Source organism: Bacillus sp. RO2 (assembly GCF_012911845.1).
Classification (GTDB): Bacteria; Bacillota; Bacilli; order Bacillales; family Bacillaceae_I; genus Sutcliffiella_A.
This window is the reverse complement of the sequence record NZ_JAAXCU010000051.1, coordinates 1-57,671: the sequence shown is the minus strand read 5'-3', so window position 1 is coordinate 57,671 and position 57,671 is coordinate 1. Positions and strand designations below refer to the sequence as shown.

Genomic DNA, 57,671 nt, shown 5'->3' with positions numbered 1-57,671 from the left:
CTGTAGACGGCCGTTACGGCGAAAACCCAAACCGCTTATACCAACATCACCAATTCCAAGTAATCATGAAGCCATCACCAGACAACATCCAAGAACTATACTTGGAATCACTTAAGAAACTAGGAATTGACCCGCTTAAACATGATATCCGATTTGTAGAAGATAACTGGGAAGCTCCAACACTTGGAGCTGCAGGTCTTGGCTGGGAAGTTTGGCTAGATGGAATGGAAATTACGCAATTCACGTATTTCCAACAAGTTGGCGGAATTGAATGCAAACCGGTATCTGTAGAAATCACTTATGGTATCGAACGCCTTGCCTCCTATATTCAAGACAAAGAAAATGTATTTGACCTGGAATGGACAGAAGGTTTCACCGTTCGTGATATTTTCCTTCAACCAGAATATGAGCACTCTAAATATACATTTGAAACATCTGATCCTGATATGCTGTTCTCTTTGTTTGATATCTATGAAAAAGAAGCACACCGCCAGATGGACCACGGTCTTGTTCACCCGGCATACGATTATGTATTAAAATGCTCCCATACATTCAATCAATTGGACGCTCGCGGTGCTATTTCTGTTACCGAACGAACTGGTTATATCGGTCGAGTAAGAAACCTGGCACGTAAAGTGGCAAGAACTTTCTATGAGGAACGAGAAAAGCTAGGTTTTCCAATTTTGAAAAAGGAGGAGAGTACCAATGAGTAAGAGAGATTTTTTATTTGAAATCGGATTAGAAGAAATGCCGGCTCGCTTTGTAACGGATTCTATGAATCAGCTTCAAGATAAAGTGAAATCTTGGCTTGAAACGAACCAACTGGTCTATGATAATATCCAAGCTTACTCTACTCCAAGAAGGCTTGCAGTTCTGGTTGAAGGCCTAGTAGAAAAACAAGAAGATGTTACCATAGAAGCGAAGGGTCCTGCCAAAAAAGTTGCCCTTTCAGCTGATGGTGAATGGTCAAAGGCCGCTCAAGGTTTTACTAGAGGGCAAGGACTAACAGTTGAAGATATTTATTTTAAAGAAATCAATGGTGTGGAATATGTGCATGTTAAGAAGCATGTAAAAGGAAAAGAAACGAAAGAAATTCTTGGCAGCATTGCTTCTGTTGCTACTAGCCTGCACTTTCCGAAGAATATGCGCTGGGCTGATGAAGAACTAAGGTATGTTCGACCAATCAAATGGTTAATTGCTCTTTTTGGCGAAGAGATTATTCCGGTAGAGATTGCAAAGGTTAAGGCGGACAGAGTATCTACAGGGCATCGTTTTCTTGGTGGTCAAATCGAATTAAAAGATGCTGGTAGCTATGTGGAAGAGTTACTTTCTAACTATGTAATTGTTAATGCAGTGGAACGAAAAGAAGCGATTAGGAAACAACTATCCATCATAGGAGAAGAAAATGGTTGGAACATTCCTGTGGATGAAGACCTTCTAGAAGAAGTGAACAACTTAGTAGAGTATCCGACGGCATTGTTTGGAACGTTCGAATCTGACTATCTATCATTGCCTGAAGAAGTATTAATTACTTCAATGAAAGAACATCAACGTTATTTTCCGGTAAAAAGTGAAGCGGGAACGCTTTTGCCTTATTTTATAACTGTACGAAATGGTAACCACGAGAACTTAGATAATGTTGCAAGAGGAAATGAGAAAGTCCTGCGAGCAAGACTATCTGATGCTGCATTCTTCTCAAAGGAAGATGAAAAGCTTGTAATAGACGATGCGATTAAAAAGTTGGATAAAATTGTATTCCATGAAGAAATTGGAACAACCGGCGATAAAGTGAGACGTGTTCAAGCCATTGCAGCTGAGCTGGCGCAAATTGTGAATGTGAACAACGAAACGCAAAAACATGTTGAACGTGCATCATCTATCTATAAATTCGACCTCGTTTCCCATATGGTCTATGAATTCCCTGAGCTCCAAGGTATCATGGGGGAAAAGTATGCATTGGCTAAAGGGGAAAGTCCAATCGTTGCTAAGGCGATTAATGAGCACTATATGCCACGATCAGCAGATGACAAGACCCCATCTTCTGATGTAGGTGCAATCCTAAGCATCGCAGAAAAGATGGATACCATTGTTGGTTTCTTTGCTATAGGAGTTATTCCTACAGGGTCTCAGGATCCTTATGCATTAAGACGCCAAGCATCGGGAATTATCCAGACAATCTTGAACAAAGAGTGGACCTTCTCTTTGGAAACATTTATGCACACAGTTGTTGAACGCTATGTTGAAAAAGGTATTGCAAAGAAAGATGCAACTCTGATCATGGAGGACCTCTTAGTATTCTTCAAATTACGACTTAAGAACAATCTTTCCGAGCGTGGCGTAAGATATGACATTGTGGATGCGCTTTTAGAGCTGCCACTTGAGAATGTTTGTTCCACAGTAAAAAAAGCAGAAACGCTTGAATCAAAGAAAAACGAAGCAGACTTTAAAGAAACGATGGAATCATTAAGTCGTGTTTGCAACATTGCCAAGAAAGCAACTCTTTCTGCTGAAATTCAAGAAAACTTACTAAATCAAGAGCAAGAACAAGAGCTTTATAAACAATTTAACAACAAAAAAGATCTTGTGCTTCGTGCTGCAGCAGAACAGGATTTCTCCGTAGCATATGAGGAACTGGCTTCCTTAAAACCTGCTATTGATGCCTTCTTCGATAACATCATGGTTATGACAGATGATGAAGCAATTAAGACAAACCGCCTCGCCCTTATGGATGATATGGCAAAAGTTATATCCATTTTCGGAAATGTAAATGGCATCATTGTTAAGTGATAAAAAAAGACAAACATATAACCCTATGGTAAAATAGTTAAACACACAAAAGAGGCTGACTAATGCATTCCTCACAATATTTAGTCAGCCTCTTTCCAATTCTTCTGTTTATCAGTATAATTAGTATATAATATTTACATATACAGTATGTCACAAATAGAAAAGCGGAGGGCACCCGTACAGCGAAGTGCACCTTATAACCCATTAGGTGGTGAACAAAAATCGAACTGAATAAGCGGCAAGAAACTATTTTGCAAATAGTCAAAGAACAAGGACCGATTACCGGAGAAGCAATAGCAGATCAACTAAACTTGACCAGGGCAACCCTTCGTCCCGATTTAGCTATTTTGACCATGGCCGGATATTTAGATGCCCGTCCTCGAGTTGGTTATTTCTACACTGGAAAAACAGGATCGCAACTTTTATCCGATAAAATAAATAAAATCCAAGTGAATGACCATCAGTCCATACCGGTAGTTGTCCATGAAAGTGTTTCCGTTTATGACGCAATCTGCACCATGTTCCTAGAAGATGTGGGAACCCTTTTTGTAGTGGACAACTTCTCTATCATAGTGGGTGTGCTCTCAAGGAAGGATCTCTTAAGGGCCAGTATTGGTAAACAGGAGCTCACTTCTATACCGGTTAATATCATTATGACTAGAATGCCTAATGTAACGTACTGCTTTAAAGAAGACTTGATCATTGATGTAGCAAAAAAACTGATTGAAAAACAAATAGATGCTCTTCCAGTCGTTAAGCAAACGGATAAAGGTTATGAAGTAATCGGTAGAATTACAAAAACTAACATTACTAAAGTGCTGGTTGCCTTGGCACACGATGAAATTATCTAGATTGGAGGAGAATCATGGAGAAGCGTACCGTATATATCGTATCTGATTCAGTCGGAGAAACTGCAGAGTTGGCAGTTAAAGCGGCTATCAGCCAATTTAATGGGGCGAACTTCCATCTCAAACGAATACCTTATGTAGAAGACATTGCAACATTATCGGAAGTAGTCTCTATTGCAAAACTTAATCAAGGTATTATCGCCTTTACACTTGTTGTCCCTGAAATGAGGAAGCACCTTGTAGAATTAGCAAAAATGGAAGGCGTAAAGGTTTATGACATCATCGGACCTCTTGTGGACTTGATGGAGCAGGAATACGGAGTTAAACCTAAGTATCAACCTGGGTTGGTAAGGCAATTGGATGATGATTATTTCAAAAAAATCGAAGCAGTAGAATTTGCTGTGAAATATGATGATGGTAGAGATCCAAGAGGTATTATTAAAGCAGATATTGTATTAGTGGGGGTTTCTAGAACGTCTAAAACACCATTATCCCAATACCTTGCCCATAAACGCCTAAAAGTGGCAAATGTACCAATCGTTCCAGAGGTAGACCCACCAGAAGAACTTTTTAAAGTGAATCCTGAAAAATGTTTCGGACTTAAGATCTCGCCTGAAAAGTTAAATGATATCCGAAAAGAAAGGTTAAAAGCATTGGGGCTGAATGATAAAGCTGCCTATGCAAACCTTGAAAGAATAAAAGAAGAGTTGGCATTTTTTGAAACAATTGTAAATAAAATAGGTTGTGAAGTGATAGATGTTACGAATAAAGCCGTCGAAGAAACGGCCAACCTTATCTCGAACATTTATAATAACCGACTAAAGTAAAGAGCGCTTATAGGAGTGCTCTTTTTCTAAAGAGAAGAAAGTTATAATTCTGTTGATTTCCGTTTCAGGCGCTTCGCTTGCCTGCGGGAGATTGCGCAAGGTGTAGACCCCGCAGGCTTGCCGAGGAGGCTCTCGTCAGCCCTTAGGAAAGCGAAGCCATTTGCGGAAATCAACAGCGACGATTAAAGCAATCGACTATAAGGACCGGGCGGTTTTTTGCCCAGTTTTTTTATGATTTCACATTACTCATTATTCGATGTGAAACAGTAGTCAATTTGAAAAGTTTATATTATAATAAAAAATTGTGATAAAAAATTCCTCGATAGGGTTTAGAGTGGTGGATTATCGAATAAACTAAAAATAGCAATAAGTCAAGGGCAATATAACAGTTTCGTTCGACAACTACAAAAAAACATATCGAAAAAAGAAGGTTTTTGGGAAGGGATGTAGAAACCATTTAACATGCAAAATAATCGCAAACCTATTATTTTGGTGGACGCAGATGCGTGTCCTGTTAAAGAAGAAATAAGTAGAGTAAGTCATACATATAAAATTGATGTGTGCTACGTAGCTTCTTACTCCCATGTCATGACCAATCAAACAGAAGGAAATTGGGTCTATGTGGATGATGAAAAAGAATCTGCTGACCTTTATATTTTGAATCATGCAAAGAAGGATGATGTAGTAGTCACTCAAGATATTGGTCTAGCAAGCATGCTTGTGTCCAAAAACGTTTATGTTCTCACTCCTCGTGGAAAACAGTATGAAGAGAGTGAAATGGAATTGAGCTTGCATATGAGATTTTTATCTGCGAAAGAACGGAGAAAAGGGAACTATTCCAAGGGTCCAAAAGCTTTTTCAATGAAAGACAGAGAAAGATTTGTTCAATCACTTAAAAAAACTTTGTCGAAAATTGCAGGAATTTCCGAATTGAGATAGAAATAGTAAGTCACGGAGTGTTGTTATGAATTATCGAATTCCTGAACAAACCATTGATCAAATTAGACAATCTACTGACATTGTTGATGTAATAAGTGAATATGTGCAATTGAAAAAGCAAGGTCGCAACTATTTTGGACTTTGTCCCTTTCATGGGGAGAGTACTCCTTCTTTCTCTGTTGCCCCAGACAAACAAATCTATCACTGCTTTGGTTGTGGTGCCGGCGGTAATGCTTTCAATTTCGTCATGGAGATCGAGGGTGTCAGTTTTGTAGAAGCTGCCCAAAAACTTGCCAAGTCCTCCAATGTAGAAGTGGAAGTACCGGAATATACTGCAACAGAACAATCGGGCCAATCAAAAGAAACGAAATGGATGATGGATGCACATTTGCTTTTGCATAAATTTTACCATCATTTACTGTTAAATACAAAAGAGGGCCAAGAAGCATATGATTATGTGACAGGAAGAGGATTTACCGACGAAACGTTAAAGAAATTCGGCGTTGGCTATGCACTTAACAGTTGGGACTTTGCTTTAAAGTTTTTGACGAAAAGGGGCTACAACCAACAGCTGTTGGAGAAGGCCGGCCTTTTAATTGAAAAGGAGCATACAGCTGAATATTTTGATCGTTTCAGAAACCGTATTATGTTTCCGATCCACGATCATAAAGGGAATGTTATTGCCTTTTCTGGAAGAGTGCTTGGAGAAGGTGAACCGAAATATTTAAATTCACCAGAGACCCCACTATTTAATAAAAGTAAAATTCTTTACAACTTCCATCAGGCACGTCCTCATATAAGAAAGCAGGAACAGGTTATCCTTTTTGAAGGATTTGCCGACGTCATTGCTGCAGACTCAGCGGGATTACCTAATGGAATTGCAACGATGGGAACATCCTTGACTGAAGAGCAGGCCCGAATCATAAGAAGGCATGTTGAAAATGTCACCATCTGTTATGACGGAGACAATGCAGGAATTGAAGCAGCCTACAGGGCAGCGAACATCCTCATTCAACAAGGTTGTTATGTAAGAATTGCCATGATGCCAGATAAAATGGACCCTGATGACTATATCCGTAGTAAAGGATCAGACTCATTTAAGCAGGATATAATAGGGGCAAGTTTAACGTTCATGTCATTTAAGCTCAGGTACTTACGCAAGGGCAGGAATATGAAAGACGAAGGCGAACGGATGCGGTATGTGGAAGATGTTCTAAAAGAGATTAGCATGCTGTCTAAAGCGGTTGAAAGGGATCATTATCTTCGTCAGTTATCAGATGAATTTTCCATCTCTTTGGAAGCTTTAAAACAGCAGCAGTTTCAAGTATATAAATCTTTAATACAAAAAAAGGATTATAACGAACAGAATAGAATAAATATACCTAACAAACCCAAAATCTTTACGCAAGCGCTAAAACCGGCTTATTTAAATGCAGAACGCTATTTGCTGGCACATATGCTCAAAGATAGGGGAGTATCTGAAAAGGTGCAAGCTTCCATTGAAGGCTCCTTTATCATAGAAGAACATCGTGCGATTGCCACCTATCTATATGCTTTTTACGAAGAAGGGTATGAGCCAAATATCAGTATTTTCATGGAGCGTATACCTGAGCAATCGCTCAAGAAAATTGTTTCTGAACTAGGTATGCTAACACTTGAAGAAGAATTAAGTGATGCAGTGCTACATGATTATATGAAACAGGTGTTTAATTATCCAAAATTGTTAACAATAAAAGAAAAAGAACAAGAAAAGAAACAAGCAGAAGCACAAAACGATTATCTTGGTGCTGCACAAATCGCGATGGAAATAATCCAAATGAAAAAAGAGTTAAAACAATAAATATACCTCTTTATCGCGTTCAATGTTGGAAGGAGGGGACAGTTGATGGCTGAAAAATCAGCACAATCAAAAGAGATGGAAACAGAATTGACCATCGAACAAGTAAAAGAACAACTCACCGAAGTAGGTAAAAAGCGTGGTGTCCTAACGTATGAGGAGATAGCCGAAAAAATGGCTGGCTTTGAAATAGAGTCCGATCAAATGGACGAATACTACGAATATCTTGGTGAACAGGGTGTAGAAATCATCGGAGAAACAGAATCTGATGATGACCCGAACACTCAGCAACTTGCGAAGGAAGAAGAGTTTGACCTGAATGATCTAACTGTACCGCCTGGTGTGAAGATCAATGACCCTGTAAGAATGTACCTGAAAGAAATTGGCCGTGTGGATCTTCTCTCTGCTGAGGAAGAAATCAGTCTTGCAAACCGAATTGAAGAAGGTGACGAAGAGGCGAAACGTCGTCTGGCAGAAGCTAACCTTCGTCTAGTTGTAAGTATTGCTAAGCGTTATGTGGGCCGTGGAATGCTGTTCCTTGATTTGATCCAAGAAGGTAATATGGGTCTGATTAAGGCAGTAGAAAAATTTGATTATCGTAAAGGATTCAAGTTTTCTACATATGCGACATGGTGGATTCGTCAAGCGATTACCCGTGCAATTGCTGACCAAGCGAGAACAATTCGTATACCTGTGCATATGGTGGAAACCATCAACAAACTTATCCGTGTTCAACGCCAACTGTTACAAGATTTAGGCCGCGAACCATCTCCGGAAGAAATTGCAGAAGACATGGATCTGACACCGGACAAAGTACGTGAAATTCTCAAAATTGCCCAAGAGCCTGTTTCTCTTGAGACACCAATTGGTGAAGAGGATGATTCACATCTTGGAGACTTTATTGAAGACCAAGACGCAACATCTCCTTCTGATCATGCGGCATACGAATTATTGAAAGAACAATTGGAAGATGTTCTTGATACACTTACTGACCGTGAAGAAAATGTATTAAGACTAAGATTCGGCTTAGATGACGGACGCACTCGTACTCTAGAAGAAGTAGGAAAAGTATTTGGAGTAACCAGAGAGCGTATCCGACAAATTGAAGCAAAAGCTCTTCGTAAGCTGAGACATCCTAGCCGCAGCAAACGTCTGAAGGATTTTCTAGAATAGAATCAGGCATATGGAAATAGTTTGCTTTTTCTTGAAAAGAGTAAGCTATTTCTCTTTTTTTGCAATTCAATACTTTTACAATATTCAGTTTTTAATATCTACACCTGTAATGGGAGTGTTAACAAAAGTGAATAAACATCGAAAAGAAACCATTATTCAAGAAATTGACTATTGGAAAAGAAATCGTCTCCTACCAGATCAATATTGTGACTATCTGTTGGCGCTATATACAGAAGGAGAAGCTGTAAACCAAACCGTTAAAGGAAGCAAAAGGTTATTACCTCTCTTTTTTGCATGTCTAATTTTTCTACTCGTTCCGATAACATTTCTTGTCATTTATTTTACTGAAATGCCAGTTCATTTGCAAATGCTCCTGGTAACTTTTTTCGTTCTTCTTTCTATATTCGGATATTTTATTTTTCGAAAAGAAGAATCTTACATACATATACCAGTCTTTGTACTCGCAATACTCATGCTTATTCTTTCCATAAAATTAATTGAACTTTTATCTTTTCAATTGCCGTTAACCTTTATTATTATCACCTTCCAGACCCTTCTATGGTTTATTATAGGCTTTATAAAGAAATGGTACTATTTAAACATTTCTGCGATCATAACGGTGGTTTTACTAGTTGCAAATATTATTTTAATGTAACTTATTGATTATTTAGTTATTTTTAAAAGTTGTGAAAATTCCCTTATATCTATTATAATACAAATGAAAGCGTATTCAATGTATTGTAGGATGGAAGAAAAATACTAGCTCTTGCTAATGTTTTCCAAACAACAAGGGGGGAAAGATTTTGAACTTTGATTTAACGGCAGAACAAGCGATGATTAAGAAAACAATTAGAGAGTTTTCAGATGAAGTGGTTGCACCGGGGGCTCTCCAACGAGATCGGGATAAAAAATTCCCTGTTGAAGTGTTTCAACAGTTATCACAATTAGGCATGATGGGACTTCCTTTTCCAGAAAAATATGAGGGAGCGGGCGCGGATACAGTTAGTTTTGCCATTGTCGTTGAAGAATTGAGCAGAGCTTGTGGATCCACTGGTATCACTTATTCTGCTCACGTATCACTAGGTGGGGCACCATTAAACCTGTTTGGCACAGAAGAGCAAAAGCAAAAATATCTCGTACCAATTTGTACAGGAGAATCACTAGGTGCATTCGGGTTGACCGAACCTAATGCTGGTTCTGATGCAGGTGGTACCCAGACAACTGCTGTAGAAGATGGTGAGGATTTTATCATTAATGGTAACAAATGTTTCATTACCAATGCCTCCTACGCCAAGCATATGGCATTAACGGCTATCACCGATAAAAAAGGAAATGAAAAAGAAATCTCTGCTGTCATCGTTCCAACAGATGCTAAAGGGTTTCAAGTGATTGATAACTATGAAAAAATGGGGCTTAATGCTTCCAACACAACGGAACTTGTCCTTGAAGATGTTCGTGTACCCCAGGAAAACCTTTTAGGTAAACGCGGGGAAGGCTTCCGACAGTTCTTAATCACACTTGATGGTGGCCGCATCGGAATCGGTGCTATGGCTGTGGGGATTGCTCAGGCAGCTTTTGAGCGAGCGCTCGCTTACTCTCAAGAAAGAAAACAATTCGGCCGTTCTTTATCAAGCTTTCAGATTAACCAATTTAAACTGGCAGACATGGCCATGAAACTCGAACTTGCCAGAACGATGGTTTATAAAGCTGCCTGGTTAAAAGATCAGGGAAGACCATTCTCCAAAGAAGCATCCATGTGTAAACTATATGCATCAGAAGTGTGCATGGAAATTGCAGATCAGGCTGTACAACTACATGGGGGCTACGGGTACATGAAAGAATACCACGTAGAACGTTTTATGCGTGACGGAAAATTGCTAGAAATCGGAGAGGGAACCTCAGAAGTACAAAGAATGGTCATTGCAAGATCTTTGGGAATATAGTAAACGGGATTTCTAGCTGTTGATTGGAGTACAGGGCGTAGACTCCAGCGGGGGAGTAACGGTAGGTTGAGACCCCGCAGTGTAGCGAGGAGGCTCAAGCACCGTCCCGCGGAAAGCGAAGCCCGGTGCGGAAATCAACAGCGGCGTTTATCGTATTCAAAATTATTTTTCCAAAAACACATCACTTTTCCTATTTTGAGGTACAATATAAACATCAAATACAAAAACCTTCATCTATCCTGATGAAGGTTTTTGTCTAAACTGTGAATTTAAGAGAGAAGTTGGCATTTAAGTCTTTTCCTATAGTAAAATATAAAGTAAAATAGAGAGTGCTTGTATAAGATAAGAAACACGTACATGTACATAAGGAGGTTTGAATAGCATGAATCGTAATCCGCTTATTCCTTTTGCATTTATCGCGGTATTAGGTCTTGGACTAATGTTCCTATTATCTTTCGTTGGACTTGATCAGGCTGAAAAAATTGCATCCGGTGAAGACGAAACTGTAGAATTGTCTGCAGAAGAGCTTTACCAACAAAACTCTTGTATCGGCTGTCACGGCGGTAACTTAGAAGGAGCAGGCGCTGCACCTGCATTAACAGATGTTGGTGACCGTCTATCCCAAGAAGAGATTCAAAACGTTATTGTTAACGGACAAGGCGCTATGCCTGCTGGTCTAGCTACACCTAAAGAAGCTGAAGTTCTTGCTGAGTGGCTAGCAAACGGCGCTAAAAGTGAAGAAGAGGGCGAACATTAAGATTTGTTTTTTTAGAAAAATGATACACATATAAAAGATCCTTTGCATTTGTGAAGGATTTTTTTTTATACTTGTTACAAAGGAATTCAAATACATAAGTAAAGAGGAAAAAGACATGAATGAATTAAAACTCTCAAAACGTTTAGAAGCAGTTGCTTCTTTTATTCCCAAAGGCAGTGTATTGGCTGATATTGGTTCAGATCATGCTTACCTGCCTTGTTATGCCTATTTGCAGGGAATGATTGAAAGAGGTATTGCCGGAGAAGTGGTAGAAGGTCCCTTTCAATCTGCTATTCAGCAGGTTCGTAAAACGGAATTAGATAAGGTGATTGAAGTGAGAAAAGGGGATGGGTTGGAAGTAATCTCTCCAAATGAGGTTACATGCATCACCATTGCTGGAATGGGAGGGACTTTAATTCAGTCCATCCTTGAAAAAGGAAAGGATAAACTAGCGGGAGTTCAAACGCTTATTCTTCAACCTAATATAGGTGCAAAAAAGATCAGGGAGTGGCTTCTTGAAAATGGATGGGAACTTGTTGCAGAACAAATTCTGCTTGATGATGGTAGGATCTATGAGATTCTTGTGGCAGAACGTGGAGAAAGTGAAAAACCATACTCGGTAAAAAAAGAGACGTATCTGCTTGTTGGCCCGTTTCTTGCAAAGGAACGAAATGATGTATTTGTACAAAAGTGGACACATGAGCTTGCGCATTGGAAAAAAATAGTGGCGCAGCTCGATTCAGCTGGACACACGGAGGCGAATGAACAGAAAAGAAAAGAGCTTACGGAAAAAATTAGACTGGTAGAGGAGGAACTGGGTTTTGAAAACAGTTAATGGCTTGCAGATTATCGAATGGTTCGAACAGTTCTCCCCTAAAAAATATGCAGTCGAAGGGGATAAAATTGGGCTTCAGATTGGTACTTTGAATAAGCCGATTCAAAAAATAATGGTGACACTTGATGTGCTTGAAGAGGTGGTAGACGAGGCAATAGATCAGAATGTTGATTTGATTATAGCCCATCATCCGCCAATCTTCCGCGCGCTTCCTACTGTTACGGATAATTCAGCTGCCGGCAAAATTGTCACTAAATGCATCAAGCATGATATCAGCGTATATGTGGCACATACAAATCTTGATGTAGCTCAAGGTGGCGTGAATGACCTGCTAGCTGAAGCTCTAGAGCTTGAGGATGTAAACGTATTGGTACCGACTTTTCAAGAGGAACTTCGAAAACTGAGCGTGTTTGTTCCAGTTTCTCACGCAGAAACGCTTTTAGATGCTCTAGGGGAAGCTGGAGCAGGACACATAGGAAACTATAGTCATTGTTCCTTCACAACCGAGGGGGAAGGGCGTTTTATTCCTTTAGAAGGGACAGACCCTTTTATCGGGAAAAAAGGTCAGCTTGAAAAAGTAGAAGAGATGAAGGTTGAGACAATATACCCGATTTCAATTGAAAGGCGTGTTTTGAAGGCTTTGTTTAAAGCTCACCCATATGAGGAAGTAGCTTATGATATTTACAAGCTAGAAAACGAGATGAACTCCCTTGGTTTGGGGCGCGTTGGAAAGTTAAAGTCAGGAATGTCGCTTGCTGATTTTGCTTCTCATGTAAAAAAAGGGCTTGAAGTGGAACATGTCCGTGTGGTCGGTGATTTAAACAGTGAGATTAAGAAAGTAGCGGTATTAGGCGGAGACGGAAATAAATATATCCATGCTGCAAAGTACGCCGGAGCGGATGTATATGTGACGGGGGATCTATATTTCCATACCGCACATGATGCTATGGCAATTGGATTGAATGTGGTCGATCCTGGGCATTACGCGGAGAAGATTATGAAAAAAGGGGTCGCACAGCGATTAGCAGAGGTAGTGCAGGAGAAAAATTGGGAGCTTGAAGTTATAGTTTCTGAGACGAATACAGATCCGTTTAGATTTATGTGATGTTTGTTTAGAGAAACGATCCTTTGTGGTTCGTTTCTTTTTTTAGGGAATGGGGTTTCAATGTCCTAATAGTTTCAGTGAAGGGTGGAGAGAAGGAGTCTCTCTGCCCGAAAAGCTTTTGGGGGAGGGAAAACGGTAGGAGAGAAGGAGTCTCTCCGCCCGAAAAGCTCCTAGGAGAGGTAAAACGGTAGGAGAGAGGGTGTCTCTCCGCCCGAAAAGTTTTGGAGAAAGGAAAAATGGTAGGAGAGAAGGGGTCTCTCTGCCTGAAAAGTTCCGGGGAAATGTGTAACGGTAGGAGAGAAGGCGTCTCTCCGCCCGAAAAGTTTTGGGGAAAGGAAAAACGGTAGGAGAGAGGGAGTCTCTCCGCCCGAAAAGCTCCGGGGAGAGGAAAAACGGTAGGAGAGAAGGGGTCTCTCCGCCCGTAAAGTTTTGGGGAAAGGAAAAACGGTAGGAGAGAAAATACCCTCATGCCCGAAACTCCTTGGTAAAAGCAATAAAGGTAACATAGAACGGTTCTATACGCCCGAATCCCTTCGCCAAAAGCAGTAAAGGTAACATAGAACGGTTCTATACGCCCGAATCCCTTCGCCAAAAGCAGTAAAGGTAACATAGAACGGTTCTATACGCCCGAAACCCTTCGTAAAAAGCAGTAAAGGTAACATAGAACGGTTCTATACGCCCGAAACTCTTCCACAAAAGCATCAAAGGTAACATAGAAGCAATATAGTTTCAATTTACGTTCGGAATCTTAAGCCTCCAACCATCCTCCAAAAAAAACACCCTCCAAAAAGAGGGTGCTGTCAACCTTATGAAGTTTTCGCCTTCTTCACTTTCGGCAAAATCTTTTGCAAAGGTACATTCTTCGTTGTCTTCCAAGTATCTTTATTCAACGGATCAAATTGCTCCACAAACTGTATAACTTCCTTTGTGATCGGAGTTGGTGTAGAAGCACCTGCTGTAACTGCAACCGTACTAGCATTCATCAACCATTCTACATTTAACTCGCTGATATCGGAAATTCGGTAGGCAGGAGTTCCGGCAATTTCTTGAGAAACTTGAGCCAGTCTGTTGGAGTTGTTGCTTTTCGGATCTCCAACGACTATAGTTACATCGGCTTGTCCCGCTTGCTCTGCCACCGCTTCTTGTCTTACTTGTGTAGCAAGGCAAATTTCTTTATGTTGTTCGACATGTGGGTATTTCTCTTGAACCTTAACCATGATGTCGGCTACATCCCACTGACTCATAGTAGTTTGGTTGGTGACAATAATCTTCTCACTATCAATCGACAATGCTTCCACGTCATCAAGCGTCTCCACTAGATGCACGATGGAAGGAGCAACTCCTACAGCACCTTCTGGCTCAGGATGTCCTTTTTTACCGATGTAAATAACTTCGTAGCCTTGTGCTTCTTTCATGCGGATCAGGTCATGGGTACGGGTAACATCCGGGCAAGTCGCATCAATAGTGGTTAATCCTTTTTCCTTTGCACGAACCTTCACTTCCGGTGAGACACCATGGGCAGTGAAAATAACGGTACCTTCGTTAATCTGATCAAGGATTTCAAGGCGGTTCGCACCGTCCAATGTGATGATTCCTTCTTCTTCAAACGCGTCTGTAACATGTTTATTATGAACAATCATACCTAAAATATAGATTGGTCGTGGCAATGTTTTATCCAATGCTGCATTTCTTGCAATCACCATAGCATCGACTACACCATAGCAGTAGCCACGAGGGGCGATTTTAATAAGTTCCATATAGGGATAACCCTCCTTACATCAAATAAGAGAGTGATAAACACTCTCTCACTACTTACCATCTATTATAGTATAAATAAGAAGGTTAGTACAAAAGAAGATATTAGGAACTTCAGATATAAAGTTTAGGTGCGGAACCGCCTGCTGGTTTTTCCTTTTCCTCGGGCTCTGTGGGAGTGGAAGTGGAAATGGAAGTAGGCTCTTTTTTGGCCTTCTTCACTTTTTTCTTCTTATTGCTTTTCGGTGTACTCTCACTCTCACTTTCAACCTCTTCCGTTTTTGCTTCTTCCGTTGACTCGTTATCTGTATCACCGTCATCATCAACATTTTTCAGTTCGTTGTATAGCTTTAGCATGGCAGGCATATTCCTTACTAGAGGTCCATATTGCTGAACCATCGGCATGACACCTTCTGCCATTTTTAACGCTTTTTGAACATTTCCAAGCATGCCTGTCAGGTTGTTTGGATTGATGAGTTGCTGAAGGGTTCCTGCATTCGCAAGTTGACCTAGTCCTCCACCTGCGCCTGTATTGGCCAGTTGACCAAGTCCACCCATGTTTCCGATGCTTCTAGCTCCTGTTCTTCCAAAGAGTTTGGCAAGCAGTCCTCCGCCACCTCCACCGCTATTTCCGCCGCCTAATAAATCCATTCCTCTTCCTGCGCCGCCACCCATAAATGGTGAAGATGAATTTCTCAACATTTGAGTAGGCATATTGGACATGTTTGAATTGGGCATATTAAACATATTGAACATGTTATTCTGCGGCTGTTGCATTAACGAAGAGGGACCTGGACCCATGCGGAATGGGGAAGGCCGCATTTGTTGCTGCATAGGTGGCATTGATCGATTCGGTCCAAAAAACATGGTAATCCTCCTTTCTTTCGTGAAAAGTTATCATTTTTTAAAAATGCCGGAATTTAAGTAGCTTTTCTGGTCTCCTATAATTTATGCGGATAGTGCTTGGAATGTTTATTGTCTGGAAAGAATGGGCACAACCGTAGTGTAGCCAAAAAACCAAAACTCCTTTATAATAGTTGTTTGGGGTTAAACAGAACGTATCGGAACGCGAATAACTCATAAATGAAAATAGAAACTTTAAAATAATGACATAGATACATATTCCATGCATGATTTTAAAAATGGAGGTAAATACATGAATACTACGTTTGAAAAATTTAATTTAAAACCGTTCATACTAGAAGCGGTAAAAGAACTTAGATTTCAAAAGCCGACAGAAGTACAAGAAAGAATGATTCCTTCTTTATTAAACGGAGAAAGTGCCATTGGACAGTCTCAAACAGGAACAGGGAAAACACATGCTTACCTGATACCAATTTTGAGCAAAATCGACCCATCTGTACAGGAAGTACAAGCTGTTATTACAGCACCTACAAGAGAGCTTGCTAATCAAATTTACCAAGAAGTATTGAAGATCACTAAATTCTGTTCTGGTGAAGACATGATTACTGCACGTTGTTATATTGGGGGTACGGACAAACAACGGACGATTGATCGTCTAAAACAACAGCCGCACATTGTAGTCGGAACTCCTGGCCGTATTAAAGATTTAATGGTAGAGAATGCACTTTTAGTTCATACTGCCAGATCAATTGTAGTCGATGAAGCCGACCTTATGCTCGATATGGGTTTCATTGAAGATATTGACAAGGTTGCTGCTGCAATGCCGAAGAATCTTCAGATCATGGTATTCTCAGCGACGATTCCTGAAAAACTGAAGCCTTTCTTACGAAAATACATGGAAAACCCAAAGTACACACACGTTGCGCCAAAACAAGTGACTGCAGCGAAAATCAAACACCTGCTTATTCCGGTTAAATCTAAAAGCAAAACGAAATTATTGCATGATGTTCTAGTGCAATATAATCCATATCTAGCGATTGTCTTTACCAACACGAAGAAAAAAGCAGACGAAGTGGCAGATGCATTGCTTGAACAAGGGTTAAAGGTAGGTAGAATTCATGGGGACCTTAACCCACGTGAACGTAAAAAAATGATGAAGCAAATCAATGATTTGGAATATCAATATGTGGTAGCAACAGACCTGGCTGCAAGAGGAATTGATATTGAAGGAGTCAGTCATGTAATTAACTATGAACTTCCATCAGACCTTGATTTCTATGTACACCGCGTTGGACGTACAGCGCGAGCAGATTATTCCGGTAATGCTATTACACTATATGAACCAACAGATGAGAATGCATTATCCCAAATCGAAAAGTTGGGAATAGAGTTTACTCAGATGGACTTAAAAAACGGAGAGTTGGTGGAAATCGGCCAACGAAACAAACGTCAAAACCGTAAAAAACAAATTAATGAAATTGACGTTGCTGCGAAAACAGCTGTTAAAAAATCATCAAAAGTAAAACCAGGTTACAAAAAGAAACACAAATACGAGGTAGAGCAATATAAAAAGAGACACCGCCGCCTAAAGAAAAGATAATCATGAGCAACACGGTAACCTTTCATGGCATCCTTATGATAAAATAAAGGCTGATTGTTAAAAGAGGTGATGTTATGGAAAACTTACTAATTGGATCCCATGTATCCATGAGCGGTAAAAAAATGCTGCTTGCTGCAAGTGAAGAGGCTGCATCTTATGGATCAAATGTATTTATGATTTACACAGGGGCTCCTCAAAATACACGAAGAAAAAAAATTGAAGACCTTAACATAGAAGCAGGTCTTGCACATATGAAAGAGCATGGTTTGAAGGAAATTATTGTACATGCTCCATATATCATTAATATTGGTAACTCTCAGAAACCTGAAACTTACGAGCTTGGAGTGAATTTTCTAGCAGAAGAAGTTAGAAGAACGGAAGCTATCGGGGCAAAACAGATTGTCCTCCACCCAGGTGCACATATCGGTGCGGGAACGGAAGTTGGGATCAGCCAGATTATTAAAGGGTTGAATGAGGCACTGACCAAAGAGCAGAATGTTCAAATTGCATTAGAGACCATGGCAGGAAAGGGTTCTGAATGTGGTCGTACTTTTGAAGAACTTGCAGCCATTATTGACGGAGTTCATCTTAACGAAAAACTTTCCATTTGCCTGGACACATGTCACGTGCATGATGCTGGATACGATATTGTTAATGATTTTGATGGAGTCCTGAAGCAGTTTGACGATATTATTGGTTTAGACAGACTGAAGGTGCTTCATATAAATGATAGTAAGAATGCTTGCGGGGCTAGTAAAGACCGACATGAAAACATAGGTTTTGGTCATATTGGCTTTGATGCAATCAATTATATCGTTCATCATGATCAATTAAAACATATTCCTAAAATATTGGAGACGCCATACGTCGGTGAAGACAAGAAAGACCGTAAACCGCCATACAAACATGAAATCTCCATGCTCAAAAACAAGCAGTTTGATGAAGAACTATTAACGAAAATCGTGAATGACTAATTAGAAAGAAGCAAGGGCCAGAAAAATGCCCTTGCTTCTTTTTTTAAAGATAGGCTCTGTTAAACTCCGCTGTTGATTTACGCACTAGGCTTCGCTTTCCTAGGAGCGTTTGGGGAGCCTCCTCGGAAAAGCGCCTGCGGGGTCTCCCCTAAACGCTATCTCCCTCAGGAGTATTCGCCTATTGCTTCAATCAACAGCTAGGTTGCTGAAAAAATCAATAATATGCTTTAACAGAGCCAAAGGATAAGAAGCATTAAAACACAGTTGATTTCCGTTCCAGGCGTATCGCTTGCCTGCGGGCGGTCCGTGAGGCTTCTCGGCTTGCGCCTATGGGGTCTCACCTGTCCCTTCCTCCCGTGGGCGTCTGCACGCCTTGTACTTCAATCAACAAAGGGCTTCATTCAACGAGGGGTATATGGAAAGTATCTACCCGGGTTAAATGAATAAGCAAGAACGTACCTTTTACGAAATTTTTTAGCTGTGAATTGAAGCAAGCACCGTCCCGCGGAAAGCGAAGCCATTTGCGGAAAGGAACAGCGGTGATTATTCAACACCTAAAGTTCTTTTGTTCTTAGCTGATTTTCTTACTTTGTAAACTCCAAAAATAGCTGATTTACTTTTTTAGCGGTCTCGTGGCCAGTAATCTTCGCAACTTCTTTCATTAATTGAATTCTCTCGGACGTGTTAAATACATTCACTTTTTTGGACTGCAAAAGAGCAGATACCTTTTTTGCCTGATCCAGTGTCAAGGAGATATTATATTCCCCACTATACTTCATCAATTCTTCTGCCGTAATGTTATGAAGCTTCTTATTGACGATTTGCTGATATATGTTCATCATATTATCCCTCCCATTTTAGCCTATGTTGGAAAAACAAAAAGGCTACCTTTACGAAATAATATGACAACTGTTGGGAAATTATTGTATAATTAAAATATTCCATTAACAAATGATATTCGAAGGTAACGAGGGGGAGTCACCTTGTCGTTTATAATAGATAAAAAAGAACAAGATATTTTTCAATATTTAAGTTCAGACCTAAGGCTTATACTGAATGTGAATGGCTTTATTGAAGAATGGAATGAGAGAGCCAGCACATTTCTATCAGTGTTGGAAGAGAATCGTTCTTTTTTTCTCAGCTTCCCATCAAGCTATCGCCAAGAGGTCTATACATATTTGAAGGAAATTTCCGATTCGGGTGGGAAAGAAATTAAGAGGATTTTATTTCACCGGATAAACGGGAATTTCTATGAAGTCGTTTATACAGGAATACTTTCTGGAGAACGTATCTATCTGTCAGGACTTGTAATTGAAAATAAGGATAGTTCCGTTGTCTTGCCACTTCATTATGGTACGATTGAACAATCATTAAAGGTCAATGAGTTTATGACGAACTCATTAGATATTGCTATTTTAGTCCTTTCAAAAGGCGGTATGATAGAATACATCAACAACCGATGCTTAAAATTGTTGGAACTTGATGTTGGTGAAGACTATATAAACCTTGAGTTCGATGATTTATTGACTCCTGTCTTTCTGAAGGATAAGTTATATGAAATTTATGAAGAGGTTATCCATAATAAGAAGTTCAAAGAAAGAATTTGCTATGATGATGAAGTGTTATACCAGATTCAAGGGATTTTTTTTGAAAGTTCGGAGAAAGTATTCTTTATCATCCATGACCGCTCCTATCAGCAGAAATTTGAAAACCTTCTAGTATACAAACAACAAATGGAATCTGTTTCACAAATCTCTGCAGGAATGGCCCATGAATTGAGGAATCCTCTATCCGTTATCAAGGGATTCATTCAACTTTCTCAGATCACGAACAATTGGAGTAAATATTACGATACCATTATGGCAGAAATCAATCGAATGAATTCCATTATCGAGGACTTTTTATCGGTTTCCAGAAAAAAAGTGAAAAAGCAGTTTATCCAGCCGCAATATATCTTTCAGTCCTTGGTTTATATTTTTCAATCAGAATGTTTATTACATAATATAGATTTCGATTTCGAAATTGATGAAGTAGAAGAGCTGGTATTGGTCAATGAGGCAATGATCAAACAAGTTATGCTGAATTTCTTACGGAATGCGATTGAAGCGTACACACCGGAACAGAAAAACAAATTGTTTCTATTGCGAGCCAAAAAATCGGATACCTTTTATGAAATAACGGTTGTAGATAACGGAAAAGGCATGGCCGAAGATGTGTTGGATCGAATTGGTAAACCTTTTTTCACAACGAAGGAAAAGGGAAATGGCTTAGGCATTCCGCTATGTAAAAAAATAATAGAAGACCATGATGGTGAGCTATTTATCGATAGCAAATTAGGAGACGGTTCCACCTTTTGTTACCGCTTGCCTCTCATAAAGGAAAAGCCTGAATAGGGCTTTTTTTGTTTTGCAAAGCCTCTATATTTACTTTTGCCACCACCTGTTGTATACTAACTTATTGTTATAAAATCGTAATGATTCTTATCTTTTAAGGTGTGATGAAATTGGAAAAAGTACTCGATATCAAGGGACTATCCTATAAATATGAAAAACAAAATGTGATTGAAAATATAAATTTGAGCTTGCCAAAAGGTGCTTTTCTTGGACTTGTAGGACCTAATGGTTCAGGTAAATCAACACTTTTAAAGTGTATTCTTGGACTTTTGCGCCTACAAAAGGGAAGCATTGAACTGTTTGGTAAAGATATTCGAAAGTTTAAGGATTGGAGCAAGATTGGTTTTGTCTCCCAAAAGGCAAACAGTTTCAATTCCGGATTTCCTGCAACCGTCTTTGAAGTGGTCTCAACCGGACTTGTGTCAAAGGTTGGCCTATTGCGTTTCTTCAACAAACAACACAAAAAGCAAGTGCTAGAAGCCATTCGAGCGGTAGGGATGGAAGATTTCACCGACAGAAATATTGGAGATCTATCAGGGGGACAGCAGCAGCGTGTATTTATCGCAAGGGCTTTAGTGAGTGAACCGGAACTTCTGATTCTAGATGAGCCAACAGTTGGAGTAGATATTAAAAATGTGCAAAATTTTTACTCCATGCTTTCCCACTTGAACAAAGAGCTAGGCATCACGTTAATTCTGGTCACACATGACGTGGGAACGATTACGGAAAAAGTGACACATGTGGCATGCTTGAACAAAAATTTACATTTTCACGGTGTGACAGATGAGTTTGAAAAATTACGCACAAATGACCTTTCACAATTTTACGGTCATGATGTGCATGTTTTAAGTCATGATCACCATCACCATGATGGAGGGCATATGTAATGATATCAGCGTTTATGCAATTTGAATTTTTAAGAAATGCGTTTTATACAGGGATCTTAATTGGCTTTTTGGCACCGCTTTTAGGTGTTTTTGTCGTAGTAAGAAGACTTTCATTGATTGCAGATGCCTTGAGTCATGTGACCTTGGCCGGAATTGCAGCAAGCCTCCTTGTGGAAAAGCGATTCGGATTAATGGTCGGTGTGAGCCCAATCTATTTTGGAATGGCATTTTCTGTGACTGGTGCATTGTTTATTGAAAAGTTGCGAGGAGTTTATAAACACTACCAGGAGCTTGCTATCCCAATTATTTTATCATCTGGAATTGGTCTTGGAGTAATCTTTATTTCCCTTGCAGATGGCTTTAATACAGATCTATTCAATTTTTTATTCGGTAGTGTAAGTGCTGTGACATCATCTGATTTTTGGACAGTTTTTATCGTAACGATTGGCGTGCTGCTCACCATCGTTTTATTTTATAAAGAGTTTTTTGTCCTTTCCTTTGATGAAGAGCATGCAAAGGTATCAGGAGTAAATTCACGTGTGTTTCATTTGGTTTTTATCATCATGGTAGCCCTCGTCATTGCTGCTTCTATGCGCATTGTCGGGATACTATTAGTTTCCTCGCTTATGACATTGCCTGTAGCTGCAAGCATGAGGCTGAGCAGGGGCTTTAAGCAAACGATTGTTTTAGCTATCATTTTTGGGGAAATCGCAGTGATTGGTGGATTGATATCATCTTTTTATTTTGATCTTGCACCTGGAGGGACCATTGTAATCTTATCGGTTCTTATTTTAATTTTCACCATTCTTTGGAATAAAGTAAGGGGTGTAAAAAAATGAATGTAACGCAGGCGCTCTCTTTAATGAAAGATAAAGGATATAAATATACCGGGAAAAGACAGGAAATGCTTGAACTGTTTGCCAAAGAAGATAAGTATCTGACTGCAAAAGACGTGTTGGACGCAATGAAGGATAATTATCCTGGTTTAAGCTTTGATACCATTTACCGTAACCTTGCTGTGTTCGTGGAATTAGAAATTTTAGAGAGTACGGAGCTTTCTGGCGAAAAACATTTCCGATTTACCTGCTCGACAAAACATCATCATCATCATTTTATCTGCATGTTGTGCGGAAAGACAAAGGAAATTGAAACTTGTCCAATGCATGACCTTGAGGATAATCTGAAAGGTTATGACATCACTGGTCACAAATTTGAGATTTATGGTAAGTGTCCAGAATGCGTCTAAAGTAACAAATTTAGAATTATCTCATATATAGTAATTACCACCCATTTTACATGTGTGCCCTCTGAAAATGGGCGGTTATACACGAAACATGTTCTAAAAGATGCGTAAGGGTGTATGAGATGACAGCGAAGAGTGGACAGCTTTCCTCTTTAAAAAGAGAGGATCTTGTAGACATTATGATGATGATCCGCGATATGGGATCAAAAAGAACAGATATTAGCACAGAAGACTTTGTAAAGGCAATTGAAACCAAACTTCTGTTGGCGATGTCTAGGTCAAAATAAAAAGGAGAGTGGATGTTAATTTATCCACTCTCCTTTAATTTTACCTTGTAGCGCTAATTGCTTGTAGCAAAGATTGTACTTTTTGGTCTGCTTCTTTCCAACTGAAGACTCTGTGTACGTTTGCAGGAATCGGTTCCCTATTGTATGGGGTATCAAATAATATGACAGGTATGTCACATTCTTCACTTATATCACAGGCATTATCATGTTTATCTTCAAAGAAGAGTTCTATGTTATGTTTTTTTACTGCAGCAATTTTATTGTGTGTACCGATTAGTTCTAAGTGGTCGTAATCAATTTCTTGCTTTGAAAACCAGTTTTGCGTGACTCCCAAAAGATGGTTTCTGCGTGCGCTGATAAAATAGAGGTCAAATTCGTCTTTCCACCGTTGCACAACTGTTTTTGCTCCTTCGGCAAGTGGGGCATCTTTATAAATAATCGGTTCCATCTCGTCCATCCATTTCCAAAAACCTGCTTCATCTAAGCCCATAAGAGGAGTCAAATCGTATTGTATCATGTCTTCGAGGGTTATATTTTTATTTAGTGTTTGATTGATAAAAGGTACAAAAGTCGAAGGGCAGGTTAACGTCCCGTCAATGTCAATCCCAAATCTTTTTCTCATAATTGCCTCCAGTCCTATTGCTACACTTATTTTATCATATTTTGTCCTTTTTTCTGTTTATTTCTTAGTCAATTTACTGAAGTGAAGGTAACAAAACTTAACAAAGTTTGACACCCATGATTTTGCCTTGACTTGCTCATACTAATTAATGCTCCTAACTTCTTAAGAAAGCGAGGGATACGAATGGCAAGTGAATTTGAGAAAAACGAAGAGAAACTTGACCGTTTTGATTCAGACTTGGCTTATGAAGAACCTCATGTTTCTAGAGCGAAGGGACATCGGGACTTTCTAGAAGAGCATGCAGCTGAGGTTGCTGCAGTGCCTCCTGTTGTACAATCAGACAGAAGCAGAGAACGAGAAGCAATTTTTGAAGAAGAGCGCAGTGACGTAATGGGAATGAGTGGACGAGGGCTCGGGATTTTAGGGTTAGCCTTATCAATCCTGTCGTTGTTCTTCCTACCAATCATTATGGGAGCTGCCGGTATTATCGTCGGATTTATTGCTCGCAAGCGTGGGGCAACTGGGTTAGGAGCATGGGCAATCGGAATCGGTATCGTTTCCATTGTTGTTGGGATTTTTGTACTGCCATTGTTTTAACACCACCTAAATGGTTCATCCATTAAAAGGGCAAGAAAAAAGCTTGGCACCAATTGGTGTCAAGCTTTTGCCTTTTCTTCTTCTTGTTGTGCAAAGTACTCTTCTGCAATTTTATCGATTTCTTTCTTTAATTCTTCCACCATGGTAGCTTCAGGCACTTTGCGGACAATTTCTCCTTTACGGAAAAGTAATCCCTCGTTACGTGCGCCAGCGATACCAATATCAGCTTCGCGTGCTTCACCAGGGCCGTTTACAGCACAACCAAGTACTGCTACTTTAATTGGTGCCTTGATCGTAGAGATGTATTCCTCTACTTCATTTGCGATACTGATTAAATCAATTTCAATTCGTCCACATGTAGGACAAGAAATAAGTGTCGCTGCGTTAGATGATAGGCCAAAAGATTTCAATAGTTCACGTGCTACTTTTACTTCCTCCACTGGATCAGCGCTTAAGGAAATACGTAACGTGTTCCCGATGCCCTTGCTTAGAATCGCTCCAAGGCCGGCAGCACTTTTTACAGTACCAGCAAAAAGGGTGCCTGATTCTGTGATACCTAAATGAAGTGGATAATCAAAAGCTTTTGCTGCTTTTTCGTATGCTTCAATAGCAAGGTTCACATCAGATGCCTTCATGGAAACAATGATATCGTGGAAATCAAGGTCTTCTAATATTTTTATGTGGTGAAGAGCACTTTCCACCATGCCGTCTGCAGTAGGGTAACCATATTTTTCAATGATGCGCTTTTCCAAAGAACCAGCATTTACACCAATACGAATCGGAATGCCTTTTTCTTTACACGCTTTTACAACGGCTTCTACTTTTTCGCGGCGTCCGATGTTACCTGGGTTGATACGGATTTTATCCGCACCGCCTTCAATTGCTTTAAGAGCCAGTTTGTAATCAAAATGAATATCCACAACTAGCGGAATGTTAATTTGTTTTTTTATGTCAGCAATGGCATTAGCTGCGCGCTCGTCGGGACATGCCACACGGACTACCTGACAGCCTGCTTCTTCCAAGCGTTTAATTTCTGCAACCGTTGCTTCTACGTCATGTGTCTTGGTGGTTGTCATACTTTGGATGAATAGTTCGTTACTCCCGCCAATTGTAATGTCTCCAACTTTAACCGGACGGGTTTTTGTACGATGTATTATTTCATTCACGAGTGAATCGCTCCTTTAGGAATGATCTACAGATCAAAACATCTTTCTTTCATAAGAGTAGCTTGTAATGAGAAAAAAAGCTAGTATTATCCACTAACTCCCAACATATTTTAACAATCGTAATCACATCTGACAAGTGAAAAAGTTTCCTGACTCTCAGGAGACTGGAACTAACGGTTGATTTCCGTTGCGGGCGGTCCGGGAGCCTCCTCACTTCGTTGCGGGGTCTCCCCTGTCCCTTCCTGCCTGCTGGCGTCTGCGCGCCTTCCACTTCAATCAACAGGGTTGTCTATTTCAAATTATATATAATGTAAAAGTTTCCTGGCTGTTAGTAGACAGGAAACTTGTAGATTTTGCCGATTTGGATTTTTTCTGGGGTGATGCCGTCGTTTAGGTTTTGGAAGTCCTCTACTAGTTGTGTGATGGAGACAGGAATTGGTTTGTTTGCAATCTTTTCGGCGACAGTGAGTACGGTATCACCAGCTTTTATTTCTACTTCTATGTAAAGGTTGTTAGAAGGTGAGGATTGGGTGGAACTTTCTGATTCTGTATCAGGGTTTGTAATAGGAACAGGAGCTGCAACAGGAGAGGCAGGCTCTGGGATGGTACCGGATGATATATCATAATAGATGCTGTAGATAGTAACGAGAATTAGAGCTGCAACGAATAATCGGATCATTTTTAACTTCCCCCTCATTCAAGCATACTTAACTATATGCTTGTCCAAGAAAAAAATAACAAAAAAGCACCGACAAATTATGTGAAATTTGTCGGTGCATTTTTTTTAATTAATTGCAGTAGTCGACTTTTTAACTTTAACTTCCTTAATAACAAGATAGAGTATAAAAAGAGATACAGCAAAGCTTATTAATGAGGAAAACGGTAATACCAAACCGCTTGTCTGTAAAATCGTAAAGATCAATGTTGGAAGGGTGACAGCATACGCAGCCAAGACCCAAGTGTGGCGATACTGTAATTTATTTCTTTTTAACACATTCTTAAGGAGTAACCCAAACAAACCTAAAATAGAGATTTGAACGAATTTAGTAGCTGTAAAGAATAGATAACCTACTACTATTAAAACTGTAATGATGATAGGAAATGCGCTTCCTACAGAATCCATGAATTGAAGTAAGTCTTCTTTTGCTACTTCTGTACCCTGGAAATCACTTAATGGTACAAAATCGGTCTGGCCTGCTCCTTTAAAGATTATTTCCTTTGACTGGATGGCTACAACATCACCGTAAGAGCTGATCTCATTTAACGATAATTCGTTTTCAGGGTCCAAGATAATTGCAAAACCTTCTTCATCTACAATGAAAGGTTCCTGTACATCTGCAAAAAATTCTCCGTCCTTGATATAAAAGTCGGGTGTTTCGTTTTGTAGAAATTCTTCTGTACTATTAACTAAATTCACTGCACTAGTTCCAAAAGTGATAAACATGGGAATAGAAGATATAAGAACAAGAAAAAATACGTACAGGATGGTTTTACCTATTCCTTGAAAGCGGAAGGAGGCCATTGCTTTTGGGGAATACAAGCTTTTAACAAATTGAGAAAAAATATTCAATATCTATCAGTCCTTTTTATATGATATTCCAATTTTATGTTACCCTACATTGGGACATGAGAACAATATTTTATTACTTAACGGCCACTAATGTAAATTTCAAGTTACGGTTTGTAAAGATAATGTAAATTTATTAGTGAATCTATTTACATTAGAATAATATTAGGTTAATAATTGTATTTGGTTTTGTAGATTTTTGTCGATACTATATAGTTTTTGATTAAGGGGTTGAATGTATTGGACTTGGATGTTCAGAAGTTAATTTTTGAATTTATTGGTGGTCTGGGTATTTTCCTTTTCGGGATTAAATACATGGGTGACGGACTGCAAAAATCAGCTGGTGATAAGCTGAGAGATATTTTAGATCGTTTTACAACAAATCCGTTAATGGGTGTATTTGCGGGTATTCTTGTAACGGTCCTAATTCAATCAAGTTCTGGTACCACGGCACTGACAGTAGGTTTAGTTAGTGCAGGATTTATGACGTTGCGCCAAGCGATTGGAGTAATCATGGGTGCAAACGTGGGTACAACCGTAACAGCATTCATCATTGGTATTAAAATTGATGAGTATGCCTTGCCGATTATTGCTGTTGGTGCAATCTTGTTATTCTTCTTTAAAAATCATAAGATACAATACTTCGGTCAGATAGTATTTGGTTTTGGTACATTATTCTATGGTTTGAAAATCATGGGAGGTGGACTTAAACCACTACGAGAATTTCCTGCTTTCATTGATTTAACGGTTACTATGAGTGATAATCCAATACTTGGGGTAGTGGTTGGAACTGTCTTTACTGTTATTGTTCAGAGTTCAAGTGCTACTGTAGGGATTCTGCAAGAACTCTACGGACAAGGTGCTATGGATCTTAGAGCTGCATTACCTGTACTTTTTGGAGACAATATTGGTACAACGATTACAGCAGTTCTAGCTGCTCTTGGGGCAAGCGTTGCTGCAAGACGTGCTGCTTTATCGCATGTATTGTTTAACGTTTTAGGAACAGCTATTGTTTTAATATTGTTGATTCCATTCCAAATGTATGTGGAGTTTTTACAACAAAAGCTAGATCTTAACCCAGAAATGACCATTGCATTTGCACACGGTTCATTTAATATTGCCAATGTGATTATACAATTGCCGTTTATTGGACTTCTGGCATTAATTGTAACGAAAATCATTCCTGGTGAGGACAGCTTTGTAGAATACAAACCAAAGCATTTAGATCCAATCTTCATTGAACAATCACCATCATTGGCACTTGGACAAGCAAAAGAAGAAGTGCTTCGTATGGGTGAATATTCTGTTGTAGGACTTGAATCTACACACGAATATTTAAAGACTGGCGTTACAAAATATTCTGAACAAGCTTATCAAGTGGAAGAAGCGATTAATAACCTAGATAGAAAAATTACAGACTATCTTGTAAAATTATCTTCAAGCTCTTTATCAGATAATGAGTCAGAAGAACATTCTGTATTAATGGATACAGTAAGAGATATTGAAAGAATTGGTGACCACTTCGAAAATATCGTCGAGTTAGTGGATTATCAAATTGCAAACAAAGTAGAGTTAACAGAAGCTGCTGAGAAGGATTTAGAGGAAATGTTCTCACTAACAGTTTCCACTGTAAAAGAATCCATTGAAGCACTACGTACAAATGATAAAACACTTGCAAATGATGTTCGTATGAAAGAAGATCAAATTGACAAAATGGAGCGCTCACTTCGTAAGAAACATATCTTACGTATGAATGAGGGATTATGCTCCGGCCAAGCTGGAATTGTGTTTGTAGATATTATCAGTAACCTTGAGCGCATCGGAGACCACGCTGTAAATATCGCAGAGGCAGTTTTAGGCGAAGATCACGAAACTTTATAATAGGTAAGAACGTATAATTAAACCGGACTCTTATGGGTCTGGTTTTTTTAAAATTTATGAAAGAGGGTTTTGTAGTGGAAATCGTATATTGGGCAATAATTATTGCATTATTTGTCATTGCTTTTGTTGGATTGGTCTATCCAATCATTCCAAGTGTGCTCTTTTTAGTAGGTGGATTTCTTCTTTATGGTGTATTTTTCTCTTTCGAAGAGCTGACTTTTATATTCTGGACCATCACCGTATTATTTGTCATTTTACTATTTGTCGCGGACTACTTTGCAAATCTTTTAGGTGTTAAAAAGTTTGGCGGTAGCAACGCATCTATCTGGGGTAGTACCATAGGGTTATTGGTTGGCCCGTTTGTCATCCCGATTGCAGGTATTATTCTTGGGCCATTTTTGGGAGCGGTCATTGGTGAACTGATGTTTAACAGAAATGGATTAAAAGCCTCCATGAAAGCCGGATTCGGGTCTGTTGTTGGTCTCTTCAGCAGTGCATTGGTGAAAGGGATCATCCAGGGGATTATGATAATTGTGTTCTTTATTTTCATTTAAACAAGGTTATACTAGAAGTGTTTGAAAAGGATTCATTTGTGCTATAGCAATAATAGGTACGAAAAAGGAGTGAATGGATTGAAAACGATCGGAGTTTTAACAAGTGGCGGGGACTCGCCTGGAATGAATGCGGCTGTAAGGGCTGTTGTAAGAAAAGCAATATACCACAACTTAAATGTATATGGTATCTATCAGGGGTATGCAGGACTTATGGCTGGTAATATAAAAAAGTTGGAGCTTGGGTCTGTTGGAGATATCATCCACCGCGGCGGAACCGTTCTATATACAGCTAGAAGTGAAGAATTTAAAACCCTTGAAGGGCAGCAAAAAGGAATAGAACAATTGAAGAAACATGGAATTGAAGGGCTTGTGGTTATTGGTGGAGATGGGTCTTACCGTGGCGCACAAAAGCTAACAGAACATGGCTTTCCGTGTATCGGGTTGCCAGGAACCATTGACAATGACATTGCTGGAACAGATTATACCATAGGATTTAATACAGCACTTCACACAGTAATTGACGCTATTGATAAAATACGAGATACTGCAACTTCTCATGAACGTACATTTATTATTGAAGTGATGGGCCGCCATGCTGGGGATATCGCTTTATGGGCTGGTCTTGCAGGTGGAGCAGAGACCATTATCATCCCTGAGATAGGATTTAAACTTGAAGATGTAGTAGGACGTATAAAGAGTGGGCAAAAACGAGGCAAAAAACATACGATCATTGTCCTTGCAGAAGGCGTTAGCAGTGGAATGGATTTTGCTAAACTGATTGAAAAAGAAACACAATTAGAAACGCGGGTGTCGGTTCTTGGACATATTCAAAGAGGAGGAACACCAACTGCATTTGACCGTGTCCTATCAAGCCGCCTAGGCGGACGAGCTGTGGAGTTATTAATGGAAGGAAAAGCAGGTAGAGCAGTAGGGATGGAAAAAAATCAGATTGTTGATTATTCCTTTGATGAAGTATTCTCCATGCCTCATAAAATTGATGAAAGTATGTATCGCTTGTCTCAAGAGTTATCCATTTAATAGTTAATAATTATTTTAGGAAGGCAAGCAGATTAATTGAAAGATTGTACAAGTTTTGGTAATCTGAAACTAACGGATCAAAAGGGTCTTGCTTTTTTGGTTCAATTTTTTAATACATAACAATTAGGAGGAGATAATTATGGCATACGAACTACCACAATTACCTTATGCATACGACGCATTGGAGCCTCACATCGACAAAGAAACAATGAACATTCACCACACAAAGCATCACAATACTTACGTAACAGGTATTAACGCAGCACTTGAAGGACAAGCAGAACTTCAAGGTAAAAGTGTAGAGGAGCTAATTTCCAACATGGATGCAGTTCCTGAAAACATCAAAACTGCTGTTCGCAACCACGGTGGTGGACATGCGAACCACAGTCTTTTCTGGAACATCCTTACTCCAGGTGGCGCTACTTCTCCAAACGGTGAATTGGCTGACGCTTTAACTAGCAAATTTGGGAGCTTTGACAACTTCAAAGATGAGTTTGCAAAAGCTGCAGCTACTCGTTTCGGTTCTGGTTGGGCTTGGTTAGTAGTAAACAACGGTGAACTTGAAATTACAAGCACGCCAAACCAAGACTCTCCATTAATGGAAGGTAAGACTCCAGTTCTTGGCCTTGACGTTTGGGAGCACGCTTACTACCTAAACTACCAAAACCGCCGTCCTGACTACATCAACGCATTCTTCAACGTAATCAACTGGGATGTAGTAGGAAAACTTTACAACGAAGCAAAATAATTTCTAACCCATAAACTCTCATCCATAAGTGGATGGGAGTTTTAATTTTTTATGTGTTCTATAGCTGTTGATTGGAGCAAAAGGCGAAGACTCCTGTGGGAGATAGCGCTAGGTGGAGACCCCGCAGGCGAAGCCGAGGAGGCTCCAGCAGCGCCCCTAGGAAAGCGTAGCCATTTGCGGAAATCAACAGCGGAGTTAAACAGTTACTACAAGATGTTCAAAAATCAAAGTACATAACTCCCACTCCTTTAAGCCACAATAAACGTAGATAAAGGAGCGGGGTAATAATGGCAGCATTAAAAAAACTGATCGGCGATGTCGAAGTAAACAAAGACCTGATGCTACTCTTAATCATCGGTGGACTTTACTCTCTCAGCATCGCTCTATCCAATACATTTGTAAATGTGTACCTCTGGAAGCAATCAGGCGAATTCAGCGACCTAGGCTTCTACAATTTAGCAATAGTTATTTTTCAGCCATTAACATTTATATTGGCAGGTAGATGGGCCAAAAAAATCGATCGCGTCATTGTGCTACGTTTAGGAGTCGTATTCTTAGCACTTTTTTATTTGTTTGTTTTGTTCATTGGTGACAAGGCCTCCAACTATTTATTACTTTTAGGAGCACTGCTTGGCATAGGATATGGTTTCTACTGGCTTGCTTTCAACGTATTGACCTTTGAAATTACAGAGCCAGAAACCAGAGACTTTTTTAATGGATTTTTAGGTATTTTGACTTCAATCGGGGGAATGATAGGCCCCTTTGCGGCTGGCTATATTATCTCTACATTAGAAAAGTTTACAGGTTACACGGTGATCTTCACTATCTCCCTTATTCTTTTTTTTGCTGCAGTAATCTTAAGCCTCTTTTTAAAAAGGCGTGGGGCAGAAGGAAGCTTTGAATTAAGACGCATACTGCAGGAAAGAAAAAATAATGCAAACTGGGGATACATAACAAATGCACACTTCTTCCAAGGGTTACGTGAAGGTACTTTCCTTTTTGCAGTTTCTGTATTGGTTTTTATCACAACGAACAGTGAATTGGCACTAGGAACGTTTGGACTGTTAAACTCAGCTGTGGCATTTGTCTGTTACTATTTGGCAACGAGGCTTATTAAGAAAGAGTTCAGGAAGAAAGCGATCCTCTTTGGAGGACTAATATTATATGGAGCAATATTCTTTCTTATCTTTGAATTAACTTACGTCAAGTTGCTCATGTACGCAGTTACCATCGCAATTGCCTATCCGTTGTTGTTAGTTCCATATGTTTCCTTAACCTATGATGTGATTGGAAGAGGGTGGAAAGCAGCAGAAATGCGCATTGAATATATTGTTGTCAGGGAAATTTTCTTGAATTTAGGGCGTATTACTTCTATTATCTTATTTTTGATTGCTGTTATCTTTTTTGATACGCAAAAGAGTATTCCGATCCTATTGTGTGTAATTGGTGCCGGACACGCATTAATCTATCCGTTTGTACGGAAGGTAGAATTAGAGCCCATTCCTTCTCCAAAGGAAGAACCACATCCAATTGTGACAACTTTGCGAGACGGGGAGGGAGAATCAACTCCTTAAAAGGGATTTAATAATAGAAATTTATTGCGATTTCCTATACAATAGATAAAGACACAGACACCTATACAGACTAACGTAGGTGTCTCTTACTTTTTATAAACAAGTTGCTTATATTAGCCTCTCGAAATAATTAATGAAAAGGTGTAAAGGATGACCAATCAAAAACAAAAAAAGAAAAAGAAGAATTACGTCCCGTCTCGCTTAAACCTTTTGTTTTTTGCGGTTTTTTTACTGTTCTCAGCCCTCATTTTAAGACTTGGATTTGTCCAAATCGTTTTTGGGGAAGATTATCGTAAAGAGGTAGACCGGACTGAGAACGTAACGGTAAATACGTTAGTACCAAGAGGGAAAATTTACGATCGCAATGGTAATGTAGTTGTAGACAACACCCCATTAAATGCGATTACATATACGCGAATGCAATCTACCTCTTCAAAGGAACAGTTAGAGGTTGCAAAAAAGCTTTCTGAAATAATTACGATGGATACTGAGAACATTCAGGAGAGGGATAAGAAAGACTATTGGATTTTGACCCGACCTGAAGAGGCGGCAAAATTAATAACAGATGAAGATCGAAAAAAAGTTGCCGATGGGGATATAGAAGAAAGTGACTTATACGATTTGCAATTAGATAGAATCACGAAAGAGCAATTAGATGAGATTACAGAAGAAGAAAAAGAAGTACTAGCTATCTTCAGAGAGTTTAATAAAGGGTATGCACTGACCCCGCAAATTGTTAAGAACCAAGATGTGACGGCAAAGGAATTTGCAATGGTCAGTGAAATGCTGACAGACTTACCTGGTGTAGATATTACAACAGATTTCATCCGATCTTATGCTTATGGATCAACCTTAGATTCTGTTTTTGGCAAAGTTTCAACTTCAGAGTCAGGGATACCAAGTGAGAAGATTGATGAGTTCCTTGCACGTGGATATAGTAGAAATGATCGAATCGGTACCTCACAATTAGAAGCACAATACGAAAATGTTCTTCAAGGTCAAAAGGCAAGAGTGCGTAATGTAACTGATACAGGTGGAAACCTTCTTCGTCAAGAAAAGGTTTATGATGGACAGCGTGGGAAAGATTTAATTTTATCGATTGATATGGAATTCCAGCAAAAAGTAGAAGAAGTATTAATTGAAGAAATGCTTCAAACGAGAGCAACCCCAAGTGCCAAGGCGAGATTTCTAGACCGTGCTTTTGTTGTAGTCATGAATCCCAAAACTGGGGAAGTTCTTTCACTTGCAGGAAAACAATTAATTCGAGATGAAGAAGATGGGCAACTAAAAATATATGATAATGCATTGGGTGCCATTCAAGAAGCTTATGAACCTGGTTCAACGGTTAAAGGAGCGTCTGTATTAGCTGGTTATCAGCATGGTGTCATTCAACCTGGTTCCTATCTGTACGATGCCCCATTATATATTGGGCGAGGGTCAGATGCTCTGAAAAAGGCTTCTTATACGAATATGGGAAGTATAAATGATTTAACAGCTCTTGAAAGATCGTCCAACGTCTATATGTTCAGAATCGCGATGGCTATTGCAGGTGCTAATTACTCGCCAAGGCAGCCTTTGTATATACCACCAGACGCTTATGATACATTTAGATCCTATTTAGCTCAATTCGGTTTAGGAGTAGAAACTGGTATTGATCTTCCACGTGAGTCCGCGGGCTTTGAAGGAACAGATACTAGTCTGCCTGGTTTGCTTCTAGACTTATCCATCGGACAATATGATACGTACACTACTCTGCAACTGGCTCAATACGTATCTACCATTGCAAATGGCGGGTATAGAATGCAGCCGCAATTAGTGAAAGAAATTAGAGAGCCTAATAACGGGGAAGGTTTGGGTCGTGTAGTGGAACCATTTGAACCTAACGTATTGAACAGAGTAGACATGACAGATAGTCAAATTAAGCGTGTTCAAGACGGTTTTATTAGGGTTTACCATGGATCAAGGGGAACAGCAAGTAGTTCGAAAATGAAACAATATAAACCTGCAGGGAAGTCAGGAACAGCGCAGTCAAGGTATATAGAAACACTTCCTAATGGAGAAAGACGCTCCTATGAAACGCTAAACTTTAATCTTGTAGGTTATGCTCCTTATGACGATCCAGAGATTGCTTTTGCCATTATGGTACCTTATGCGTCTACTGACTTTAATGTAACAGGAGGAATAAGTACCCGAATCGGTGATGCGGTTATGGATGCTTACTTTAATCTAAAGAAAGAACGTGCTAAAGGAGAAAAATCCGAAGAAAATCAAGAACAAACAGAAGAAGTAGAACAGCAGAATAACGAAGAAGATACAGAATAATAGTAAAAAAGCACTCCAAATCGGGGTGCTTTTTTTGTGTCCTTATGCCCCTTTACATATTTTGCAATAGCGAACATTCACTAAATTCCTCCATTATTCCCGATAAAACAACAGAAAAAACGACATTTACAAAACCTTTACACTTGATTCATACAGAGTTAACACACAAGTTATATTCTATTATTCGTAGGGCAAGATATAAACAGAAACATCAAACAAAAACCTTAGGGGGAATTAAGAAATGAAAAGCTTCAAACGTTTTTTATTGCTAGCTATCGTTGCATCACTTGCAGTATTCGCTGCGGCATGTGGGAATGCAAACAATAACGGTGGTAACGAAGGGTCTTCAGCTGAAGGCGGAGAAGAACTTGAAGGTAGTGTAGTAATTGATGGGTCTGGAACAGTATTTCCTTTTATGTCTCTAATGGCTGAAAAATACATGACTGAAGCTCAAGAGGGCGTATCTGTTGAAGTAAGTCGTGCTGGTACATCTGCTGGATTCAAGAAGTTCCTAGTAGAAGACGGAACTGATTTCAATAACGCATCTCGTACAATTAAAGATGAAGAGAAAGCACAAGCTGATGAGCTTGGCATGGAAGTAAAAGAAATGAAAGTTGCACTTGACGGTTTGACAATCGTTATCAACAAAGAAAACGACTGGGCAACTGATTTGACTGAAGAAGACGTTAAAAAAATCTTCTTAGCTGAAGGTAATATTAAGAACTGGTCTGATATCAACCCGGATTTCCCTAATGAGCCAATCAAAGCTTACGGTCCAAATGAAAACCACGGAACATATGAGTTCTTCTGGGAAAAAATCCTTGAAGAAAAAGATTTAGTTGAAGGTGTAAACTTACAACAAGAATACTCTACACTTGTAGACCTTGTTTCTAAAGATAAAAACGCAATTGGATTCTTCGGTTACGGTTACTATGCGAGCAACACAGATAAATTAACTGCTGTAAAAGTTGACTTCGGTAACGGTCCTGTAGAACCATCTCTGGACACAATCGCTGAAGACGGTGAGTATGCAAACTTCACTCGTCCAGTATACACTTACTTGAATGTAGGTATGGCGAAAGAAAAGCCTCAAGTACTTGACTATGCAATCTACACAATGGAAAATGCACAAACTGTTGCAAGTGAAACAGGCTTTGCTCCATTGAAAGATGAAGAAATCAAAGCTGCAGTAGAAGAGCTTGAAGGTTTAAAGTAAGTTTTCAGGGAAGATGAGGGGCTCCTTGCTGCTCATCTTCCTCTATGTATTTTTTAAAATAGGCTTTGGATGGTCCTTGTTACGTTAGGGTAAAGGATGAAAGGGGATTTCAAATTGGCTAATCAGAAAGATAGCATCAATGTCAGAGAGTTAATCAATAAGAAAAAGACGACTCTGAACACAAATAGGTTTATTGAAGCGTTTGTGCCAAAGTTTCTTTTGGGTATCGCAACAATTTCTATTTTTACAACATTAGGTATTATTTTTACTTTATTATTTGAGACAGTAGAATTCTTTACTAGGATTCCGTTTCTGGATTTCTTTACTGGTACACAGTTAAAACCTTTAGGGGAAAATGCACAATTCGGTGTGCTTCCTTTATTGACAGGAACGATTATTTCATCTGTCATTGCAATGGTTGTAGCAATCCCTATCGGTTTAATGAGTGCAATTTTCTTAAGTGAATATGCATCAGATAGAGTACGAAGAATTTTAAAACCCATCTTAGAGGTGCTAGCAGGTATTCCTACAATCGTTTACGGATTTTTTGCATTCACTTTTGTAACACCTCTATTAAGACAAATCATTCCTGGTTTAGAACCAACCAATATCCTCAGTCCAGGAATAGTAATGGGAATTATGATTATTCCAATGGTTGCCTCATTATCGGAAGATGCGATGAGCTCGGTTCCCAATGCAATGAGAGAGGGAGCATTGGCGCTTGGATCAACGAAGCTTGAGGTAGCTTGGAAAGTGGTAGTTCCTGCAGCTATGTCTGGAATTGTCGCATCATTTGTTCTAGCTATTTCTCGTGCAATCGGTGAAACGATGATTGTAACGATTGCGAGTGGAAGTACAAAGAACTTTACGTTTGACGTTACACAATCTATGCAAACGATGACCGCATACATTGTGGAAGTAACCGGTGGAGATGCACCAGCTGGTTCAACTTTATATTATAGCTTGTATGCTGTTGCGATGACGTTGTTCGTGTTTACGCTTGTCATGAACCTGATCGCGCAGTATATCTCTCGCAAGTATAGGGAGGAATATTAAGATGAAGTATGTTGATGCAGCGCAAGTACAAAAGAAAATGAATTCAAGACTAACGGTGAACAAAATTGCTAAATCATTATTTTTAGCAGCAACACTAATTGGTCTTGTTGTACTGGTCATTCTTTTTTACCGTGTTATTTCACAAAGTATGGGTTGGATTGATCTTCAATTTATTACGAATAAACTTTCCACAATGGCAGATCGAGCTGGAATCATGGGTGCCATTATGGGTACTTTATGGCTGATGTTAGTCGTTGCACCAATCACTTTGTTTCTTGGAGTAGGAACGGCTATTTATTTAGAAGAGTATGCCAAAAAAGGACGCCTACAAAGATTTTTACAGACTAATATTTCTAACTTAGCAGGTGTACCTTCCATTGTATTTGGTATTTTGGGATTAACTATTTTTGTTAGGGCGGCTGGCCTTGGAAATATCGTTTTGGCTGGTGGTCTGACAATGGCATTATTAGTTCTTCCTATCGTTGTAGTAGCAAGTCAAGAAGCAATTCGCTCAGTTCCTGGTTACTTAAGGGAAGCATCTTACGGAATGGGTGCGACTAAATGGCAGACAATCAAGAATATCGTTTTGCCAGCTTCATTACCGGGTATCTTAACAGGAGTTATCCTTGCGTTATCCCGTGCCATCGGGGAAACGGCTCCACTAGTTGTATTGGGAATTCCAGCGTTGTTGATTCCGCTACCTGAGGGTATTTTTGACAAATTCACGGTGCTTCCAATGCAAATTTACTACTGGACAATTGACGCAGCTCTTGTTGCAGAATATGCGAATTTAGCAGCAGCTACTATCGTAGTCCTACTTTTCATTTTATTAGTCATGAATTCCATTGCAGTTATTATTCGAAATAAATTCCAAAGAAGATTTTAATCCTAGGAGGAATCATCTATGCAAATTACGGTGCCTGAACGTGAAACGAAGAACAATTCTTCTAAAACAATAACTCCAAAAGACAAAAGCATTGTGTATCATACAAAAGATTTGAACCTATGGTACGGCGAAAATTTGGCGTTGAAAAACATCAACTTGCCGATCTATGAAAACGAAGTTACGGCGATTATCGGGCCTTCCGGATGTGGGAAGTCCACTTATATCAAGACATTGAACCGTATGGTTGAATTAGTTCCAAGTGTAAAAGTTTCTGGTGATATCCTTTATCGTGAAAAGAATATCTTAGGTAAATCCTATAAAGTGGAAGAACTACGAACAAATGTTGGAATGGTATTCCAAAAACCTAATCCGTTCCCAAAATCCATTTATGACAATATTGCTTATGGACCAAGAATTCATGGAATTCGCAACAAAAAAGTCCTCGATGAAATTGTGGAAAAAAGCTTACGTGGAGCGGCTATCTGGGATGAAGTTAAGGACCGTCTAAAAGAAAATGCATATGGCCTATCTGGTGGACAACAGCAGCGTTTATGCATTGCACGTTGCTTGGCTATCGAGCCAGACGTTATCTTAATGGATGAACCAACATCAGCACTTGATCCTATCTCTACCCTGAAAGTGGAAGAACTCGTTCAAGAATTAAAGAAAGACTACAGTATTGTCATTGTAACGCATAATATGCAACAAGCTGCACGTATATCCGACAGAACAGCTTTCTTCTTAAATGGGGAAGTGATAGAATATTCTGAAACAGACAAATTATTCTCCAATCCGTCTGATAAGCGTACAGAAGACTATATTACTGGTCGTTTCGGATAATAAAGGTAGAGAGAGGAAGAGGTAGATGGTATTGCGTCAATTTCATGTGGATTTAGAAACGTTAAGAGATAAATTATTGGAACTTGGAAGTTTGGCTGAAATTGCAATGGGAAAATCCATTGACGCCTTAACAAACCAAAATGTGGACCTTGCGCTTCAGATTATTGAAGAGGACAACAAGGCAGACCGTTTAGATGAAGAGATTAATGACTTTGCCATTCTTCTTATTGCTAAACAGCAGCCAGTGGCGATTGATTTACGTAGAATCTTTGTCGCAATCAAAATTTCCACGGATGTAGAACGAATCGCAGATTTTGCTGTAAATATTGCAAAATCGACAATAAGAATCGGGAAAACAACTCAACCAATCATTCAGCTTGAGAAAATTGAGAAAATGCATAGCATTGCAACTGAAATGTTATCACTTGCTTTGAAAGCTTATTATGAAGAAGATGTAGTCTTGGCGAAGAAAGTAGCGGATATGGATGATCAAGTGGACGAGCTTTACGGTCAAAACATCCGTGAGTTACTTCAGTTGACAAAAGACCACCCGGATTTGATTCCTGAAATTACCCAATTGAGCTTCATCTGCCGATATATTGAACGTATGGCCGATCACACCACCAATATATCAGAAAATATATTTTACCTTGTAAAGGGTAGCCATTACGAATTGAATGACTAAAGGGAAGAGCTTTGTTCTTAATGAACAGAGCTTTCTTTATTGTTACATTGTCTATTTTTTTACAGATATACAAAAATGATAGATAAATAGAGGAAACCGAAGAAATAAAGAGATAATCTCGTATGTTCCCGTTTTCACGATGATTTTCACCCTAGAAAATATGTGGTATGATTCTTTCTGTTGCAAACGGACCAGACTTTCTTGAGAGTAGAAAGTCACAAAACTAAATAATATAGAAAGAGGTGTGCTATGAACGTAGCAAACTTAAAACAAGAATGGTTTGGCAACGTGCGTGGTGACGTACTTGCCGGGATGACCGTAGCATTAGCCCTCATTCCAGAAGCGATTGCATTTTCTATCATCGCGGGTGTTGACCCGATGGTAGGTCTTTATGCATCCTTCTGTATTGCCGTGGTTATTGCCTTCACTGGTGGACGACCAGGGATGATTTCAGCTGCAACGGGAGCAATGGCATTATTAATGATTACATTGGTTTCAGATCATGGAATCGAGTACCTGTTTGCAGCTACTGTGTTAACTGGTATCATACAGATCATAATGGGTGTATTTAAACTTGGGAAATTTATATCGTTCCTTCCTCAGGCAGTTATTATTGGATTCGTTAATGCTTTAGCAATCTTGATTTTCACCGCACAATTAGTCCATTTTACTCCAGAAAAAGGAGGATCATGGATAATGGTAGGGTTCGTCATTGCTACTCTTGCCATAATATATTTGCTTCCAAGAGTCACTAAAGCTTTACCATCTGCATTAGTGGCAATTGTTGTTATCACTGCAATAACGCTTTTTGGTGGAGGATTTGGACTAAGTACAGTAGGCGACCAAGGAGAAATTTCAAGAACCTTACCTTTCTTCCATATCCCAATGGTTGATTTGTCATGGGAGACATTTATGATTATCCTCCCTTATGCTTTTACACTTGCTATCGTAGGTAATCTTGAATCACTTTTAACTGCAACAATCGTAGACGAAATGACAGATACAAAGAGTGATAAGAACAGAGAAATGAAGGGACAAGGTATCGCAAATGTCGTAACCGGGTTCTTTGGTGGTATGGCTGGTTGTGCGATGATTGGACAGTCTGTAATAAACGTTAAATCAGGGGGACGTGGAAGGCTTTCTGCATTAGTTGCAGGTACATTCCTTCTATTCCTCATCATGGTGCTTGGAGATGTAGTGGTTCAGATTCCGATGGCTGCACTTGTTGGAGTAATGATTATGGTTTCTATTGGAACATTTGATTGGCAGTCGATTCGAGAACTACACAAAATTCCTCGCGCAGACGCAGTAGTAATGGTTGTAACGGTTGCTATTGTTGTTTATACGCACGACCTTGCAAAAGGTGTAGCAGCAGGGGTTATTCTAAGTGCACTAATCTTTGGATGGAAGATGGCGAAAATCAAAGCTACTATGACATTAAAAGAAGATGTCATGCATTATCAAATATCTGGACAAATGTTTTTTGGAACGATGAGTCACTTTGTAGATTTATTCGATTATAATAATGACCCAAAAGAAGTCATCATTGATTTTAGTAACACTCATATTTGGGATCAATCCGCAGTTACTGCCATATCCAAAACGGTACTGAAATATCAAAGGTTGGGTAAAAATGTGAGCATCGTCGGCCTTAATGATGAAAGCAAGACACTAATTGACCGAGTAGGTTTATCTGCTACTTCAGGTCATTAATAAATAGTTAATTAACGGGACAATTTTTTGTCTCGTTTTTTTGTTGCGCCATGACATACTGTTCTTTGTTTTGGTGGAGCGAAACTCCTTCTCCACCCGTTTTTCAGGTGTAGGGGCTGTTTCGGTAGTAGAGAGAGCTTCTCTCCACCCGTTTTTCAGGTGAAGGGGGTGTTTCGGTAGTAGAGAGAGTTTCTCTCCACCTGTTTTCCAGGTGAAGGGGGTGTTTCGGTAGTAGAGAGAGTTTCTCTCCACCCGTTTTTCAGGTGAAGGGGCTGTTTCGGTAGTAGAGAGTGTTTCTCTCCACCTGTTTTCCAGGTGAAGGGGCTGATTCGGTAGTAGAGAGTGTTTCTCTCCACCCGTTTTCCAGGTGAAGGGGCTGATTCGGTAGTAGAGAGTGTTTCTCTCCACCCGTTTTTTAGTTGAGATTCTTCTTTCGGTAGTAGAGGCATTGTCTCCTCCCGCATTCCTGTTTAAGCTCTTATTTTTGGTAGTAGAGGGCCCTCTCACTTCTCGTTTTGCTGTTACTTCTAATGTTTACTGATCTCAACAAAATTAGGTCCACCTAAACAGAAACATCACTTCAATTTTTTTGTAGATAAAAAGACATAATAAAAAGGAGCATAGAAGCTCCTTAAGATGTGTGATGAAAAAAGGAAAAGAACGCTGCTATGGAAGCCAACATCGATTTGGATTTTCTAACTTTTAGTTTTAGATCTTTCTTTGCTTCTTCTTGTTCCACATGTAGGTTTTGAAAAGCTCGTCGTCTGTACTGATAGTCCATCATAACACAGCATCACCTTTCCCACTCATATGATTTTGGAAGCGCTTTCTTAAGAATATTATAACGATTAACAGATAATTCTGCAATTCACCTTTACAAACAATTTACAAAAGAATAGTTGCAACATATATATAAGTGTTTTATTATATAAGCATGTTGTTATATAAGTATTTGATTATATTACTTATCTTTTCCAAAGGCAGGTGTGTGTATGCAACAAGTATTGAAAATGGAAGAAGCGGCAGTCACGCTAAAAATTTTAGGTGATAAAACGAGGCTTTCCATGTTGGCTCTTTTACAAGATCACGATTGCTGTGTATGTGAGTTTGTCGAGATTTTCCAAATGAGTCAGCCTTCTATTAGTCAGCATGTGAAAAAACTAAAAGAAGTGGGTCTGGTTAAAGAATCAAGAAAAGGTCAGTGGATCATGTATTCCATCAATACCGAACATCCGCACTATGGATTAATCACTTCTATATTAGTGCATGTTCCTTCACTAGAAGAAAAGTTGAAAGAGCTTGAGGAAAAAGGACTTAGAATTACTTGTTGTTAAGGGGGGAATATTTTGCTGGATATAATTTTGGCATCTGTGATTTTTTTACTTACATTAATTTTTGTTATCTGGCAACCTAAAGGATTATCCATAGGCTGGTCAGCATGCGGAGGAGCACTTCTTGCATTACTCTTCGGCGTTGTTACCTTTACTGATGTAATTGATGTAACAAGCATTGTTTGGAATGCAACATTAACGTTTGTGGCCTTGATCATCATCTCCCTCATTTTAGATGAAGTAGGATTTTTTGAATGGTCGGCTTTGCATATGGCTCGATTTGCAAAAGGAAGCGGCGTTAGGATGTTCATTTATATTACTTTGCTAGGAGCAGTGGTTGCTGCATTCTTCGCTAATGATGGTGCCGCTCTTATATTGACACCAATTGTTCTGGCTATGGTGAGGAACTTAGAGTTCAAAGAAAAAATGATTTTGCCATTCATCATGGCTAGTGGATTTATTGCAGACACTACTTCACTGCCATTAGTGGTTAGTAACTTAGTAAACATAGTGTCAGCGGACTTTTTTGAAATAGGGTTTGTCGAATATGCTTCACGTATGATTGTTCCAAACTTCTTTGCACTTGGGGCAAGTATCGTGGTGCTTTACTTGTTCTTCCGTAAAAGTATCCCGGAAAATTATGATATGTCCGTATTGAAGCCACCAAGAGAAGCGATTAAGGACGTGAAGCTCTTCAACTTATCATGGATTGTACTTGCGGTACTTCTTGTCGGATATTTTGCTAGTGAATTTGCCGGTATTCCTGTTTCATTCGTTGCAGCCAGTGTTGCTATCATCTTTCTTTTAATAAGTAGAAACAGCCAGGTAATTCACACGAAACAGATTCTGAAAAGTGCACCATGGGCCATCGTATTCTTTTCTATTGGGATGTATGTAGTAGTGTACGGTCTAAGAAATGTAGGGTTAACTAACCTCCTGACAGACGTCATTCAAATGGCTGCTGATGAAGGACTTTTCGTTGCAACGATTTCCATGGGGTTCATTGCAGCTATTCTTTCATCATTCATGAATAACATGCCGACTGTCATGATTGACGCACTGGCAATCAAAGACACAGCCACAACCGGAACAATCCGAGAAGCGTTAATCTATGCCAATGTTATCGGATCTGATCTTGGGCCAAAAATTACACCAATCGGTTCCTTGGCAACATTACTATGGCTACACGTTTTAAGCCTTAAAGGTGTAAAGATAAGTTGGGGATACTACTTCAAAGTAGGTATCATTCTAACCATCCCAACCCTATTCATCACGCTATTAGGCCTATATTTCTGGCTACTCATTATTGGTTAAGACACACCCTGTTGTTTGTAGTGCAGGCTAGGCTCAAGCACTGCCCAGCGGAAAGCGAATACCCGGAACGGAAATTAACAGGCGTTGAAACAAAAATCAAATTACAAAAAAGGAGTTTTTCATCATGACTAAAAAAACAATCTACTTCCTATGCACAGGTAACTCTTGCCGCAGCCAAATGGCAGAAGGCTGGGGGAAAAAATATCTTAGTGACGAATGGGATGTGTACTCAGCAGGAATCGAAGCACACGGTGTAAACCCAAACGCAGTAAAAGCAATGAACGAAGTGGATGTGGATATCACCAACCAAACTTCAGACACAATCGACGCTGAAATCTTGCAGAAAGCAGACCTAGTCGTAACACTTTGCGGTCATGCAGCAGATGTTTGCCCGGCAACACCACCAAACAAAGAGAGAGTACACTGGGGTTTTGATGATCCTGCCAAAGCAGAAGGAACGGAAGAAGAGAAATGGAAGTTCTTCCAACGTGTACGTGATGAAATTGGCGACAGAATCAAAACGTTTGCTGAGACTGGAAAATAATAAAAATGGCCGAGCGGAATATCTCGGCTATTTTTTCTATATCGGAAAGGGGAAGTGTGAAATGGCTAAAATTGAAATTTTTGATCCTGCAATGTGCTGTGCAACTGGCGTTTGTGGGCCAAGTGTGGACCCGGAACTAACAAGAATGGCAAGTGCTGTATTTTCTTTGCAACAAAAAGGTATCGAAATCACTCGATACAATTTAGGCTCAGAGCCTGAACCATTTGTAACGAACCAAAAGGTGAATGAATTGCTAATGGAAAAAGGACCGGAATGTCTTCCAGTTACTTTAGTAGATGGCGAAGTTGAAAAGATGGCAGATTACCCTACAAACGAGGAATTTGCTGAATGGACCGGTGTGAAAGTAGAGGAACTTGTTCATGAAAAACCAAAAAAGAAACTCAATATTACTCTAAATTCAATCAACTAGGAGGGCGGCTTTATGCTCCCAACATTCCAACCCAAAACAATGGTACAAGCACCATACTTATTTTTCACTGGTAAAGGCGGTGTTGGTAAAACGTCCACAGCATGTGCCACATCCATCGTGCTTGCCGAAGAAGGAAAGAGGGTATTGATTGTCAGCACCGATCCAGCCTCCAACCTGCAGGATGTGTTTCAAACGGAATTGACAAATGACATTTCTGAAGTGCCAGGTGTGGAAGGTCTTTTTGCCTGTAATCTTGATCCTGAGGAAGCGGCGAGAGATTACCGGGAAAGTGTGATTGGTCCTTATAAAGGAAAACTCCCAGAATCAGTATTGGCTACCATGGAAGAGCAGTTATCAGGAGCATGTACGGTTGAGATTGCAGCCTTTGACCAATTCTCCACTTTATTAACACAAAAAGAGGTAACTGGGCAATATGATGTGATTGTGTTTGATACTGCTCCAACAGGCCATACACTTAGACTGCTTTCCCTGCCGTCTGCGTGGAATAATTTCCTGGAGGAAAGTACCCACGGAGCTTCCTGTTTAGGACCACTTTCAGGGCTTGAGGCCAAAAAGGAACTGTATGAACAGACGGTAAAGGCATTGTCAGATCCCTCCCAAACTCAGTTGCTTCTGGTAACAAGACCTGATGAATCGCCAATCATGGAAGCTGCGCGTGCCTCTCAGGAGTTGCGTGAAATTGGCCTTCATAATCAGCAACTAATAATAAATGGATTAATGGAAAAGACAGTCATAGACGATGAGGTATCCTTGGCATTTTACGAAAAGCAACAGAAAGCGCTGGAAGATGCCGTGAGTACATTTGATGATATTCCCATGACGTACCTTCCTTATATTTCATATTCATTAACTGGTATCAGTCCGTTAAAGGCTTGGTTAAACGGAGAAACGATAAAAGTTGAGGAAACGAGTCAGGTAAATCCTGAAATACTTACCGAACTTGCTGATCTTGATCAAGTGGTAGGAGATGTTATAAACCATAATTTTCGTGTAGTATTTACGATGGGGAAGGGTGGCGTTGGTAAAACTACACTCGCAGCCAAACTGGCAATGAAGCTTGCAGAAAGAGATGTGAAAGTCCATCTCACTACAACGGATCCTGCTGCGCATCTGGAGCATGCGTTTAAAGATAAAACAAGAAAAGAGAATTTAACAATCAGTAAGGTGGACCCTAAGGCAGAAGTAGAATCATATAAAAAGCATGTTTTGGCACAAGCGGGAGAGGGGCTTAGCGAGGAGCAACTTGCATACCTTGAGGAAGATCTAAACTCACCTTGTACCGAAGAAATAGCGGTATTCCAGAAGTTTGCCAAGATAGTTGGTCAGGCGGATGAAGAAGTGGTCATCATCGATACTGCACCAACAGGTCATACATTGCTACTGCTTGAAGCAGCCCAATCGTATCAAAAGGAATTGTTGCGTTCAACGGGTGAGGTGCCAAAAGAAGTGCTAAACTTGCTTCCACGCCTTCGTAATGCCGAAGAAACATCAGTACTTATCGTTACCTTGCCGGAAGCAACCCCTGTACTGGAGGCTGAAAGATTACATGCTGACCTTGAGCGCGCTTCTATAACACCGCGTTGGTGGATCATCAATCAAAGTTTTGCTAATACAAATACAACAGACCAAGTACTATCAGGCAGAGGGAAACATGAACTACCCTGGATACAAAAAGTAAAGTCCACAAAAGAAAAATGTGCCATCCTGCCATGGGAAAAAGAGAACCTGTTGTAAGGAGTGAATGAAAATGACAAGCGAAAAAAACTATCAATCATTAATGGAAAATGTCTTTATTGGCGGTGCGGATCAAGCGAAAGAAGCACATACAAATGAAGGCCTGGATGTTATCATAGACTTGCGGGCGGAAACGGATAACGTGGAAGACGACCTTCCTAGAATCCATATGCCAATCGTGGATGATGCAGCCAAACAGGATGAATCAGTGAAAGCAGCTATTGAATATGTCGTACAAGCTCAACAAGAAGGAAAGAAAGTATACTTTCATTGCTCAGGTGGGCGTAATAGAACCGGAACGGTTGCCATGGGTACCCTTCTACAATTGGGGAAAGCTAGTACTGTTGAAGAAGCGGAAAGGCTTGCAACTTCCATCCGTCCTATTATTAATGTGAAGCCGGAGTTAAAAGAAGTGCTTCAAAACATGTACGAAAAAAACTAAGAATAAAACGAGCTTTTGAAAAATAATAAGAAGGCAGGTGACTGGCCGTGAAGGTTTCAAACGAAGCAAGAGACGTACTCACTGATATCCTGCGTGAAAACGGGGCAAGCAACATACGTGTTTACTTTGCAGGCTGGGGCTGAGGAAGCCCACAATTAGGATTGTCTCTGGATGAGGCAAAAGAAGAAGATAAAGTGGAAACATTAAATACAATAAAAGTGGCAATTGATCCGAAAATCCAAAGCATGACAACCGACCTTGTTCTGGATGTTCAGGAAACACCACAAGGCAAAGGGCTTGTGTTGTTGGGTATGAAAGATAGTGATTGTTGTTAAGGGGAGAGGGAGAGTAAGCGTGAAATTGAGCTTGCTCTTTTTTTCTTAAATAAAAAAATAGGTTAATACTGTAAATGAAGATCTTTGAAAGTGAGTAAGGTGATGTCTATATGAAGGCGGTCCAAGTAACAGGATATGGAGATGTTGATATGTTGGAATTAGTAGACATACCAATACCTGTTCCAAAACAAAATGAAGTGCTTGTAAAGGTGAAAGCCTGTGAGATAAATAATACGGAAATTTGGATGAGAGAAGGAGCATACGGTACCGATGCAAAGTCCGGTTGGAAGCCAGAAGGAGTACAATTCCCACGTACACCTGGTTCTGACATAACAGGAACAATTGTGAAAGTCGGAAATCAGGTGGAAGAATCTATGATTGGAAGAGATGTTGTTTTATTCCCTTTTACGTCTAGTGGGGAAGAAGGTAAGGAACATATTTCAGAAGATATGTCTTTTATAGGATCTGAATACGACGGTGGTTATGCGGAGTACGTGGTGTGGCCTGCTGATCTATGTTTCGATATGCCTCTTCCAAACTATTCGGAAAGTGCTGTATTTTCAGTAAGTGGATTAACAGCTTGGCATATGGTCCAACAGATTCAAATTCAACCTGGGCAAACGGTCATGGTAACAGGCGCTAATGGCGGGGTGGGGTCCCTAAATGTCCAAATTGCCTCTAAAGTCTTTGGTGCAAAGGTAATTGCAATTGTAGGGGACCTAAACGGAGAAGAAAGATTGAAGGGATTAGGAGCTAATCATGTATTATCTTACAAATCCGAAAATCTATCTGAAGAAATCCTACAGGTGAATGATGGGCCGATAGACTCGGTGTTAGATGTAGTAGGAGATGCTTTATTTTCTATATCTCTTCAAGTCTTAAAAAACGGAGGAAAGTTTTGTATTTCAGGATCAGCTGGCGGGCAGAAGACAAAATTGGATTTTAGAACGTTGTATCTTAAACATATTTCTATGTATGGTTCCGTGCTTGGGACAAGAGAAGAGTTTAAGGATATGCTTCAGGCAATAGCTGAAGGAAAAATAAAACCAGTCATTGATAAAACCTTTCCGTTAGACAAAGCGAGGGAAGCCCAACTTTATTTTAAGGAAAAGGGAAAGTTAGGGAAAATTTTGTTTTTGCCGGAAGAATAATAATACCTTTTTAGTGCTAATTAAAATAATTTGCACTAAAAACTAATAAGTAGTTGCAAAATGCAAATAAATAACTATAATAAAAGTAAGAGGTGAAAAAAATGGAAGATATAAGGGCGATTCTTCAAATCACGATGCGAAGGTTTGGAATGTTGAACAAAAATTGCTGCTCGGTAGAAGATTATGATATTTCGCAGGTGCAAAGCCATATTCTTTACGAACTGGCAAGAACGAAAGGCCCCTCCATGCAACAGGTAGCAGAAACAATTGGCATGGATATCACCACATTTAGCAGACAAATTCAAACACTGGTAAAACTGGAATTGGTGGAAAAAAGACAATCTGCTGAAGACAAAAGAATGTATCACTTATTCCTAACCGAGAAAGGCAAGGAAATGGAAGATGGTATCAATCAACAAATGCTTCATTATTTAGCGAATGTTTTTTCTAATTTAAGTGAAAAAGAGAGCACTGATGTTTTAGAATCTTTAACAATATTGAATGCAGCGATGAGTAAAAGTAACATGTGCTGTAAGCCGTTTTATTAAGTAAGTTGTGATACTTGCTTTTTTAAAAAGTAAATACTTGCAAAATGCAAATAAATAAAGGAGTGTTTTTTATGTGGAAAGAAGTAATAACAAGTTTTTTGTACATCGCATTGGAATTAACGGTCCTGTTTGTTCTCATTACGTTTTTGGTTTCGATCATCCAATCTTTTGTGCCATTTCAAAAAATGGAGAAGTGGCTAAATCAAGGTAATATTCTCCTAAGTTCTCTATTCGCTGTCTTGTTCGCTTTTATTACCCCATTTTGTTCCTGTTCCACCATACCAATGGTGGTCACATTATTAAGAAGAAAAATACCTTTTGGAATTGTGATGGTATTCCTTTTTGCATCACCAGTTTTGGATCCGACCATCCTGACTATTATGACAGCATTGCTAGGGTGGAAGGTAGCTCTAATATATACTCTAACCACAACGACTTTTTCAATTATGATTGGACTACTCTTGGGTAGATTAGGTTTTGAAAAGCAATTAAAAAATGTGTTGTTGAAGAACTATCAACCGAAAACCAAACGGTTCGACCTTAAACGTTCTTGGAAAGAAACACTTACACTAATGAAAACTGTTTATCCATTTTTATTGATTGGCGCAGCCATTGGTGCCTTCATTCATGGCGCTGTACCAACTTCATTGATTACACAATATCTTGGAGGAGAAAATTGGTGGCTTGTTCCCATTGCGGCGATATTAGGTATACCTCTATATATCAGACTTTCAACAATGATTCCCATATCCCAGATGATGATAGCCAAAGGCATGGCCTTGGGACCTGTTATGGCTTTGCTCATCAGTTCAGCTGGTGCGAGTCTGCCTGAAGTCGCATTATTAAATAGCATCTTTAAGAAAAAACTGGTGGTAGCGTTTGTCCTTTCTGTCATAAGTATGTCTACGATTTCAGGGTTCTTGTTTTATCTTCTATGATTGTAGCTGAATGTATTGACTATTTTAGCTAAGTTGGCATATACTAATATTCAAATGAATGTTTGAATGTGGAGGGGATCTTTTATGTCAACAAATTATAGTTCAGAAGTTTTGACAACACCGCAATGTCAAGAAGAATGTGCAAATGAAACAAAAGTTAAAAATGTGAAGAATCAAATAGATGAAATAATAACAAATGATGTGGCAAAAATATACCGGGCTTTATCTGATCCAACCAGGCTGAAAATAGCACAGGCACTCAATTTAGCAGAGGAACTCTGTGTGCATGATGTTGCAACGATTACTGAATCTACAGTTGCAACAGCATCTCATCACCTGAGGCTGTTAAGAGATCTCGGATTGGCAAAATTCAGGAAGGAAGGAAAGCTAGTATATTACTCCTTGGATGATAATCATGTTAGACAATTAATCGATATCGCCTTTACCCATCAAAAAGAGGTGAAGACACGTGAAAAATAACGAAGAGCAAGTATATAGAATTCAAGGATTATCATGTGCAAACTGCGCCCAAAAATTCGAGAACAATGTTAAAAAAATTGAAGGAGTCATGGATGCAAGAGTAAATTTCGGTGCATCGAAGGTTTCTGTAACTGGTGCTGCAAGTTTAAGTGAGATTGAGAAAGCCGGTGCATTTGACAAACTGAAAGTGTCTCCAGAACAAGAGGAATTACCTGAAGAACCTACTATTCCGTTTTACAAAAAGCCTGTTAATGTCCTCCTCTCATTTCTTTTTCTTGTGGCGGGCTGGGTGGCATTTTTTCAGCAGGGAGAAGGCCACCTTTCTACAACTATTCTTTTCGCTGCATCCATTTTGATAGGTGGATACAGATTGTTCTTTACAGGATTAAATAATCTAATTAGGCTTCAATTTGATATGAAGACATTAATGACCATTGCCATCATCGGTGCTGCGATTATCGGTGAATGGGGAGAGGGTGCCACTGTCGTCATTCTTTTTGCGATAAGTGAAGCTTTGGAATCATATTCGATGGAAAAGGCGCGAGCTTCGATAAGATCGCTAATGAATGTTTCTCCTAAACAGGCGACTATTTTAATAGAAGGAACAGAAAAGCAGATCTCTGTCAAAGATGTTAAAATTGGCGATCTGATGCTTGTAAAGCCGGGGCAAAAAATCGCAATGGATGGCGTCATTGTGAAAGGTGGAGCATCGATCAGTGAAGCTGCTATTACAGGTGAGAGTATTCCTGTATCTAAAGGTGTGAATGATGAGGTTTTTGCTGGGACCTTTAATGAAGATGGGCTGTTAGAAGTGGAAGTCACCAAGCGCGTCGAGGACACAACCATCTCTAAAATCATTCATCTCGTCGAGGAGGCACAAGCGGAAAGGGCACCTTCGCAGGCATTTGTTGATAAGTTCGCGAAGTATTATACACCGCTAATCATTGTTATTGCTTTTCTCGTAGCCACTGTCCCTCCCCTGTTCATGGGATTGGACTGGAATACATGGATCTATCAAGGCCTAGCGGTTCTCGTTGTTGGTTGTCCGTGTGCACTTGTTATTTCCACTCCGATTGCCATTGTAACAGCAATCGGGAATGCAGCTCGAAATGGAGTCCTGATCAAGGGTGGGGTTTTCCTTGAAGAAGTGGGTAGAATCAAAGCAATTGCCTTTGATAAAACGGGGACCCTCACTCGTGGAGCACCAGAAGTGACCGATGTTCAGGCCTTTCATTTAAATGAAGAAGAGCTGCTAAGAATCATTGCGACACTAGAAAGTGGTTCGACCCATCCGTTAGCTTCAGCAATCCTTCAAAAAGCGGAAGAGATTGGAGTAGCTGATACGGAATATACTATGGAGAATTTTGAGTCTGTTGCGGGTAAAGGGATAAAGGGGTCCATTAATGGTACCCTTTATCAAGCAGGAAGTCCGAATTGGTTCTTTGGTCAAAAGCATCCGGAAGTGGAGGGGCTAGCAGAAAGTATCCATCTATTACAAAATGCAGGAAAAACAGTGATAGTAGTCGGGACTTCTGACAAGATCTTTGGTGTTCTTGGAATCCGGGATGAGATTAGAGAAAGTAGTGCTTCAAGCGTGAAAAATTTGAAGGAAATAGGTATTCCTCATTTATACATGCTGACAGGTGATAATGATAGGACTGCCGAAGCAATTGGACACGAGGTGGAGATAGACCATGTTAAATCAAGTTTGCTTCCGGAAGATAAGCTTCGATATATTAAAGAGTTAAGAGAAAAGCACGGTAGCATTATGATGGTGGGGGACGGAATAAACGATGCACCTGCCCTTGCAGCTTCGTCAGTGGGAGTGGCAATGGGAGGAGCGGGAACTGATACCGCGCTGGAAACAGCAGATGTAGCATTGATGGGAGATGACCTCCGTAAGCTTCCATTCACCATCAGACTGAGCCGAAAAGCATTGACCATTATTAAGCAGAACATTACTTTCTCTTTGGGGCTGAAGGTTTTTGCGCTTCTGCTGGTGATTCCGGGCTGGCTCACCTTGTGGATTGCAATTTTTGCCGATATGGGAGCAACACTGCTTGTTACGTTAAATAGCTTGCGGCTTCTAAAGGTAAAAGATAAAGGTTAATGAAAAGAATAGGGTATCGTAGCAGTTTTCCTTCCCGTTGGAAAGTCGGACAGGGAGGACTGCTACTTTTTTATTGGAGTTAGTTTCAGTGGGTCTAGAAAAGTTTTGAAAAAGTCCGTTTATATGGAATCGCCCGATTTTTTAAATTATCGCCCGAAAAGTCGGATTTTTCGCCGGTAAATCTGAATAATCGCCCGTAATTTTCTATTTTCGCCCGATTCCTAAAAAAATCGCCCGTATTTTCAGATTATCGCCCGATTCGATTCAGGGGCTCAATTCTAGTGAACAGATTGTTCGTCTGATCGAGCGGTCCTACCGTTATCCTGCTGGAAGCTGTAGGTTAACTTTTCTTAATTTCATACAAAAAGCACCCCCTATGTCAACGAGGTGCTTCTTCATGTATATGACTATTTTATCAACACGTCTGCAGCTTCTTCATAGCTCATGCCCTTTTTCATGGTGAACGTTCCAGAACGTACTTTGGTAGCAATGTTTTTGTCTTCAAGGTATGCGTCAAACTTCTTGTCATCCTCGATGATTCCTTCACGTGCTAATAACGCGGTAATCTCGTAAGTTGCCATGCCGTCTGGTATCACGATTTCAAAAGGTTCATTCTCTTCTTCTTTTTCTTCGACTTCTTCTTTCTCTTCTTCTGTTGCCACTTCGTTGCTGTTACTCTCTTCTTTCACTTCTTCTTTTTGATCGTTTTTTGTTTCCTCTACCGGTTCTACTTTAGGTAATAACTCGTCATACTCTTCCTTTGACAACACGTGAAGGTCGTTTTCTGCGGCATACGCCTGAACACTTTCTTCATTTAATGTGGTTGCACCTGCACTTACAATAGAATAAGCAACTCCCATTACTCCTGTTGCAAAGAGGATGCCAATTGCGAATGCTCTAAGATTAGTTCTCATTGGCTACGTTTCCTTTTAGGTTGGCAGATTGAAGGATCTGTTCTACTTTTTCCATGGAAGTGGAAGTGAATTGAGAGATTTGAGAAGGAGTGTATCCTTTTTGGTAAAGAGATATAGCAACATCTTCTTCACTTACATTTTGGTGGCTTGCTTGTCTTTTTGTTTTAACCTTATGTATAGGAGTAGATCCACCCAAAAGTTCTTCTTCTAATACTTTCATTTTTCTTTCCAACTTATATTTGTCCTGAACAACATCAAAGGATAACTGTTCCATTTCCTTTTCTAGATCAGCAAATTTGTCATCCACAAAGAAGGAAATTACAATCACTGCGACTGCAATAATGATTAAACTTATACTTGCAATTAACATTTTTTCACCCCAGATAAAAGTTTCTCTCTTTTTTATATCATAGGAGTAGAGATGGAAAAATAGTCTTTCGACAAATTCCTCAGAAACATATGACGGTTTTGTGAACGTTTTTTGTCAACGGACATAAAAAATTTACGTTATAACACAAAAGACGACAAAAACCGGCTGTTGTGGAAAAGAAAATTCACGTGATAAGATGAAAGAAAAGATAGATTCGTGGGGGAAGAGGTTTGGACCATGTGCAACAATGGATCGGATAAGGAATTTATTAAGTTGATGTTGAATGAAGCTGGAGAAGCAAAAGTTGAATGGGTCGTGGATCAATGGAGGAAAGATTTTGTTAAGGCCTATCAGTCATTAAGGGAGGAAGGTTTGGTTATCAGGCTGATTGGTTGGAAAGGAAGCTCACAAGTTAGTAGAAACAATGTCTTCTTTTTAGATATACTAACCAAAATGAATAGTGGGAGTATAACTCTTCCAGAAATCAACGAATTCCATTTCATTCGAGCGGAAATTGGTGTAGGAAAAGCGGACGGATTTTTCCCTTTTTTTCAAAGCGACAAGTTAAAAATGAAGAGCGGTATTAAGGCGGACTTAGAAAACGCAGCTATTTGGACACCATTAAATATGGTTGATAAAAGAAAATGGCAACAGTTGAATGCAGCATATACTTTTTATGAAAAACCCTCATTTGAACTTCAAAAAGCACGTCAGTTAAATTCTGGAACATTTCAGGAAACTGTTACTTCTGATGTATTCTATTCTGTTCACTCATCACATAATCATTTGTTACAAGAAGAAATAAAAAATACCTATCATATTGTCATGTTATCCTGGGAGTTTCCACCTGCCATGTTAGGAGGACTGGGGCAGCATGTATGGCAATTATCCAGACAGTTGGTAAAAGCAGGCCATCATGTGTCGCTTGTGACCCCACATTGCCTTGGAGCACCCGAGGCGGAGACGGTGGAGGGAATAAAAGTTTACAGGGTAAAAGAAGTGGAATGTTCTTATGATGATTTTCATCTTTTTGTCGCGCAAACCAATATGAATTTGGTTGAACAGGTGCAGAACATAGCTAGTCAACAACAAATTACTATTATTCATGCCCATGATTGGCTTGTGGGATTTGCTGCAAGGGCACTGAAAGAAAGTATGAGACTTCCTATAGTGTCAACCATTCATGCACTTGAAGAAGGTAGAAGCAATCTAGATACCCAAATGCAGCTGCAAACTGCTAAATGGGAAAAGTTATTGATTCTACATTCTAATGTATTGATTGTTTGTAGCGCATATATGAAGAAAAAAGTGGAGAAATACATTAACCGGAAAAGGAAAATTTATGTTATCCCTAATGGTGTTGCCATTTCCGATGAGGGAAGTGACAGCGTCCAGGAATTTATCAGTCGAAGATCATTTTCACACCTGATTCTTTTTTTGGGCAGAATGGTGCCTGAAAAAGGAATAAAGACTTTGATAAATGCTGCAAAAAAAATAAAAGAATCTTATCCTGAATGTCTTTTTATACTAGCTGGTAAAGGGCCATATCTGTCGGATTATAAAGCATTAGTTAGGCAGGCTGGGTTGGAGAAACAAGTGCTGTTTATTGGATATGTAAATGAAAACGAAAAAGCTACCTTATTAGAGCGAAGTGACATGCTTGTTGTACCAAGCGTTTATGAGCCATTTGGGATAGTGGCCATAGAAGGAATGGCAGCTGGTAAACCTGTTATAGCGGCAAAGACTGGAGGACTTTCTTCTATCATTAAAGATGGAGAAAACGGTTTGTTGTTTGAGCCTGGAAATGGCATAGATCTTTGTGAAAAGATACATTCTTTAATCGAGAACCCAACGTTATGTTCACAACTCGGTAAAAAAGCATTTAATGAAGTGAACCAAAAATACAACTGGGAAGATGTAAGAGATCAGACAGAGGCGGTTTATGAGACAACAGTTACTACTTCTTCCGTCCAGTAGGAGGGATATAGCATATGAAAGCAGTCATATTGGCTGGGGGAAAGGGTACCCGGCTGTTGCCGTTAACACAAAAACTCCCAAAACCATTGGTGCCACTACTGAATAAACCTGTCATGGAATACAGCATTGAACTTCTGAAAGAGCATGGAATTACAGATATCATCATCACCCTTCAATATTTAAGCGATAAAATTAGGAATTACTTTGGGGATGGATCCCAATGGGGCGTAAAAATAACCTATCTCCAGGAAACGGTTCCTTTAGGTACTGCTGGAAGCGTGAAAAATGCCGAGCACCTTCTTGATGAACCTTTTCTAGTTATAAGCGGAGATGCTTTAACCGATTTTAACTTGATGGCAGGGGTGCGCTATCATGTCCAAAAACATTCTTTATTTACTATTTTTACAAAGGAAGTCAAAAAGCCTAATAAGTTCGGAGTTGTTGATACGGATGAAGAAGGGCATATTAGAAGGTTTGTGGAAAAACCACTGAAAGACGAGGAATTCAGTAAAATTGTAAATACCGGTATTTATGTAGTAGATCCGTTTGTATTATGTATGATGGAAAAAGGAAAAGCGTATGATTTCAGCAAGGACATTTTCCCAAGGCTTATTAAAAATGGCATGAGCCTATATGGCTACCATGCAAATGGATATTGGAAGGATATCGGTAGTCATGAGGATTACCGGCAGGCCCAATACGATATGCTGGATAAAAAAGTCCGAGTCAATATAGCTGCTGAAGAGGTATTGCCAAACTTATGGGTGGGATCAAATGTGAAAATGGAAGACAATGTGACCATCAATCGGCCTGCATATATCGGCAACGACTCTTATTTAGGTGACCATGTGGTAATTGGCAAATACACCATCATCGGTAAAAGTTCCAAAATAACAAAGGATTGTGAGTTAAGCAGGAGTATTGTCTGGGATGATGTAACCATTGAGCACACCTCTCCATCATCCATAAGGAATGTAACGATTGCTCCAAGGTATCAGATTAGCGAAGGATATAAAGCGGGTACTTCTGTGAAGGTCAAAAATAAAAAGAATATTAGCCCTGTAGAAGCAGGTTGATGGGCAAAAAAATAAGCAGACAGGAAAATCCTGCTGCTTATTTTGTTTCACGGTGTACAGTTACTTTTTTCAATCTTGGGCTGTATTTTTTAAGCTCAAGACGATCTGGGTTGTTACGTTTATTTTTAGTAGTGATATAGTTACGATCACCAGTTTCAGTACAAGCTAAAGTTACGTTTACGCGCATCGTTATCCCTCCAAACATATAGTGCATTCAATTCAGACCTTACTATAATATCATTATTTTTTTTATAATGCCAGTTTTTTTTCGGGATGGGAAAAATAAAGTTCAGTGAAGTAATAATAACACCCTGTTTCCTTCCGTTATGGGAGTTCGCTTTCCGCGGGGCGTGTGCTTGAGCCTCCTCGCTGCGCTGTGGGGTCTCAAGCTACCGCTACCTCCCGCAGGAGTCTCACCCCCTCCACTTCAGTCAACA

At 39.6% G+C, this 57,671-nt stretch carries 57 protein-coding genes (1 of these 57 running past the window's edge); 46 read left to right on the top strand and 11 right to left on the bottom strand.

Annotation, left to right across the window (positions count from 1 at the left end; all coding sequences use genetic code 11):
• The 12 genes from glyQ to HF078_RS17330 form a co-directional block, all read left to right on the top strand.
• Positions 1-713, top strand: the 3' portion of a protein-coding gene (glyQ, locus tag HF078_RS17385; RefSeq protein WP_148987640.1) for a glycine--tRNA ligase subunit alpha. Its footprint begins 175 nt before the window's first position; 713 of the gene's 888 nt are visible here — the last part of the coding sequence; its start codon lies off the left edge, out of view; it ends in the stop codon at positions 711-713.
• Entirely contained in the window at positions 706-2,787 is a 2,082-nt protein-coding gene (glyS, locus tag HF078_RS17380; RefSeq protein WP_169292292.1) for a glycine--tRNA ligase subunit beta, read from the top strand. The genes glyQ and glyS overlap by 8 nt, the downstream gene beginning before the upstream one ends.
• A 221-nt stretch (positions 2,788-3,008) precedes the next feature.
• Positions 3,009-3,638 carry a transcriptional regulator CcpN gene (gene ccpN / locus HF078_RS17375; protein ID WP_082380827.1) on the top strand — a complete coding sequence of 210 codons (630 nt, stop codon included), beginning with the start codon at positions 3,009-3,011 and terminating at the stop codon, positions 3,636-3,638.
• A gap of 14 nt (positions 3,639-3,652) precedes the next feature.
• Complete coding sequence (locus HF078_RS17370; protein ID WP_060665049.1) at positions 3,653-4,462, top strand: pyruvate, water dikinase regulatory protein; 810 nt, start codon at positions 3,653-3,655, stop codon at positions 4,460-4,462.
• Between the two features lie 462 nt (positions 4,463-4,924).
• Positions 4,925-5,401 carry a YaiI/YqxD family protein gene (locus HF078_RS17365; protein ID WP_169292291.1) on the top strand — a complete coding sequence of 159 codons (477 nt, stop codon included), beginning with the start codon at positions 4,925-4,927 and terminating at the stop codon, positions 5,399-5,401.
• Positions 5,402-5,426: 25 nt separating this feature from the next.
• Positions 5,427-7,241, top strand: coding sequence for a DNA primase (gene dnaG, locus HF078_RS17360; protein WP_169292290.1), 1,815 nt, complete (start codon positions 5,427-5,429; stop codon positions 7,239-7,241).
• Between the two features lie 45 nt (positions 7,242-7,286).
• Positions 7,287-8,411 (top strand): RNA polymerase sigma factor RpoD, encoded by a 1,125-nt coding sequence (gene rpoD / locus HF078_RS17355; protein ID WP_060665046.1) that lies wholly within the window; start codon positions 7,287-7,289, stop codon positions 8,409-8,411.
• A gap of 127 nt (positions 8,412-8,538) precedes the next feature.
• Positions 8,539-9,066: a hypothetical protein gene (locus tag HF078_RS17350; RefSeq protein ID WP_169292289.1), complete on the top strand. Its 528-nt coding sequence runs from the start codon at positions 8,539-8,541 to the stop codon at positions 9,064-9,066.
• Positions 9,067-9,214: 148 nt separating this feature from the next.
• Positions 9,215-10,354 carry an acyl-CoA dehydrogenase family protein gene (locus HF078_RS17345; RefSeq protein WP_169292288.1) on the top strand — a complete coding sequence of 380 codons (1,140 nt, stop codon included), beginning with the start codon at positions 9,215-9,217 and terminating at the stop codon, positions 10,352-10,354.
• A 382-nt stretch (positions 10,355-10,736) separates the two neighbouring features.
• Positions 10,737-11,111, top strand: a complete 375-nt coding sequence (gene cccA, locus HF078_RS17340; RefSeq protein WP_168862492.1) for a cytochrome c550 — start codon at positions 10,737-10,739, stop codon at positions 11,109-11,111.
• 115 nt (positions 11,112-11,226) lie between these two features.
• A complete protein-coding gene (locus HF078_RS17335) occupies positions 11,227-11,946 on the top strand; it encodes a tRNA (adenine(22)-N(1))-methyltransferase (RefSeq protein WP_169292287.1) in 720 nt (239 codons plus the stop codon).
• Positions 11,933-13,051, top strand: a complete 1,119-nt coding sequence (locus HF078_RS17330) for a Nif3-like dinuclear metal center hexameric protein (protein ID WP_169292286.1) — start codon at positions 11,933-11,935, stop codon at positions 13,049-13,051. The genes HF078_RS17335 and HF078_RS17330 overlap by 14 nt, the downstream gene beginning before the upstream one ends.
• A gap of 806 nt (positions 13,052-13,857) precedes the next feature.
• On the opposite strand, the gene HF078_RS17325 is transcribed toward HF078_RS17330, so the two are convergent.
• Both HF078_RS17325 and HF078_RS17320 read right to left on the bottom strand, forming a co-directional pair.
• Positions 13,858-14,808 carry a 4-hydroxy-3-methylbut-2-enyl diphosphate reductase gene (locus tag HF078_RS17325; RefSeq protein WP_169292285.1) on the bottom strand — a complete coding sequence of 317 codons (951 nt, stop codon included), beginning with the start codon at positions 14,806-14,808 and terminating at the stop codon, positions 13,858-13,860.
• 112 nt (positions 14,809-14,920) lie between these two features.
• Positions 14,921-15,673, bottom strand: a complete 753-nt coding sequence (locus tag HF078_RS17320) for a YqfQ family protein (RefSeq protein ID WP_240951787.1) — start codon at positions 15,671-15,673, stop codon at positions 14,921-14,923.
• A gap of 289 nt (positions 15,674-15,962) precedes the next feature.
• Here HF078_RS17320 and HF078_RS17315 point away from each other — a divergent pair, with 289 nt between their 5' ends.
• A complete protein-coding gene (locus HF078_RS17315; protein WP_169292284.1) occupies positions 15,963-17,270 on the top strand; it encodes a DEAD/DEAH box helicase in 1,308 nt (435 codons plus the stop codon).
• Positions 17,271-17,344: 74 nt separating this feature from the next.
• Positions 17,345-18,244 carry a deoxyribonuclease IV gene (locus HF078_RS17310; protein ID WP_169292283.1) on the top strand — a complete coding sequence of 300 codons (900 nt, stop codon included), beginning with the start codon at positions 17,345-17,347 and terminating at the stop codon, positions 18,242-18,244.
• A gap of 584 nt (positions 18,245-18,828) precedes the next feature.
• Here the strand turns inward: HF078_RS17310 and HF078_RS17305 are convergent.
• Complete coding sequence (locus HF078_RS17305; protein WP_231687719.1) at positions 18,829-19,086, bottom strand: DUF2624 domain-containing protein; 258 nt, start codon at positions 19,084-19,086, stop codon at positions 18,829-18,831.
• 141 nt (positions 19,087-19,227) lie between these two features.
• Here HF078_RS17305 and HF078_RS17300 point away from each other — a divergent pair, with 141 nt between their 5' ends.
• The 5 genes from HF078_RS17300 (at position 19,228) to HF078_RS17280 (ending at position 23,054) form a co-directional block, all read left to right on the top strand.
• On the top strand, positions 19,228-20,637 hold the full coding sequence (locus tag HF078_RS17300; RefSeq protein ID WP_169292282.1) for an ATP-binding protein: 1,410 nt from the start codon (positions 19,228-19,230) through the stop codon (positions 20,635-20,637).
• Positions 20,638-20,741: 104 nt separating this feature from the next.
• Positions 20,742-21,524 (top strand): metal ABC transporter ATP-binding protein, encoded by a 783-nt coding sequence (locus tag HF078_RS17295; RefSeq protein WP_169292281.1) that lies wholly within the window; start codon positions 20,742-20,744, stop codon positions 21,522-21,524.
• A complete protein-coding gene (locus HF078_RS17290; RefSeq protein WP_169292280.1) occupies positions 21,524-22,363 on the top strand; it encodes a metal ABC transporter permease in 840 nt (279 codons plus the stop codon). The genes HF078_RS17295 and HF078_RS17290 overlap by 1 nt, the downstream gene beginning before the upstream one ends.
• Positions 22,360-22,770, top strand: a complete 411-nt coding sequence (locus HF078_RS17285) for a Fur family transcriptional regulator (RefSeq protein ID WP_169292279.1) — start codon at positions 22,360-22,362, stop codon at positions 22,768-22,770. The genes HF078_RS17290 and HF078_RS17285 overlap by 4 nt, the downstream gene beginning before the upstream one ends.
• A 119-nt stretch (positions 22,771-22,889) precedes the next feature.
• Positions 22,890-23,054 carry a hypothetical protein gene (locus tag HF078_RS17280; protein WP_169292278.1) on the top strand — a complete coding sequence of 55 codons (165 nt, stop codon included), beginning with the start codon at positions 22,890-22,892 and terminating at the stop codon, positions 23,052-23,054.
• 40 nt (positions 23,055-23,094) lie between these two features.
• On the opposite strand, the gene HF078_RS17275 is transcribed toward HF078_RS17280, so the two are convergent.
• Positions 23,095-23,676 carry a hypothetical protein gene (locus HF078_RS17275; RefSeq protein ID WP_205831672.1) on the bottom strand — a complete coding sequence of 194 codons (582 nt, stop codon included), beginning with the start codon at positions 23,674-23,676 and terminating at the stop codon, positions 23,095-23,097.
• Positions 23,677-23,859: 183 nt separating this feature from the next.
• Here HF078_RS17275 and HF078_RS17270 point away from each other — a divergent pair, with 183 nt between their 5' ends.
• Positions 23,860-24,273 (top strand): DUF4190 domain-containing protein, encoded by a 414-nt coding sequence (locus HF078_RS17270; RefSeq protein ID WP_060665031.1) that lies wholly within the window; start codon positions 23,860-23,862, stop codon positions 24,271-24,273.
• Between the two features lie 59 nt (positions 24,274-24,332).
• On the opposite strand, the gene ispG is transcribed toward HF078_RS17270, so the two are convergent.
• The 3 genes from ispG to HF078_RS17255 all read right to left on the bottom strand — a co-directional run bounded on the left by ispG (position 24,333) and on the right by HF078_RS17255 (position 27,009).
• Complete coding sequence (gene ispG, locus HF078_RS17265; RefSeq protein ID WP_169292277.1) at positions 24,333-25,439, bottom strand: flavodoxin-dependent (E)-4-hydroxy-3-methylbut-2-enyl-diphosphate synthase; 1,107 nt, start codon at positions 25,437-25,439, stop codon at positions 24,333-24,335.
• 328 nt (positions 25,440-25,767) lie between these two features.
• Positions 25,768-26,118 carry a hypothetical protein gene (locus HF078_RS17260; RefSeq protein WP_169292276.1) on the bottom strand — a complete coding sequence of 117 codons (351 nt, stop codon included), beginning with the start codon at positions 26,116-26,118 and terminating at the stop codon, positions 25,768-25,770.
• Positions 26,119-26,223: 105 nt separating this feature from the next.
• On the bottom strand, positions 26,224-27,009 hold the full coding sequence (locus HF078_RS17255) for a DUF1189 domain-containing protein (RefSeq protein WP_169292275.1): 786 nt from the start codon (positions 27,007-27,009) through the stop codon (positions 26,224-26,226).
• 237 nt (positions 27,010-27,246) lie between these two features.
• Here HF078_RS17255 and HF078_RS17250 point away from each other — a divergent pair, with 237 nt between their 5' ends.
• The 12 genes from HF078_RS17250 (at position 27,247) to HF078_RS17195 (ending at position 41,519) form a co-directional block, all read left to right on the top strand.
• On the top strand, positions 27,247-28,887 hold the full coding sequence (locus HF078_RS17250; RefSeq protein WP_169292274.1) for a Na/Pi cotransporter family protein: 1,641 nt from the start codon (positions 27,247-27,249) through the stop codon (positions 28,885-28,887).
• 74 nt (positions 28,888-28,961) lie between these two features.
• On the top strand, positions 28,962-29,441 hold the full coding sequence (locus HF078_RS17245; RefSeq protein WP_168864136.1) for a DUF456 family protein: 480 nt from the start codon (positions 28,962-28,964) through the stop codon (positions 29,439-29,441).
• Between the two features lie 78 nt (positions 29,442-29,519).
• Complete coding sequence (gene pfkA / locus HF078_RS17240) at positions 29,520-30,479, top strand: 6-phosphofructokinase (protein ID WP_168864135.1); 960 nt, start codon at positions 29,520-29,522, stop codon at positions 30,477-30,479.
• 139 nt (positions 30,480-30,618) lie between these two features.
• A complete protein-coding gene (locus HF078_RS17235; RefSeq protein ID WP_148987616.1) occupies positions 30,619-31,227 on the top strand; it encodes a superoxide dismutase in 609 nt (202 codons plus the stop codon).
• A gap of 287 nt (positions 31,228-31,514) precedes the next feature.
• Positions 31,515-32,801: an MFS transporter gene (locus HF078_RS17230; RefSeq protein WP_169292273.1), complete on the top strand. Its 1,287-nt coding sequence runs from the start codon at positions 31,515-31,517 to the stop codon at positions 32,799-32,801.
• A 150-nt stretch (positions 32,802-32,951) separates the two neighbouring features.
• Positions 32,952-35,123: a peptidoglycan D,D-transpeptidase FtsI family protein gene (locus tag HF078_RS17225; protein WP_169292272.1), complete on the top strand. Its 2,172-nt coding sequence runs from the start codon at positions 32,952-32,954 to the stop codon at positions 35,121-35,123.
• A gap of 241 nt (positions 35,124-35,364) precedes the next feature.
• Positions 35,365-36,339 (top strand): PstS family phosphate ABC transporter substrate-binding protein, encoded by a 975-nt coding sequence (locus HF078_RS17220; RefSeq protein ID WP_169292271.1) that lies wholly within the window; start codon positions 35,365-35,367, stop codon positions 36,337-36,339.
• A 96-nt stretch (positions 36,340-36,435) separates the two neighbouring features.
• Complete coding sequence (gene pstC / locus HF078_RS17215; RefSeq protein WP_060665021.1) at positions 36,436-37,395, top strand: phosphate ABC transporter permease subunit PstC; 960 nt, start codon at positions 36,436-36,438, stop codon at positions 37,393-37,395.
• Between the two features lies 1 nt (position 37,396).
• A complete protein-coding gene (pstA, locus tag HF078_RS17210) occupies positions 37,397-38,281 on the top strand; it encodes a phosphate ABC transporter permease PstA (RefSeq protein ID WP_169292270.1) in 885 nt (294 codons plus the stop codon).
• Between the two features lie 18 nt (positions 38,282-38,299).
• Complete coding sequence (pstB, locus tag HF078_RS17205; RefSeq protein WP_169292269.1) at positions 38,300-39,121, top strand: phosphate ABC transporter ATP-binding protein PstB; 822 nt, start codon at positions 38,300-38,302, stop codon at positions 39,119-39,121.
• Positions 39,122-39,146: 25 nt separating this feature from the next.
• Complete coding sequence (gene phoU / locus HF078_RS17200; protein ID WP_169292268.1) at positions 39,147-39,806, top strand: phosphate signaling complex protein PhoU; 660 nt, start codon at positions 39,147-39,149, stop codon at positions 39,804-39,806.
• Between the two features lie 249 nt (positions 39,807-40,055).
• Positions 40,056-41,519, top strand: a complete 1,464-nt coding sequence (locus tag HF078_RS17195; protein ID WP_169292267.1) for a SulP family inorganic anion transporter — start codon at positions 40,056-40,058, stop codon at positions 41,517-41,519.
• Between the two features lie 631 nt (positions 41,520-42,150).
• Here the strand turns inward: HF078_RS17195 and HF078_RS17190 are convergent.
• Positions 42,151-42,303: a hypothetical protein gene (locus HF078_RS17190; protein WP_169292266.1), complete on the bottom strand. Its 153-nt coding sequence runs from the start codon at positions 42,301-42,303 to the stop codon at positions 42,151-42,153.
• 208 nt (positions 42,304-42,511) lie between these two features.
• Between HF078_RS17190 and HF078_RS17185 the strand changes: the two genes are divergently transcribed.
• From HF078_RS17185 to HF078_RS17130, 12 genes are all read left to right on the top strand, one after another.
• Positions 42,512-42,853, top strand: a complete 342-nt coding sequence (locus tag HF078_RS17185; protein WP_148987607.1) for an ArsR/SmtB family transcription factor — start codon at positions 42,512-42,514, stop codon at positions 42,851-42,853.
• Between the two features lie 12 nt (positions 42,854-42,865).
• Positions 42,866-44,164, top strand: coding sequence for an arsenic transporter (locus HF078_RS17180; RefSeq protein WP_169292265.1), 1,299 nt, complete (start codon positions 42,866-42,868; stop codon positions 44,162-44,164).
• 124 nt (positions 44,165-44,288) lie between these two features.
• Positions 44,289-44,708: an arsenate reductase (thioredoxin) gene (gene arsC / locus HF078_RS17175; protein ID WP_169292264.1), complete on the top strand. Its 420-nt coding sequence runs from the start codon at positions 44,289-44,291 to the stop codon at positions 44,706-44,708.
• A 61-nt stretch (positions 44,709-44,769) separates the two neighbouring features.
• Entirely contained in the window at positions 44,770-45,138 is a 369-nt protein-coding gene (arsD, locus tag HF078_RS17170) for an arsenite efflux transporter metallochaperone ArsD (RefSeq protein ID WP_169292263.1), read from the top strand.
• 12 nt (positions 45,139-45,150) lie between these two features.
• Entirely contained in the window at positions 45,151-46,893 is a 1,743-nt protein-coding gene (arsA, locus tag HF078_RS17165; protein WP_169292262.1) for an arsenical pump-driving ATPase, read from the top strand.
• A gap of 13 nt (positions 46,894-46,906) precedes the next feature.
• Entirely contained in the window at positions 46,907-47,335 is a 429-nt protein-coding gene (locus HF078_RS17160) for a protein-tyrosine phosphatase family protein (RefSeq protein WP_169292261.1), read from the top strand.
• 161 nt (positions 47,336-47,496) lie between these two features.
• The gene (locus HF078_RS17155; RefSeq protein ID WP_169292260.1) at positions 47,497-47,670 is read left to right on the top strand and encodes a hypothetical protein; all 174 of its coding nucleotides are present in this window, start codon (positions 47,497-47,499) and stop codon (positions 47,668-47,670) included.
• A gap of 110 nt (positions 47,671-47,780) precedes the next feature.
• Positions 47,781-48,821: a zinc-binding dehydrogenase gene (locus HF078_RS17150; protein WP_169292259.1), complete on the top strand. Its 1,041-nt coding sequence runs from the start codon at positions 47,781-47,783 to the stop codon at positions 48,819-48,821.
• Between the two features lie 101 nt (positions 48,822-48,922).
• Positions 48,923-49,369, top strand: coding sequence for a MarR family winged helix-turn-helix transcriptional regulator (locus HF078_RS17145; RefSeq protein ID WP_169292258.1), 447 nt, complete (start codon positions 48,923-48,925; stop codon positions 49,367-49,369).
• A 71-nt stretch (positions 49,370-49,440) separates the two neighbouring features.
• Positions 49,441-50,307, top strand: coding sequence for a permease (locus HF078_RS17140; protein WP_169292257.1), 867 nt, complete (start codon positions 49,441-49,443; stop codon positions 50,305-50,307).
• Between the two features lie 84 nt (positions 50,308-50,391).
• Entirely contained in the window at positions 50,392-50,787 is a 396-nt protein-coding gene (locus HF078_RS17135; RefSeq protein ID WP_169292256.1) for an ArsR/SmtB family transcription factor, read from the top strand.
• Positions 50,777-52,897, top strand: coding sequence for a heavy metal translocating P-type ATPase (locus HF078_RS17130; protein WP_169292255.1), 2,121 nt, complete (start codon positions 50,777-50,779; stop codon positions 52,895-52,897). The genes HF078_RS17135 and HF078_RS17130 overlap by 11 nt, the downstream gene beginning before the upstream one ends.
• 407 nt (positions 52,898-53,304) lie before the next feature.
• On the opposite strand, the gene HF078_RS17125 is transcribed toward HF078_RS17130, so the two are convergent.
• Both HF078_RS17125 and HF078_RS17120 read right to left on the bottom strand, forming a co-directional pair.
• Positions 53,305-53,811: an endolytic transglycosylase MltG gene (locus HF078_RS17125; protein WP_169292254.1), complete on the bottom strand. Its 507-nt coding sequence runs from the start codon at positions 53,809-53,811 to the stop codon at positions 53,305-53,307.
• On the bottom strand, positions 53,801-54,181 hold the full coding sequence (locus tag HF078_RS17120; RefSeq protein ID WP_169292251.1) for a hypothetical protein: 381 nt from the start codon (positions 54,179-54,181) through the stop codon (positions 53,801-53,803). Before HF078_RS17120 ends, HF078_RS17125 begins: the two co-directional genes overlap by 11 nt.
• A 237-nt stretch (positions 54,182-54,418) precedes the next feature.
• Here HF078_RS17120 and HF078_RS17115 point away from each other — a divergent pair, with 237 nt between their 5' ends.
• Positions 54,419-56,158, top strand: coding sequence for a glycosyltransferase family 4 protein (locus HF078_RS17115; protein ID WP_169292253.1), 1,740 nt, complete (start codon positions 54,419-54,421; stop codon positions 56,156-56,158).
• Between the two features lie 14 nt (positions 56,159-56,172).
• A complete protein-coding gene (locus HF078_RS17110; RefSeq protein ID WP_169292252.1) occupies positions 56,173-57,234 on the top strand; it encodes a nucleotidyltransferase family protein in 1,062 nt (353 codons plus the stop codon).
• A 37-nt stretch (positions 57,235-57,271) separates the two neighbouring features.
• Here HF078_RS17110 and rpmG read toward each other — a convergent pair whose 3' ends face one another.
• Positions 57,272-57,421, bottom strand: a complete 150-nt coding sequence (rpmG, locus tag HF078_RS17105) for a 50S ribosomal protein L33 (RefSeq protein WP_010194590.1) — start codon at positions 57,419-57,421, stop codon at positions 57,272-57,274.
• Between the last annotated feature and the right edge of the window lie 250 nt (positions 57,422-57,671).

Bases quoted from the DNA above. Each gene is read 5' to 3' on its own strand.
- HF078_RS17275 (WP_205831672.1), bottom strand. From the start codon at position 23,676: ATGAGAAAAAGATTTGGGATTGACATTGACGGGACGTTAACCTGCCCT.
- HF078_RS17335 (WP_169292287.1), top strand. From the start codon at position 11,227: ATGAATGAATTAAAACTCTCAAAACGTTTAGAAGCAGTTGCTTCTTTT.
- cccA (WP_168862492.1), top strand. From the start codon at position 10,737: ATGAATCGTAATCCGCTTATTCCTTTTGCATTTATCGCGGTATTAGGT.
- HF078_RS17280 (WP_169292278.1), top strand. From the start codon at position 22,890: ATGACAGCGAAGAGTGGACAGCTTTCCTCTTTAAAAAGAGAGGATCTT.
- HF078_RS17220 (WP_169292271.1), top strand. From the start codon at position 35,365: ATGAAAAGCTTCAAACGTTTTTTATTGCTAGCTATCGTTGCATCACTT.
- HF078_RS17325 (WP_169292285.1), bottom strand. From the start codon at position 14,808: ATGGAACTTATTAAAATCGCCCCTCGTGGCTACTGCTATGGTGTAGTC.
- HF078_RS17135 (WP_169292256.1), top strand. From the start codon at position 50,392: ATGTCAACAAATTATAGTTCAGAAGTTTTGACAACACCGCAATGTCAA.
- HF078_RS17150 (WP_169292259.1), top strand. From the start codon at position 47,781: ATGAAGGCGGTCCAAGTAACAGGATATGGAGATGTTGATATGTTGGAA.
- HF078_RS17365 (WP_169292291.1), top strand. From the start codon at position 4,925: ATGCAAAATAATCGCAAACCTATTATTTTGGTGGACGCAGATGCGTGT.
- HF078_RS17295 (WP_169292281.1), top strand. From the start codon at position 20,742: ATGAAATTGGAAAAAGTACTCGATATCAAGGGACTATCCTATAAATAT.
- arsA (WP_169292262.1), top strand. From the start codon at position 45,151: ATGCTCCCAACATTCCAACCCAAAACAATGGTACAAGCACCATACTTA.
- arsD (WP_169292263.1), top strand. From the start codon at position 44,770: ATGGCTAAAATTGAAATTTTTGATCCTGCAATGTGCTGTGCAACTGGC.
- HF078_RS17290 (WP_169292280.1), top strand. From the start codon at position 21,524: ATGATATCAGCGTTTATGCAATTTGAATTTTTAAGAAATGCGTTTTAT.
- HF078_RS17140 (WP_169292257.1), top strand. From the start codon at position 49,441: ATGTGGAAAGAAGTAATAACAAGTTTTTTGTACATCGCATTGGAATTA.
- HF078_RS17225 (WP_169292272.1), top strand. From the start codon at position 32,952: ATGACCAATCAAAAACAAAAAAAGAAAAAGAAGAATTACGTCCCGTCT.
- HF078_RS17190 (WP_169292266.1), bottom strand. From the start codon at position 42,303: ATGATGGACTATCAGTACAGACGACGAGCTTTTCAAAACCTACATGTG.
- HF078_RS17305 (WP_231687719.1), bottom strand. From the start codon at position 19,086: ATGATGAACATATATCAGCAAATCGTCAATAAGAAGCTTCATAACATT.
- HF078_RS17320 (WP_240951787.1), bottom strand. From the start codon at position 15,673: ATGTTTTTTGGACCGAATCGATCAATGCCACCTATGCAGCAACAAATG.
- HF078_RS17235 (WP_148987616.1), top strand. From the start codon at position 30,619: ATGGCATACGAACTACCACAATTACCTTATGCATACGACGCATTGGAG.
- dnaG (WP_169292290.1), top strand. From the start codon at position 5,427: ATGAATTATCGAATTCCTGAACAAACCATTGATCAAATTAGACAATCT.
- HF078_RS17195 (WP_169292267.1), top strand. From the start codon at position 40,056: ATGAACGTAGCAAACTTAAAACAAGAATGGTTTGGCAACGTGCGTGGT.
- pstA (WP_169292270.1), top strand. From the start codon at position 37,397: ATGAAGTATGTTGATGCAGCGCAAGTACAAAAGAAAATGAATTCAAGA.
- rpoD (WP_060665046.1), top strand. From the start codon at position 7,287: ATGGCTGAAAAATCAGCACAATCAAAAGAGATGGAAACAGAATTGACC.
- pstB (WP_169292269.1), top strand. From the start codon at position 38,300: ATGCAAATTACGGTGCCTGAACGTGAAACGAAGAACAATTCTTCTAAA.
- HF078_RS17230 (WP_169292273.1), top strand. From the start codon at position 31,515: ATGGCAGCATTAAAAAAACTGATCGGCGATGTCGAAGTAAACAAAGAC.
- HF078_RS17110 (WP_169292252.1), top strand. From the start codon at position 56,173: ATGAAAGCAGTCATATTGGCTGGGGGAAAGGGTACCCGGCTGTTGCCG.
- HF078_RS17185 (WP_148987607.1), top strand. From the start codon at position 42,512: ATGCAACAAGTATTGAAAATGGAAGAAGCGGCAGTCACGCTAAAAATT.
- arsC (WP_169292264.1), top strand. From the start codon at position 44,289: ATGACTAAAAAAACAATCTACTTCCTATGCACAGGTAACTCTTGCCGC.
- HF078_RS17315 (WP_169292284.1), top strand. From the start codon at position 15,963: ATGAATACTACGTTTGAAAAATTTAATTTAAAACCGTTCATACTAGAA.
- HF078_RS17285 (WP_169292279.1), top strand. From the start codon at position 22,360: ATGAATGTAACGCAGGCGCTCTCTTTAATGAAAGATAAAGGATATAAA.
- HF078_RS17125 (WP_169292254.1), bottom strand. From the start codon at position 53,811: ATGAGAACTAATCTTAGAGCATTCGCAATTGGCATCCTCTTTGCAACA.
- HF078_RS17160 (WP_169292261.1), top strand. From the start codon at position 46,907: ATGACAAGCGAAAAAAACTATCAATCATTAATGGAAAATGTCTTTATT.
- rpmG (WP_010194590.1), bottom strand. From the start codon at position 57,421: ATGCGCGTAAACGTAACTTTAGCTTGTACTGAAACTGGTGATCGTAAC.
- HF078_RS17270 (WP_060665031.1), top strand. From the start codon at position 23,860: ATGGCAAGTGAATTTGAGAAAAACGAAGAGAAACTTGACCGTTTTGAT.
- HF078_RS17115 (WP_169292253.1), top strand. From the start codon at position 54,419: ATGTGCAACAATGGATCGGATAAGGAATTTATTAAGTTGATGTTGAAT.
- phoU (WP_169292268.1), top strand. From the start codon at position 39,147: ATGGTATTGCGTCAATTTCATGTGGATTTAGAAACGTTAAGAGATAAA.
- HF078_RS17310 (WP_169292283.1), top strand. From the start codon at position 17,345: ATGGAAAACTTACTAATTGGATCCCATGTATCCATGAGCGGTAAAAAA.
- HF078_RS17370 (WP_060665049.1), top strand. From the start codon at position 3,653: ATGGAGAAGCGTACCGTATATATCGTATCTGATTCAGTCGGAGAAACT.
- HF078_RS17260 (WP_169292276.1), bottom strand. From the start codon at position 26,118: ATGATCCGATTATTCGTTGCAGCTCTAATTCTCGTTACTATCTACAGC.
- HF078_RS17145 (WP_169292258.1), top strand. From the start codon at position 48,923: ATGGAAGATATAAGGGCGATTCTTCAAATCACGATGCGAAGGTTTGGA.
- pstC (WP_060665021.1), top strand. From the start codon at position 36,436: ATGAAAGGGGATTTCAAATTGGCTAATCAGAAAGATAGCATCAATGTC.
- HF078_RS17120 (WP_169292251.1), bottom strand. From the start codon at position 54,181: ATGTTAATTGCAAGTATAAGTTTAATCATTATTGCAGTCGCAGTGATT.
- glyS (WP_169292292.1), top strand. From the start codon at position 706: ATGAGTAAGAGAGATTTTTTATTTGAAATCGGATTAGAAGAAATGCCG.